Origin of the sequence: Saccharopolyspora aridisoli, from assembly GCF_004348445.1 — a bacterium.
GTDB classification, from domain to species: Bacteria; Actinomycetota; Actinomycetes; order Mycobacteriales; family Pseudonocardiaceae; genus Saccharopolyspora; species Saccharopolyspora aridisoli.
The window spans coordinates 1-42,578 of sequence record NZ_SMKV01000043.1; the positions used below are offsets into that span (position 1 = coordinate 1).

At 69.3% G+C, this 42,578-nt stretch carries 37 protein-coding genes and 1 pseudogene; 21 read left to right on the forward strand and 17 right to left on the reverse strand.

Annotation, left to right across the window (positions count from 1 at the left end; translation table 11 throughout):
• Positions 1-182 precede the first annotated feature (182 nt).
• Positions 183-1,376 (forward strand): AI-2E family transporter, encoded by a 1,194-nt coding sequence (locus E1161_RS23725; RefSeq protein ID WP_132626945.1) that lies wholly within the window; start codon positions 183-185, stop codon positions 1,374-1,376.
• A gap of 234 nt (positions 1,377-1,610) precedes the next feature.
• Here the strand turns inward: E1161_RS23725 and E1161_RS23730 are convergent, their stop codons facing one another.
• Positions 1,611-2,807 (reverse strand): GGDEF domain-containing protein, encoded by a 1,197-nt coding sequence (locus E1161_RS23730; RefSeq protein WP_132626946.1) that lies wholly within the window; start codon positions 2,805-2,807, stop codon positions 1,611-1,613.
• Positions 2,808-3,014: 207 nt separating this feature from the next.
• On the opposite strand from E1161_RS23730, the gene macS reads away from it, so the two are divergent.
• A complete protein-coding gene (gene macS, locus E1161_RS23735) occupies positions 3,015-4,190 on the forward strand; it encodes a MacS family sensor histidine kinase (protein WP_268951419.1) in 1,176 nt (391 codons plus the stop codon).
• Complete coding sequence (locus tag E1161_RS23740; protein ID WP_132626948.1) at positions 4,187-4,864, forward strand: response regulator; 678 nt, start codon at positions 4,187-4,189, stop codon at positions 4,862-4,864. The genes macS and E1161_RS23740 overlap by 4 nt, the downstream gene beginning before the upstream one ends.
• A gap of 237 nt (positions 4,865-5,101) precedes the next feature.
• Here the strand turns inward: E1161_RS23740 and ptsP are convergent, their stop codons facing one another.
• Positions 5,102-6,736 carry a phosphoenolpyruvate--protein phosphotransferase gene (gene ptsP, locus E1161_RS23745; RefSeq protein ID WP_132626949.1) on the reverse strand — a complete coding sequence of 545 codons (1,635 nt, stop codon included), beginning with the start codon at positions 6,734-6,736 and terminating at the stop codon, positions 5,102-5,104.
• A 257-nt stretch (positions 6,737-6,993) separates the two neighbouring features.
• Here ptsP and E1161_RS23750 point away from each other — a divergent pair, with 257 nt between their 5' ends.
• Positions 6,994-7,278 (forward strand): hypothetical protein, encoded by a 285-nt coding sequence (locus E1161_RS23750; protein ID WP_132626950.1) that lies wholly within the window; start codon positions 6,994-6,996, stop codon positions 7,276-7,278.
• A 241-nt stretch (positions 7,279-7,519) separates the two neighbouring features.
• On the opposite strand, the gene E1161_RS23755 is transcribed toward E1161_RS23750, so the two are convergent.
• Positions 7,520-7,786 carry a glutaredoxin domain-containing protein gene (locus E1161_RS23755; protein WP_132626951.1) on the reverse strand — a complete coding sequence of 89 codons (267 nt, stop codon included), beginning with the start codon at positions 7,784-7,786 and terminating at the stop codon, positions 7,520-7,522.
• A gap of 189 nt (positions 7,787-7,975) precedes the next feature.
• Here E1161_RS23755 and E1161_RS23760 point away from each other — a divergent pair, with 189 nt between their 5' ends.
• The 5 genes from E1161_RS23760 to E1161_RS23780 all read left to right on the forward strand — a co-directional run bounded on the left by E1161_RS23760 (position 7,976) and on the right by E1161_RS23780 (position 12,611).
• A complete protein-coding gene (locus E1161_RS23760; protein WP_132626952.1) occupies positions 7,976-8,674 on the forward strand; it encodes a TetR/AcrR family transcriptional regulator in 699 nt (232 codons plus the stop codon).
• A 738-nt stretch (positions 8,675-9,412) separates the two neighbouring features.
• Positions 9,413-10,564, forward strand: coding sequence for an ATP-binding protein (locus tag E1161_RS23765; protein WP_235875264.1), 1,152 nt, complete (start codon positions 9,413-9,415; stop codon positions 10,562-10,564).
• Positions 10,561-10,968 (forward strand): roadblock/LC7 domain-containing protein, encoded by a 408-nt coding sequence (locus E1161_RS23770; RefSeq protein WP_132626954.1) that lies wholly within the window; start codon positions 10,561-10,563, stop codon positions 10,966-10,968. The genes E1161_RS23765 and E1161_RS23770 overlap by 4 nt, the downstream gene beginning before the upstream one ends.
• Positions 10,965-11,315 carry a DUF742 domain-containing protein gene (locus E1161_RS23775; RefSeq protein WP_132626955.1) on the forward strand — a complete coding sequence of 117 codons (351 nt, stop codon included), beginning with the start codon at positions 10,965-10,967 and terminating at the stop codon, positions 11,313-11,315. Before E1161_RS23770 ends, E1161_RS23775 begins: the two co-directional genes overlap by 4 nt.
• A 15-nt stretch (positions 11,316-11,330) precedes the next feature.
• The gene (locus tag E1161_RS23780) at positions 11,331-12,611 is read left to right on the forward strand and encodes a cytochrome P450 (protein ID WP_132626956.1); all 1,281 of its coding nucleotides are present in this window, start codon (positions 11,331-11,333) and stop codon (positions 12,609-12,611) included.
• Here the strand turns inward: E1161_RS23780 and E1161_RS23785 are convergent, their stop codons facing one another.
• The 3 genes from E1161_RS23785 to leuS form a co-directional block, all read right to left on the reverse strand.
• The gene (locus tag E1161_RS23785) at positions 12,612-13,559 is read right to left on the reverse strand and encodes a hypothetical protein (protein ID WP_132626957.1); all 948 of its coding nucleotides are present in this window, start codon (positions 13,557-13,559) and stop codon (positions 12,612-12,614) included.
• A 144-nt stretch (positions 13,560-13,703) separates the two neighbouring features.
• Positions 13,704-15,647 (reverse strand): acyl-CoA dehydrogenase family protein, encoded by a 1,944-nt coding sequence (locus tag E1161_RS23790; protein ID WP_132626958.1) that lies wholly within the window; start codon positions 15,645-15,647, stop codon positions 13,704-13,706.
• 225 nt (positions 15,648-15,872) lie between these two features.
• Positions 15,873-18,776 carry a leucine--tRNA ligase gene (gene leuS / locus E1161_RS23795; RefSeq protein WP_132626959.1) on the reverse strand — a complete coding sequence of 968 codons (2,904 nt, stop codon included), beginning with the start codon at positions 18,774-18,776 and terminating at the stop codon, positions 15,873-15,875.
• Positions 18,777-19,066: 290 nt separating this feature from the next.
• On the opposite strand from leuS, the gene E1161_RS23800 reads away from it, so the two are divergent.
• Complete coding sequence (locus tag E1161_RS23800; protein ID WP_132626960.1) at positions 19,067-19,468, forward strand: SdpI family protein; 402 nt, start codon at positions 19,067-19,069, stop codon at positions 19,466-19,468.
• A 179-nt stretch (positions 19,469-19,647) separates the two neighbouring features.
• On the opposite strand, the gene E1161_RS23805 is transcribed toward E1161_RS23800, so the two are convergent.
• Complete coding sequence (locus E1161_RS23805) at positions 19,648-20,220, reverse strand: YqgE/AlgH family protein (RefSeq protein ID WP_132626961.1); 573 nt, start codon at positions 20,218-20,220, stop codon at positions 19,648-19,650.
• A gap of 151 nt (positions 20,221-20,371) precedes the next feature.
• Entirely contained in the window at positions 20,372-21,856 is a 1,485-nt protein-coding gene (locus E1161_RS23810; RefSeq protein ID WP_328591308.1) for a CCA tRNA nucleotidyltransferase, read from the reverse strand.
• Positions 21,857-21,981: 125 nt separating this feature from the next.
• Between E1161_RS23810 and E1161_RS23815 the strand changes: the two genes are divergently transcribed.
• The 9 genes and pseudogenes from E1161_RS23815 to E1161_RS23855 all read left to right on the forward strand — a co-directional run bounded on the left by E1161_RS23815 (position 21,982) and on the right by E1161_RS23855 (position 32,882).
• A complete protein-coding gene (locus E1161_RS23815) occupies positions 21,982-22,551 on the forward strand; it encodes an NUDIX hydrolase (RefSeq protein WP_132626962.1) in 570 nt (189 codons plus the stop codon).
• On the forward strand, positions 22,548-24,761 hold the full coding sequence (locus E1161_RS23820; protein ID WP_132626963.1) for a DUF6049 family protein: 2,214 nt from the start codon (positions 22,548-22,550) through the stop codon (positions 24,759-24,761). Before E1161_RS23815 ends, E1161_RS23820 begins: the two co-directional genes overlap by 4 nt.
• Before the next feature lie 102 nt (positions 24,762-24,863).
• Positions 24,864-26,672, forward strand: coding sequence for a murein biosynthesis integral membrane protein MurJ (gene murJ / locus E1161_RS23825; protein ID WP_235875265.1), 1,809 nt, complete (start codon positions 24,864-24,866; stop codon positions 26,670-26,672).
• Between the two features lie 84 nt (positions 26,673-26,756).
• Positions 26,757-28,316, forward strand: a complete 1,560-nt coding sequence (locus tag E1161_RS23830) for a protein kinase family protein (RefSeq protein WP_132626964.1) — start codon at positions 26,757-26,759, stop codon at positions 28,314-28,316.
• 132 nt (positions 28,317-28,448) lie between these two features.
• Positions 28,449-29,054, forward strand: a complete 606-nt coding sequence (gene sigM / locus E1161_RS23835) for an RNA polymerase sigma factor SigM (protein ID WP_132626965.1) — start codon at positions 28,449-28,451, stop codon at positions 29,052-29,054.
• Positions 29,051-29,866, forward strand: a complete 816-nt coding sequence (locus E1161_RS23840) for a hypothetical protein (RefSeq protein ID WP_207920375.1) — start codon at positions 29,051-29,053, stop codon at positions 29,864-29,866. Before sigM ends, E1161_RS23840 begins: the two co-directional genes overlap by 4 nt.
• A gap of 167 nt (positions 29,867-30,033) precedes the next feature.
• Entirely contained in the window at positions 30,034-31,014 is a 981-nt protein-coding gene (gene trxB / locus E1161_RS23845) for a thioredoxin-disulfide reductase (RefSeq protein ID WP_132626966.1), read from the forward strand.
• 42 nt (positions 31,015-31,056) lie between these two features.
• Positions 31,057-31,401, forward strand: a pseudogene (gene trxA, locus E1161_RS23850) (thioredoxin); the annotation flags it as partial.
• Between the two features lie 332 nt (positions 31,402-31,733).
• Entirely contained in the window at positions 31,734-32,882 is a 1,149-nt protein-coding gene (locus E1161_RS23855; RefSeq protein ID WP_132626968.1) for an N-acetylmuramoyl-L-alanine amidase, read from the forward strand.
• 117 nt (positions 32,883-32,999) lie between these two features.
• Here E1161_RS23855 and E1161_RS23860 read toward each other — a convergent pair whose 3' ends face one another.
• Complete coding sequence (locus E1161_RS23860; RefSeq protein ID WP_132626969.1) at positions 33,000-33,626, reverse strand: GNAT family N-acetyltransferase; 627 nt, start codon at positions 33,624-33,626, stop codon at positions 33,000-33,002.
• A 377-nt stretch (positions 33,627-34,003) separates the two neighbouring features.
• Here E1161_RS23860 and E1161_RS23865 point away from each other — a divergent pair, with 377 nt between their 5' ends.
• Complete coding sequence (locus E1161_RS23865; RefSeq protein WP_132626970.1) at positions 34,004-35,341, forward strand: aminotransferase-like domain-containing protein; 1,338 nt, start codon at positions 34,004-34,006, stop codon at positions 35,339-35,341.
• Between the two features lie 79 nt (positions 35,342-35,420).
• The gene (locus E1161_RS23870) at positions 35,421-36,371 is read left to right on the forward strand and encodes a D-alanine--D-alanine ligase family protein (protein ID WP_132626971.1); all 951 of its coding nucleotides are present in this window, start codon (positions 35,421-35,423) and stop codon (positions 36,369-36,371) included.
• Positions 36,372-36,505: 134 nt separating this feature from the next.
• Here E1161_RS23870 and E1161_RS23875 read toward each other — a convergent pair whose 3' ends face one another.
• The 8 genes from E1161_RS23875 to rpmH all read right to left on the reverse strand — a co-directional run bounded on the left by E1161_RS23875 (position 36,506) and on the right by rpmH (position 41,936).
• Positions 36,506-37,516, reverse strand: a complete 1,011-nt coding sequence (locus E1161_RS23875) for a ParB/RepB/Spo0J family partition protein (protein WP_132626972.1) — start codon at positions 37,514-37,516, stop codon at positions 36,506-36,508.
• Positions 37,513-38,442, reverse strand: coding sequence for a ParA family protein (locus tag E1161_RS23880; RefSeq protein ID WP_328591309.1), 930 nt, complete (start codon positions 38,440-38,442; stop codon positions 37,513-37,515). The genes E1161_RS23875 and E1161_RS23880 overlap by 4 nt, the downstream gene beginning before the upstream one ends.
• 62 nt (positions 38,443-38,504) lie before the next feature.
• Entirely contained in the window at positions 38,505-39,200 is a 696-nt protein-coding gene (gene rsmG / locus E1161_RS23885; RefSeq protein WP_132626973.1) for a 16S rRNA (guanine(527)-N(7))-methyltransferase RsmG, read from the reverse strand.
• A 272-nt stretch (positions 39,201-39,472) separates the two neighbouring features.
• Positions 39,473-40,024, reverse strand: coding sequence for a Jag family protein (locus E1161_RS23890; RefSeq protein WP_132626974.1), 552 nt, complete (start codon positions 40,022-40,024; stop codon positions 39,473-39,475).
• Positions 40,025-40,057: 33 nt separating this feature from the next.
• Positions 40,058-40,996: a membrane protein insertase YidC gene (yidC, locus tag E1161_RS23895; RefSeq protein WP_132626975.1), complete on the reverse strand. Its 939-nt coding sequence runs from the start codon at positions 40,994-40,996 to the stop codon at positions 40,058-40,060.
• A gap of 5 nt (positions 40,997-41,001) precedes the next feature.
• Positions 41,002-41,331, reverse strand: coding sequence for a membrane protein insertion efficiency factor YidD (gene yidD, locus E1161_RS23900; RefSeq protein ID WP_408012049.1), 330 nt, complete (start codon positions 41,329-41,331; stop codon positions 41,002-41,004).
• Between the two features lie 17 nt (positions 41,332-41,348).
• A complete protein-coding gene (gene rnpA, locus E1161_RS23905; protein WP_132626977.1) occupies positions 41,349-41,780 on the reverse strand; it encodes a ribonuclease P protein component in 432 nt (143 codons plus the stop codon).
• Between the two features lie 12 nt (positions 41,781-41,792).
• Positions 41,793-41,936 carry a 50S ribosomal protein L34 gene (gene rpmH, locus E1161_RS23910; RefSeq protein WP_132626978.1) on the reverse strand — a complete coding sequence of 48 codons (144 nt, stop codon included), beginning with the start codon at positions 41,934-41,936 and terminating at the stop codon, positions 41,793-41,795.
• Between the last annotated feature and the right edge of the window lie 642 nt (positions 41,937-42,578).

Sequence of the window (42,578 nt, forward strand, 5' to 3'; positions counted from 1 at the left end):
GCACCCCACCCACCCCGCGGTGACCCGATCACGGCGGTCCCGAGTACCGCCGTGATCGGGGGCCGGACACGGCGGTGTTCAGGTCAACCCGGTGCGGTCGAGGGCGGAGGCTCGTGGGGGTGCCGGTTGTGGGGGTGCCGGTTGTGGGGATGCGGCGTCGAGATCGGGGATACGGTGGCGGTGTGAGCGACCTGAAGATCAGCGAGCCCGACGACGCCTCGACGGCGATCCCACGGGTTCTGCGGGTTTCCGCGGCGGTGAGCTGGCGCTTGCTGGTGATCGCCGCCGCCTTGTACGTGACGGGCATGATCATCACGCGGATCTACGTGGTCGTGATCCCGGTGGCGATCGCGCTGCTGCTGGCGGCCCTGCTGGCACCCACGGTGTCCTGGGTGGCCCGGCGCAAGGTGCCCCGGGCGCTGGCGACGACGATGGTCCTGGTCGGCGGTCTCGCGGTGGTCGGCGGTGTGCTGACCTTCGTCGTCAACGCCTTCATCAACGGCTTCCCGGACCTGCAGCGCCAGGTCGTGGCCAGCCTCGAAGCGGTCCGGCAGTGGCTGGCGGTCTCGCCGCTGCACCTCAACGACGACCAGATCGCCAACTACATCCAGCAGGCGCGTGACTGGTTGCAGTCCAACCAGGCGGTCCTGACCAGCGGCGCGCTGTCCACCGCGAGCACCTTCGGCAACCTGCTGACCGGGATCGTGCTGGCGCTGTTCACGCTCATCTACTTCCTCTACGACGGCCGCCGCGTGTGGCTGTTCGTCGTCCGCCTGGCGCCGCGCCAGGTCCGCCGGCGGGTGGACAACGCGGGAATCGCCGGGTTCACGTCGCTGGTCGGCTTCGTGCGCGCGACCGCGCTGGTCGCTGTCGTGGACGCGCTCGGCATCGGCCTGGGGCTGGTGATCCTGGGCGTTCCGCTGGCGATCCCGCTGGCCGCGCTGGTGTTCCTCAGCGGGTTCGTGCCGATCGTGGGTGCGGTCGCCTCGGGTGCGGTCGCGGTGCTGGTGGCGCTGGTGACCAAGGGCTGGGTCGTGGCGCTGATCGTGGTCGGCATCGTGCTGCTGGTCCAGCAGCTGGAGGGCAACGTGCTCCAGCCGCTGATCCTCGGTCGCGCGGTGCGAATCCACGCGCTGGGCGTCGTGCTGGCGATCAGCATCGGCGTGGTCATCAACGGCATCGTCGGCGCGCTGCTGGCGATCCCGTTGGTCGCGGTGCTCAACGCCGCGGTCCGGTCTTTGATCTCGGTCGAGGACGAGCTCCCGGACACCACAGGCGTCCCCGTGGACCCGTCCGCATCCACCGACACCGACCCCGAGCCCGCCGAGGAGAAGCCCACGGGCGAAGGCCCGGAGGACGACGAGAAGGAAAATTGAAGACCCCCCGCGGCTGAGGGCTGAGCGATGCGGCGCACCGCGCTGTTGCAGGTGTGGGCTCAACTCGCACCGCGTGTCGCCCCCCGGGGGGATTCCTCAGCGGTTCTCCGGGTGGACGCCGCTACACCGACGCCCACCCGGGGCAAGCGGAAGAGACGCTCCCAGAGGCCCCTGCACTTCCCCGTTCGGGATCTTCGCCACCGCACCCGGCCGCAAGGTGAGTCCTGACCGCGCTCAAGCGACGGTCACGACGTTGCGTCCGGCTGCCTTGGCGCCGAGCATCGCGGCGTCGGCGGCCACCAGGAGATCGGTGAGCTCGTAGTCGAACCGGCCGGTGGTCGCCACGCCGATGCTCACCGTCAGCCCGGTGAGCTCCCGCTGGTCGCCGTGGATGTCCCGGGTGTCCACCGACAGAGCGGCCGTGGACACCCGGATCCGGTCCGCGATCCGGTAGGCAGTCTCCCCCTGGGTCCCGGGCAGCAGCACCACGAACTCCTCGCCGCCGAAGCGCCCCACCAGGTCTTCGCTGCGGACGTTGTCCTGCAGCATGTTCGCGAACTCGGCCAGCACCGTGTCGCCGGCCAGGTGGCCGAGCTCGTCGTTGACCCGCTTGAAGCGGTCCAGGTCGAGCAGCAGCAGGGCGACCGGCTGCTGCCGTTGCCGGGCGCGCATCAGCTCGACGCGCGCGATGCGCTCCCAGTGCGAGGAGTTGGCCAGACCGGTCTTTCCGTCGTGCTGGGCGGTCCGCCGCCACTGAGGCAGCTGGCTGGCCAGGTCCAGCAGGACCATCGGGGGCCCGGCGAGCAGCGCGGCCAGCGGCTCCGCCGACATCGCGACCGCGAGCAGTCCGCCGAGGCTGGCCGCGACGATGCCCAGCAGCACGTCGATCGGCTCACCCAGCACTGTGGTGCGCGGAGCGCCGGGCGTGCGCAACCGGATCCCGCCCGCGACCACCGAGGCGCGCACCACCAGCAGCACCACGCCGACGGCGAAGAAGTTCACCGCCGTCCACACCGGCTCGTTCCACCCAGCGACCAGCCGCGCGGCGAACGTGGCGACGGTGGTGGCCGCGGTGGTGAACAGCCAGCGGTGCGCTTCCGGCCGGTCGCGCAGGACGCCGTGCAGCGTGGGCCCGAGCAGCAGCAGGACCAGGAGGTTGGTCGGTAGCAACAGGATCCCGGCCGCCAGGTAGACGATGTGCAGCGTCCACGGGTTGCGCCGGACCTGCCGCCGGAGGTTGATCGACACGGAGGTGATCACGATGGTCGCGCCGGCGGTCGAGGCGAGGACCGCGAAGTCCAGCAGGTCGTCGGAGTCCGGTCGTTGCCCGGTCACGAACACGAGCACAACCAACGCCAGTGCCAGCGCTTGGACCAACAGGACGTAGCCGATCGCAGCAGGGCGCATACGCCACAACAACCAACCGCCCATCAGTCACCTCCCGTCGGGAGCCTGGCACAGCGAATGAGCACACCGAAGCACAACGTGAGAACGGGAACGACGTTTCGCAGCGGACGCCCCCAACCGGGCGTCGCGGATCGGCGCTTCGGAGCAGTGCGACGCATTTCTCTTTCCCGCACACGCGATTCCGCAACGGAGTCCGCGTGGGGCAGGATGGGCGCTCGGGAGGAGTTCGAGTTGACCGGTTGGCAAGCATCGCCGACGCCACCTCAGGTGGCGGACGGCCGAACGCCGCTGTGGCGAGGGCACAACGTCTTTCGCGTCGTGACGTTCCTCTACGCCACGTTCATGTTCTTCATGTTCCTCGACTCCTACGAGCGGCCGTGGCTGGCGGCGATGTGCATCAGCTGCATGGCGGTGTGGACGGCCTTCACGGTCTGGCGCTACCGGACCCGAGCCGGACGCACCAACCGGCTGGTGGCAGCCGACGTCGTGGTGGTCAACGCGCTGTTCCTGCTCAACGAGTTCATCCTCACCGAGGCTCACATGAATTCCTCGGACCCCTCGGTGGTGACGGTCTGGCACTCCACCGGGGTCACCGCGGCGGCGGTGCAGTGGGGGATGAAGGGCGGTGTCGCCACCGGAATCCTCGCCGCCGCAGGCAATCTGCTGGTCCGAGGCCGCACCGGATCGGACATGGCGCTGGACACGCTGCTGCTGGTCGGGGTGGGTCTGGTGATCGGCCTGAACTCCGACACCGCGCGCCGCTCCACCGAACGGCTCGCGCAGGCGCTGCGCGCCGAAGCCGCCACCGCGGAACGGGAACGGCTGGCCCGGTCCATCCACGACAGCGTGCTGCAGGTGCTAGCGCGGGTCCGCAGGCGCGGCGCGGAGCTCGGCGGTGAGGCGGCCGAACTGGCGGAACTGGCCGGCGAGCAGGAGATCAAGCTGCGCTCCCTGATCGCCACGAAGCCGGAGACCACAGAGGACGGTGAGACGGATCTGGCCGCCCGCCTGCAGGTGTTCCGCACCGCGCGGGTGCACGTGTCGGTCCCGGGGAACCCGGTTCGGCTGACCGAGCAGCTCAGCGCCGACCTCGCGGCGGTGGTCCGGGAAGCGCTGGCCAACGTCGACGAGCACGCGGGCGCTCAGGCCCAGGCTTGGGTGCTGCTGGAGGAGCTGCCGGACGAAGTAGTGCTCAGCGTCCGCGACGACGGACCGGGCATCCCCGACGGGCGGTTGGACGAAGCAGCCGCCGAAGGGCGGATGGGAATCGCGAAATCGATCCGGGGTCGGGTCGCGGCCCTGGGTGGGAAGATCAGTCTCGACACCGCGCCGGGCGAGGGCACCGAGTGGGAAGTCCGGGTCCCGCGCGTTCCGGAGCCGAAACGCCGCCGAGGAGGACAGCGATGAGCGAACCGCCGGTCACCGTGATGGTCGTGGACGACCACCCGATGTGGCGGGACGGGGTCGCGCGCGATTTGAGCGAGCGCGGTTTCGACGTCCGCGCCACCGCGAGCGATGCCGCGTCGGCGTTGCGCATCGCGCAGACGGTGACGCCGGACGTGGTGCTGATGGACCTCAACCTCGGCGACACCTCGGGCGTTCAGGCCACGCTGCAGATCACCCAGGAGATCCCCGGGACCCGGGTGCTGGTGCTGTCGGCCAGCGGTGAGCACGCCGACGTGCTGGAGGCCGTGAAGGCCGGGGCTTCGGGATACCTCGTCAAGTCCGCCTCGGCGGAGGAGCTGGTGGACGCGGTCCGCCGCACCGCCGCCGGCGACGCGGTGTTCACGGCGGGTCTGGCGGGGCTGGTGCTGGGCGAGTACCGCCGGATGGCGATCACGCCGGATTCCGAGCACCAGGCCCCGCAGCTGACCGAGCGCGAGACCGAGGTGCTGCGGCTGGTCGCCAAGGGCATGACGGCCCGGCAGATCGCGAACAAGCTGGTGATCTCCCACCGCACGGTCGAGAACCACGTCCAGTCGACCCTGCGCAAGCTCCAGCTCCACAACCGCGTGGAGCTGGCCCGCTACGCCATCGAGCACGGCCTCGACCAGGACGGCGGGTCCGAAGGGGAGAACTGACCTCGGCCCCTGCGACCCGTTCGAGGCGCGGCTGAGCCGCTGTTGAGGTGTGGGAATCAGCTCGCACCGCCGCAGGTCCTGAGCGGTTTCGCGGCGAGTGCGCCGGGTCGCCGATGTGGACCCCACGGAGGAGCGGAGCACATCAGGAGTCGCGCACGGAGTCCGCGGAACCGCTGCGCTTCCCCATTCGGTGGATTCCTGCTACCCGCACCCTGCGAACCAAGTCCTCAACAGCCCCTAGGCCAGGGTCGTCTTGGTCGTCTGCCTCGCCGCCGCCGCGCTCGGTGCTTCCAACGCGGCTTCGGCCGCCTTGCGGAACGTGGCGTGCGGGTGCTGGGCGAGCGCGGCGCCGACGGCCTGGACGGCCGAGGCGTTCATCGACACGCTGGTGACTCCCAGGCCCGCGAGGACACCGGCCAGGTGCGGGTCGGAGGCGGCCTCCCCGCAGACACCCACCGGTTTGTCGACTTGGCGACCCGCTCGCCCGACCATCGCGATGAGCCGCAGCAGCGCAGGCTGCCACGGGTCGTTGAGGCCGGCGAGCGCCCCGACCATGCGGTCGGCGGCGAAGACGTACTGGGCCAGGTCGTTGGTCCCGATGCTGACGAAGTCCACCGCCTGCAGGATCTCCGCCGCGGACAGCGCCGCGGCCGGGACCTCGATCATCACGCCGACTCGATCGATTCCGTTGGCGCGGGCGCGCTCGGCGAACCAAGCGGCCTCGTCCGCCGTGGCGACCATCGGCGCCATCACCGACACCTCGGCACCGGAGTCCTGCGCGGCACCGGCGACCGCTTCGAGCTGGGAGTCGAGCAGGTCGGGCCGGTCGAACGCCACGCGCAGGCCGCGCACGCCCAGCGCCGGGTTCGGCTCGGCGCCCATGTCGAGGAACGACAGCGGTTTGTCGGCGCCGGCGTCGAGGGTCCGCACGATCACGGGCTTGCCGGCGAAAGGCGCGAGCACCTCGGCGTAGGCGGAGCGCTGAGTGGCGACGTCGGGTTCGACGTCGGCGCCGAGGTAGCAGAACTCGGTGCGGAACAGGCCGACTCCCTGCGCCCCGGCCGCGACCGCGGTGGTGGAGTCGGTGGCCGATCCGACGTTGGCGAGCACCTTGACCGGCACCTCGTCGGAGGTCTGGCCGACACCGTTCCAGTGCGCGTGCTTGGGTCGTTCGGCGACCTGCACGGCCACCTCGGTGTCGGAGAGCTCTACGTCGCCCTCGTCGCCGTCGACGGTGGCGCCTGCGCCGGAGGCCTCCAGCACCCCGCGCACCGCGACGACCGCCGGGATCCCCAGCGCACGGGCGAGGATCGCGGTGTGGCTGGTGGGCCCGCCCTCTTCGGTGACCAGCGCGAGCACCAGCTCCGGATCCAGGTCGGCGGTGTCGGCGGGCGCGAGGTCGCGCGCCACCAGCACGCTCGGGGTGGAGAGCTCGGGAACGCCGGGCGGGGTGACGCCGTCGATCTCGGCGATGATCCGGTCCCGCACGTCGTGGACGTCGCGGGCGCGCTCGGCCATGTAGCCGCCGGCGACGCGCAGCGCGTCGGCGAACCCGTTGGCGGCCTCGTAGACGGCGCGGGCAGCGGGCAGCGACCGGGTGGCGACGAGCTGCTCGGCCTGCGTGGTCAGAGCCGGGTCCATGGCCATGGCGGCGGTGGTCTCCAGAACGGCCTTGGCATCACCTCCGGCCCTGGCGGCGCGCTGGAACAGCCCTTCGGCCACCGCCTCGGCGGCGGGACGGATTCGCGCGGCTTCGGCGACCTGGTCGGCCGGGGAGGGCGTGGCGGCGGGCTCGGGCAGCGGTTCGGCGACCCGGACGATCGGTCCGGCGGCGCGGCCGGAGCTGACTCCGACACCAGTCAAACGCGACATGGTCTAGACCATACCTTTCCGAGTTGCACAGCAGAAGCGCTCGGCGCGGATACGACCACACACGAGAACGCACCGCTGACGACCAGCGTAAGGACGTGCTTCCCGTTTGGCTTGATCGTGTGAGCCAGCGTGCAGTCCCGCTACCCACCGTGGGTTCCTACGTCACCCGGATGCAGCAGCGGGTGGCATTACTCATAGGTAACAACTGAGTAGCCGTACGGATCCGGCTCCCACCCCTGAAATCGCAGGCTAGAGCCATGACATTCACCGCGACGCACATCGAACCGAAACTCGACGTCGACCGGCTCGCCGAACAGCTCGCCGCCTTCGCCAGCTTCTTCGCGGCCCAACCCAAGCCGGCCGATGATGACCGGGGAACCGACCCCCGCGCCGAGGGCCCCGGCCGGGTGGATCCCGTTCCAGGAGACCCGGTCGACACCAGCCACCACGGCGCGTCCCAGTCCCCGGTCGCTTCGGCCGGGGCACCCGACAACCGCGATCCGAGCAAACCCCGCGAAAGATCGGACGAGAGGCGCGATTGAAGCCCTCACCAGGGATAACGCCGTGGATCGCGAGAATCGTGTGCTCTCGGGCACAAATGAATATTCCGCTTTTGATCCACCGTTCGAGCGAACTTCGTGGCCAAGGTGGATCTTTCCCCCGGGAGCTGCCGTCAAACTGAACAGGTTGTCGCTCGTCGGTATTCGCGCCATCGACGATCGCAACCTGCTGTGGGCCGCCCGCAACGCCCCCCGTGCGGTCGGCCCTCAGCTCGAAACCTCATCAGGCGGGAAGCAAGTGCGGGGCGTGCTCGGCCACCGCGGCGACCACCTCGCGGGTCGACGGGTTGACCGCCTTCCAGTCGCCGAGCACCACGGTCGGCACGGTCTCGTTGCCGTCGGCGATGGAGCGCACGACGCTCGCCGCTTCCGGGTCCTGCCAGATGTCGACCTCGTGGAACTCCAGGCCGGAGCGCCTCAGCCCGGCGCGCAGCGACATGCAGAACGGGCAGCCCGGCCTGCTGTAGACGGTGACTTGCTCGGCGGACATCCGACCTCCAGGTTCCCCGCGCAGCTGTTGCTCTCGAGCTTGTACAACCGCGGCACCGATTTCATCCGCACGAGACGCAGCTCATGGTGTGCGAGCACAGCCGACGTTGGAGCCCGGTGGTGACGCCCGTTACGGTCTGACCGACGTCCCACGAGGTGGACGCCATCAGCGGACCGAGAGGTTGGGGACATGACGGAGCTGTCACCGCGCGAGCGAGCGCGGGCAGCCACCGAGCAGGACATCCGGCGGCACGCTCGGATGCTGCTCGTCGAGCACGGCAGCGACGCGGTGACGCTGCGCGCGATCGCGCGCGAACTGGGCATCACCGCGCCCGCCCTCTACCGCTACTACGCCTCCCGCGAAGACCTGCTGCGACAGCTGTGCGACGACATCTGCGCCGATCTCTCCGACGAGCTGTCGACGGCCTTCGACCCGGCTAGCGAGGATTTCCTGGACCGCACCTTCGCGGTCTGCCGCCGGTTCCGCGCGTGGGCGCTGGCGCACCCGAAGGAGTTCGCGCTGGTCTTCGCCACCCCGAAGGACCGCTCCCGGCAGCCGGACCGGTTCGCGGGCGTGTTCTTGAGCATCGTCGCCCCGATGATGTCGGAGAACCCGAACGCGGAGGAGAAGGTCAAGGCGCCGGTCGACCTGCCGGACCTGTCGGCGCAGCAGAAGTCGCTGGCCGACGCCTTCTCCCACGAGGGCATCGACATGCCGCCGGAGGCGATGGACGCCGAGGCGGTCTACTTCCTGATGCGCTGGTGGGTGCGCCTCTACGGGCACATCGCGTTGGAGGTCTTCGGCCGCTTCCCGTTCGACCTGTTCCACGCCGATCAGCTCTTCGACGCCACCCTGCACGAGCTGGCGGAGGAGAGCGGCCTGACCTGATCCTGACTCGGCCTGGTCGGAGGGCCGCCGGGTCCAGGTGAGCATGAATCCGTCAACTGCTGCGGTACTCCGCTCTCACCGATCCGATGTGGGTGTGCTGGCGAACCGTCCGCGGAGTCCGCCAGCGGATCCCGCCAGGCCTCGCGGGCGGGAGCACCCCCGGGTCGGATGGTCCGAACTGACCCGGCAGAACCGGCCTCGAGCATGGGCGGTTCCCGAAGCTGACCCTCGCCCCGCGACCGAAGACGAGGACGCCCGGACACCTGGGGAAGAGTGGACCCCGCTGATCATTTTCGGCGGGTTGAGTTGATCAGAAACATGACATTGTAACTACTGGGCGAGGACAGTTGCTCAAGGTTCATCAGATCGGGGAATCCGATACGGATTTCGTGATTGTGGGTGGTGAATTCGGTTGCTCCGGTTCGCAGATTTCCGTCGTTCGGCGGAGCGCCAGGCAATCACCCCCGCGTTGTCACTGAGCGCGATTAAATGTTGATCAGACGGGGTACATCGAATCACGCGAGTGTCGCAATGGCACGCTACTCAGGTCGCATCTTCGCTGGTCATTCGGTGTGATCCGTCACGATCAGTGCTTGTTGGCGAGCTGGAGATCTTCCGAATGTCGCACCGCCACCGTGGTAACTTCGACGATCCCTGCGCTTTCGATCTCATTCCCGCACGCTAACGACGGAGCACTCCCAAGTGGACGTGGCATTGTGGGTTGCCCTAGCGGCAATCGTGGTCATTCTGCTGGCCTTCCTGGTTTCCCTGCAGCGCCTCAAGTTCCAGATCCGGTTGCGCGATGAAGAAGCCCACCACTTGGTCACGCGACGACTCCCAGCGCTGATGGACGCCGAACGGGGGCTGCCCATCGACGTGCCCGGACCGCTTCGGCCCAACCTGGGCGACACCCCCTTCCACCAGGAGATGCAAACCGCCATCGGCCAGTTCGCCGGGTTCGCCGACGAAACCAGGCAGCGCGCCGACCGCGCCGCCAAGGCCACGCTGATCTCCACCATGCGCGGCGTGCAGAGCCTCGCCAACGAGCAGCAGCTCGCCATCACCGAGATGCAGCACGAGCACGACGACCCCGCCGTGCTCGCCGGCCTGATGAAGATCGACCACGCGAACTCGCAGCTCGTGCGGCGTGCCCAGGCCACCGCCGTGCTGTGCGGGACCTGGCCCGGCCAGCAGAGATCCGCCGCGCCAGTGCTCGACGTCGTGCGCGGGGCGACCTCGCGGATCCGCGACTACCTGCGGATCGAAGCGCACTCAGAGAGCGAGCTCTCGGTGTCCAGCCGGGCCGTGGAACCCGTCGTGCTCGCGCTCGCCGAACTGCTCGACAACGCGGCCCGCTACTCGCAGCCCGCCACGCACGTCCAGGTGCACTTCCAGCCCGCCCACAACGGGCTGTCCATCGTCGTCGACGACGCCGGGGTCGGCATGAACCCCGACGCCCGCGAACGCGCGAAAGCGCTGCTCACCGGCCGGGAAGTCGTCGACATCAACAAGCTGGGCGACCCGCCGCAGATCGGGTTCGCGCTCGCAGGCGTGCTCGCCGCGCGCTACGGGTTCAAGGTCTTCGTGGAGGCCTCCTCGCCCTACGGGGGCATGCGCGCGGTGCTGTTCCTGCCCAACGAACTGCTCGCCAAGGCCGAAACACCGGCGCCCGCACCTGCGATGAACGAACCGGCCGCCGCTGATCGGCAGACCAGCACGGGCCTGCCGAAGCGGCAGCGCCGCAGCCACGCCGTGCCTGCGCAGTCCGCCGAGCACGGGAACTGGGGAATGGGCAAGCCATCGGTGATGGGCGCGTGGCAACGCGGCAGCCTCACCGGTCGCGGGTCCGAGGACGAACCGGACGACGAAAAGGGAACCTCCGCGCCATGAACAGCAACCGGCAACACGACCTGGGGTGGATGCTCGACGAGGCACTGCGGATCCCGGAGGCCAGGCACGCGATCCTGCTGTCCTCCGACGGCCTGCTGATGGCCCACTCCGCGGACATCACCTCCGACGACGCCGAGCGGCACGCCGCCGCCATGTCCGGCCTGCAAGCGCTGGCACGGGCCAATTCCGCTTTCTGCGGCTCGACCGAGAAGTCCTGGCAGCAGACCATCACCGAGTACGACCACGGCTACGTCTTCCTCGTCGCCGCAGGACCGCGCGCCTACGTCGCCGCGTCGGCGGGACACGGCGTGGACGTGGAGACCATGACCCACCGGTTGATGGAACTCGTCCAACGGCTCGGGAAGGAACTCAGCGCCGAGCTACGCGTCGGTGAGTTCGCGTGAAGCGTGGTGAGCGCGCACTGGTCCGGCCGCACGTCGTCACGCGCGGCCGGGCGCGACCGTCGCGCAACACCTTCGAGATGGACACCCAGGTCTACGCGGTGCGCGAAGCCCCGACAGGCACGGCCGGCCCCGAGATGCGGCGCGTGCTCCGCCTCTGCCGCGACGGGGCGACCCCCGTCGCTGAGATCGCCGGACACCTCGAGTTGCCGCTGAGCGTCACGAAAGTGCTGCTCGGCGACCTGCTGGACAGCGGCCACATCGTCACCCGCAGCGCCCAGCACGACTTGGAGGCACCGGACATGGGGCTGCTGCAGGACGTCCTGGACGGCCTTCGTGCCAGCTTGTAGAGAGCGAGAGATTTCGTGACCGACGATCGAACCCGGCTGCACGGGCCGGAATTCGCCGCCGACCCGCAGGCCGTCTACCGGCGGCTGCGCCAGGCGGGTCCGACGGCTCCGGTGGAGATCGCGCCCGACGTGCCCGCCACGCTCGTGCTCGGCTACGCCGAAGCCCTGCAAGTGCTGCGCGATCCCGCCAACTTCCCGAAGGACCCGCGCACCTGGCAGCGCACCGTCGCGCAGGGCTGCCCCGTGCTGCCGCTGATGGCATACCGGCCGAACTGCCTGTTCACCGACGGCGCCACCCACGCCCGGCTGCGCGGAGCCGTGACCGACGCGCTCGCCCGGGTCGACACCAGGGAACTGCGCACCCACCTGGAGGAAACCGGCGACGCGCTCATCGACCGGTTCGCCCCCGACGGCAAGGCCGACCTGATGGAGCAGTACGCGCGGGTGCTCCCGCTGCTGGTGGTCACCCGCATCTGCGGGGCGCCACCGGTGATCTCGGAGGAGATCGTCTCCGGTGCGCTGGCGCTGTTCGACGGCGTCGACGACGGGCGGGGGCTCGACACCGCCGTCGCCGAGCTCGTCGCCGCCAAGCGGAGCCGGCCGGGGCCCGACGTCGTGTCGTGGCTGCTGGCGCACCAGGCCGGGCTGACCGAGGACGAAGCCGTGCAGCAGATCGCGCTGCTGTGCAGCGCGGGGAGCGAGCCGCTGCAGAACCTGATCGCCAACACGCTGCGACTGCTGCTGGTGGACGAGCGGTTCGCCGGTGACCTCTCCGGTGGCAGCCTCCCGGTGGCCGACGCGCTCGACGAAGTGCTCTGGTCCGATCCGCCGATCGCCAACTACGGCACGGTCTTCCCAACCCGGGAGGTGCAGGTCGGCGGCAACCCGGTGCCCGCCGACCAACCCCTCCTGATCAGCTTCGCCGGGGCCAACACCGATCCGGCTGTCGACGCCGGCGGACGCGTGGGCAACCGGGCGCACCTCGCCTTCGGCGCGGGCAGGCACGCGTGCCCGTCACCCGCGCAGCGCATCGCGCGGATGACGGGCACCGCGGCCGTCGAACGCGTCCTGGACCGGTTACCGGACCTCGAACCCGCAGTGCCCGCGGAGGCGCTGGAGTGGAAGTCCGGACCGTTCCACCGGTCCCTGGCCTCGCTGCCGGTGCGGTTCCCGCCGCCGCCCCAGCAGATCCGGCCCTGGCTCGGCTCACCCGCCCCCGTCGTCCGGCGCGAGCCCGGGCCCAACCGGCCCGCCGGGCGGTGGACCGCGTTCAGCAGGTGGCTGCGCGGCGGTTGATCACAGGCTTGCGACCGGCGCCTTGTGCAGGTTCTCGATGACGTTGCGGGCGTCCGGGTACTGGTAGGAACCGGATTCGTAGAGCACGTAGGCGTTGCCGCCCAAGTCGTCGATGCCCTCGGACATGCTCGGCGAGCGGAAGCAGCGCGTCGACGGGATGTCGATGTCGGTGGCGCCCTTGTCAATCACGTACAGGTTGCTGCGCACGTCGCGGGAGAGCGAGGTGCTGTAGACGAACTTGTCGCCGGTGACCATCAGGCCCTGCGTGCCCTTCGGGATCTCGAAGGACCTGCCGGTGGTCAGCTCACCGTTGGCGGCGACGCTGTAGGCGTACATCTTCTCGCGGCCGTCGCGGCTGTACTTGCCCGCGTAGAGCGTGTTCCCGTCGCCGGAGAGGAACGACGCGCCGTAGACCTCGCGGGCCTCGCCGGTCTGCTTGACGTAAGGGCTGCCTTCGGCCCTCAGCGCGTCGGCTAGCTCGCTGAGCTCGTACTTGCGGATGGTGTAGTGGCCCTCGGCGTTGTTCCTGCCCGTCACGAACGCCCAGCCGTGGGCGATCGCGATGCCGCTGGCGTGGGTTTCGGCGATCTCGACGTCGCCGACGGTCTTGCCGGAGGCGGGGTCGACGCCGTAAATCTTGGCGTTGGCGCCGTCCTTGCCGTAGGCGCTGACCAGCAGCAGGTCGTTGCCCGCGCCGTCCCAGTCGTTCCACGCGGCCAGGCCTTGCGGGGTGTGTTCGGGCAATCCCGGGATCTTCGGGCCCGCGCTGAACTTCTCGTCGTAGGTGTAGCCCGCCGACGGCCCGCTGTAGAAGGAAGCGGCCTCGCCGCTGGAGTCGTCATCGCAAGCGATCGCCGCGGTCTCAGCGGCAGCGCCGGTAGCGGGCACGCCCAGCAGGAGCGCGCCGCTCACCGCGGCGACAACGGATTTCCGGACCAGCGCTCTCATCGTCTTCTCCCTCAGTGGCGATCGATGTCTACCCCACTGGGACGCACCCGAGCCGCTTCGGTTCCCACCACCCCCCGTTCGGGGCCAGGGTGCGAATCCGCGACGTTCGAGTCCGAACTTCGCGCGAGATCGCGGAACCACTGGTCAGGGGAGTGGGTTCGCCTTGTCGTGGGCGCATTGGGCGTGCTGGCGGGAAGTTTCGGCGCCGGTGGCGATGGGGGCGGTGAGCCACTGGCGCGGTGTGCCGAAGGCTTCGACGAGGTCGAGTGCGTGCGGCCGGAGTTCACCGCAGAGCGCGTTGACGGCCTGGGTGACCGACTTCGCCCTGCGCGGGCTGATCCGCTCGTGCTCCAGGAACCACGCCTTGTCCTCCTCGATGGTCGACAGCGCGTAGAGGTCGCAGAGCTTGTCGAGGATCTCGGCGTTGCGCGGGTCCTGGCAGCGGTCGACAGCGGCGACGAAGGCCTCCAGCACCAGCCGGTCGATGTGCACCCGGGCCGCGCGCAGCACGTGGTCCTGCGCATTGTTGAACACCTCGAAGGCGTTGTCCTTGCTGGCCCTCCGCAGACGGCGGCCCAGGCCGTCGAGGACGTGCGCCTCGCGGTCGTCGAAGAGCTTGAGCTGCCAGCCGCGGTCGAGGATGTCGTCCTTGTTCGAGGCGTCGATGATGCGCTGCACGATCGAGTGCGCGGCGGAGCGCTCGATGACCGCCCCCACGAACTGGTCCGCGACGAACTTCGCCAAGCCCAACGTGCCGATCCCGTGGAACTGGTCCTTGTAGTCGGTCAGCAGCCCCTTCGCCACCAGCTGCAGCAGGACCGTGTTGTCGCCCTCGAACGTGGTGAACACGTCGGTGTCGGCCTTGAGCCCCGCCAGCTGGTTCTCGGTGAGGTAGCCGGCGCCGCCGCACGCCTCGCGGCAGGTCTGGATGGTGTGGGTGGCGTGCCAGGTGGTGACGGCCTTCAGCCCGGCGGCGCGGGACTCCAGCTCGCGCTGGGCCCGCTCGTCGTCGCCGCGCCCGACCTCGTCGAGGGCCTGGACGAGCTCTTCCTGCGCGAAGTGGAGGGCGTAGGACTTCGCCAGCGCCGGGAGGAGTCTGCGCTGGTGCGCCAGGTAGTCGAGGACCACGACCTCCTCGCCGGCACCCGGCCGGTCGAACTGGCGGCGCGCGTCGGCGTAGCGCAGCGCGATCTCCAGCGCCAGCTTCGCCGCAGCGCCCGAGGTTCCGGCCACCGAGATCCGGCCGCGTACCAGGGTGCCGAGCATGGTGAAGAACCGCTTGCCCTGGCTGTCGATCGGGCTGCTGTAGGTGCCGTCCTCGGCGACGTCGCCGTAGCGGTTGAGCAGGTTCTCGCGCGGCACCCGCACCTGGTCGAAGTAGATGCGGCCGTTGTCGACGCCGTTGAGACCGGCCTTGCGCCCGCAGTCCTCGATCCGCACGCCCTCGCAGGGGTGTCCGCTCCCGTCGCGGATCGGGACCAGCAGCGCGTGCACGCCGTGGCTCTGGCCCGCGGTGATGAGCTGGGCGAACACCACCGCCACGCGCCCGTCGCGCGCGGCGTTGCCGATGTACTCCTTGCGCGCCGCCTCGTGCGGGGTGTGGACGACGAACTCGCGGGTGGCCGGGTCGTAGGTGGCGGTGGTGCCCAGGCTCTGCACGTCGGAGCCGTGGCCGGTCTCGGTCATCGCGAAGCAGCCCGGCAGTTCGGCGCTCATGATGTCGCGCAGGTAGCGCTCGTGGTGGTGCTCGGTTCCCAGCGCCACGACCGCACCGCCGAACAAGCCCCACTGCACGCCGGCCTTGACCATCAGCGAGAGGTTCCCGCACAGCATTTCCAGCGAGACCACCGAACCGCCCTGATCACCGCTGCCGCCATGGGCGACGGGGAAGCCGAGCCCGGGGACGCCGGACTTGGCCAGCAGGCGCAGCTGCTCCAGGGTCCGCGCCCGGTGGCTCTCGGTGTCGAGGTCGTCGGCGTTGCCGAGGTCGTTCTCGCTGAGCGAGTCGCGGACCTCCTCGCGCACGGACGCCCACCGCCCGTCCAGCAGACTGCGGAGCTCACCTGCGTCGAATGCGGGGTTAATCATCGCGGCCTCCACTCATCCACCCGGTGCCGCCCACCGTAGTTACCGACGGGTAACCCCGCTATGCGACGTAGCTCACCACGCAGCGTAGTGCCGCACCCGCCACTCCCCGCCGCGAGCACGACGAAGGGGCGCCCCCCACAGGGGACACCCCTCCACACCAAAGCTCACCACCACCCCGTCCCCGGCCCAGAAGGCCCCGAAGCGAGAGCAGGTGGCGGTGGCAGGTCAGGCGACGATGTTGACCAGGCGGTTCGGGACCACGATGACCTTGCGGGGGTCCCCGCCGTCCAGGGCCGCCGCGATCTTGTCGTCGGCCAGGGCCGCGGCCTTGACCGCGTCCTGGTCGGCCGAGGCCGGGACCTGGATGCGCGAGCGCACCTTGCCGTTGACCTGGATCGGGTACTCGATCGAGTCCTCGACCAGGTACTGCTCGTCAGCGACCGGGAACGGTCCGTGAGCCAGGCTCTCGGTTCGTCCCAGACGGGTCCACAGCTCCTCGGCCAGGTGCGGAGTCAGCGGCGCCACCATCAGCACCAGCGGCTCCACCACCGAACGCGGTGTGCCCGCGGCCGACGCGTAGGTCTTGGTGATCCGGTTGTTGAACTCGATCAGCTTCGCCACGGCCGTGTTGAACCGCAGCTCGGCGAAGTCCTCACGGACGCCCGCGATCGTCTTGTGCAGGGCACGCAGCATCAAGGTGTCCGGCTCGTCGTCGGTCACCCGCAGCTCGCCGGTGCTCTCGTCGACGACGTTGCGCCACAGCCGCTGCAGGAACCGGTGCGAGCCGACGACGTCCTTGGTCACCCACGGGCGGGAGGCCTCCAACGGACCCATCGACATCTCGTACAGCCGCAGCGTGTCCACGCCGTAGGCGTCGGCCATCTCGTCCGGCGAGACCGAGTTCTTCAGGCTCTTGCCCATCTTCCCGTACTCGCGGAAGACCTCTTCGCCCTGGTGGAAGAACTTCCCGCCCTCCTCCTCGACCTCTTCGGCCGGGACGTAGACGCCGCGCGCGTCGGTGAAGGCGAACGCCTGGATGTAGCCCTGGTTGTACAGCCGCCGGTACGGCTCCTCCGAGGACACGTGGCCCAGGTCGAACAGCACCTTGTGCCAGAAGCGGGAGTACAGCAGGTGCAGCACCGCGTGCTCCACGCCGCCGACGTACAGGTCCACGCCGCCCGGGTCGTTGCCGCCGTGCGCCTGCGCGTCCTTGCCCATCCAGTACTGCTCGTTGACCGGGTCGACGAACCGCTCGGAGTTGTCCGGGTCGATGTAGCGCAACTGGTACCAGCAGGAACCCGCCCACTGCGGCATGACGTTGGTGTCGCGCTCGTAGTGCTTGAGCCCGTCGCCCAGGTCCAGCTCGACGTGGCGCCACGCCTCGGCCTTGGCCAGCGGCGGCTCCGGGCGGGAGTCGGCGTCCTCCGGGTCGAAGGTGCGCGGCGAGTAGTCCTCGACCTCGGGCAGCTCGACCGGCAGCTGGTCCTCCGGCAGCGCGCGCGGCACGCCGTCCGAGCCGTAGACGATCGGGAACGGCTCGCCCCAGTAGCGCTGGCGGGCGAACAGCCAGTCGCGCAGCTTGTACTGCACGGTGCCGTGGCCGTGGCCGTGCTCTTCCAGCCAGGCGATCACGGTCTTCTTCGCGTCCGCGATGTCCAGGCCGTTCAGGCTCAGGCCGGTGGTCTCCGACGCGGAGTTGATGGCCGGTCCGTCACCGGTGTAGGCGTCGCCGTCGAACCCGTCGGCCGGCTGCACCGTGCGGATGATCGGCAGCCCCAGCACCGTGGCGAAGTCCCAGTCGCGCTGGTCCTGGCCCGGAACCGCCATGATCGCGCCGGTGCCGTAGCCCATCAGCACGTAATCGGCGATGAAGATCGGGATGCGGGTGCCGTTGACCGGGTTGGTCGCGTGGGCACCGGTGAAGACGCCGGTCTTCTCCTTGTTCTCCTGCCGGTCCAGGTCCGACTTCATCGACGCGGCACGCCGGTAGGCGGACACGGCGTCCGCCGGGGTGGCCGCGCCACCGGTCCAGCGGTCATCGGTGGCGTCCGGCCAGGAAGCCGTGGTCAGCTCGTCGACCAGCGGGTGTTCCGGCGCCAGCACCATGTAGGTGGCGCCGAACAGGGTGTCCGGACGGGTCGTGAAGACCTCGACGGAACGACCGGACTCGCCGACCGGGAACACCACGTTGGCGCCCTGCGAGCGACCGATCCAGTTCCGCTGCATCGTCTTGACCTTGTCCGGCCAGTCCAGCCGGTCCAGGTCGTCGACCAGGCGATCCGCGTAGGCGGTGATCCGCATCATCCACTGCTTCAGGTTGCGGCGGAACACCGGGAAGTTGCCGCGCTCGGTCAGCCCGTCCGCGGTCACCTCCTCGTTGGCCACCACGGTGCCCAGGCCCGGCGCCCAGTTGACCGGCGCCTCGGACAGGTAGGCCAGCCGGTGCGAGTCGACGATCTCGCGGCGCTCGTCGTCGGACAGCTCCGTCCACGAGCGGCCGTCCGGGGTGGCGCGGTCGCCGGCGGCGAACTCGGCCTCCAGCTCGCTGATCCGCCGCGCGCGGCCCTTGCCCCCGTCGGCGTCCGCGTCGTACCAGGCGTTGAAGATCTGCAGGAAGATCCACTGCGTCCACCGGTAGAACTCGATGTCGGTGGTGGCGATGCGGCGGCGCTCGTCGTGCCCCAGGCCCAGCCGGCGGATCTGACCCAGGAAGCGCTGGATGTTGGCCTCGGTCGTCGCGCGCGGGTGCGTGCCCGTCTGCACCGCGTACTGCTCAGCGGGCAGGCCGAAGGAGTCGAAGCCCATCGTGTGCAGCACGTTGCGGCCCTGCATCCGGTGGAAGCGGGCGTAGACGTCGCTGCCGATGTAACCCAGCGGGTGACCGACGTGCAGACCGGAACCGGACGGGTACGGGAACATGTCCTGGACGAACAGCTTGTCCGCGGGCACCTCGCCGTCAGCGAGCGAACCCGCCGGGTTCGGCGCGTGGAACGTGCCGCGCTCGGTCCACTCCCGCTGCCAGCGCTGCTCGATCTCGGTCGCTGTGCCCGCTGTGTAGCGGAACGGCGGCACCTCTTCTTGAGAAGAGGCCGGCCCCGCTGTGTTGACCTCTTCTGGCTGGCCAGTCATGTTCTGCGTCCTTCCCTGCTCCGCCGGAACGCGCGCGTTCGTGCGCTCTAGTGTGCCGCCCCCGGAAAACGGAAAACCCCCCAGGCCCAGGTCGGGCATGAGGGGTCGCCGCGTCGGACCGGTCCTACCGGCTCAACGCGGCCTCGCAAGAAGCAGCCTCGCGCGCATGGATCCATGGTAGCGGACCAGGCAAAACGGTTGCCGCTCAGCCGTGCGGCAGGCTTGTGGGGCAGGGCACCCCAGGCCGATGTCCGGCCGATCGGCCGCGAGCGGAGGTCTAGGCTGCTGGGGTGCTCGCTGTTCAGGTGGTCCTTTGCGCGGTTCTGATCCTCGGCGGAGCGGCCCTGCTGCTGCTCGGGTTCCGAGGCCTACGGGGTTCGCTGCCCCTCAACACCTACGTCGGCGTGCGGACTCCCGCCGCGATGCGCAGCGAGGAGGCGTTCGAGCTCGCCAACCGCGCCGCCGGTCCGGCGATGCTGGCCGCCGGTGCGATCGCCGCGCTGGCGGGGGCCTCGATGCCGGCGCTGGCGAGCGGGTTCAGCGTCGCGATGGTCGCGGTGCTCGGACTGGTCGGCGCGTTCGTGCTGATGACCCTCGGCGGAGTTGTGGGCAACCGGGCCGCGGAAACCGTGCCCGCCCCCGCTCCGGCCGGTGGCTGCGGCGGCTGCGCGGGCGGCTGCTGCGGCGGCTGACCGGAACGAGACAACCGCGCGACTCCCTTCCCTCGGCGGTAGGGGTGGCGCGGGACCGACTGGCGAGAACGAGGGCTCGCGGCTGCACATGGTGCTCACAGGTCAAAGCAAGCTTGACGTGCACCGACGCACTTCTCCCCAAGTTGTCCACAGGCAGTTGTCCACAGGTCTGTGGACAACTAGTTCAGCTTCACGTCGCCGGGATGCGTGGCCAGGAATGCCAGGGGCGGCCCCTGCCTGCGCAGCACCCTCGGCCACAGCTCGGTGTCGGGGTCGGCGATGACGTCGTCGGGCAACGCGGGAACGATCAGCCAGTCACCCCTGTCGATCTCCCCGGCCAGCTGTCCGGCGTCCCAGCCCGCGTAGCCGGCGAAGAACCGCAGCCCGCGTGCCTTGGGCGCGAGCTCCTCCGGGTCCCCGTCCAGGTCGACCATCCCCACCGGGCCCCGCACACCCACCACGCCCTCGATCGCCGAGACGTCCTCACCCGCTCGCAGCGTCGCCAGGCAGATGGCCGTGCGCTGCTCGACGGGTCCGCCCACGAACAGCGACTGGGGGAGCGTGGCGTGGTCGCCCCACTTCGGGAGCACGTCGTGCACCGCGACCTCGCTCGGCCGGTTCAGCACGACGCCGAGGGTGCCCTCCGCGCGGTGGTGGATGACGTAGACGACGGTTCGCCGGAAGTTCTTGTCCATCAGCTGCGGAGCAGCGACCAGCAGCGTCCCCGGCTCCACCTCAGCGTCCGATCCCACCTCCGCATGATCTCACCGGATGGGCGGAGCTGACCCCTTCCCCGCGCAACAAGATGAGCGGAAAACGGGAAATCGTGACGAACGAATGATGACCAGCCAGCAGTAGCAACCACTGGTCACCACTCAGTACTAATACTGAAACGCTGAAGGCTCACTGACCTGGGGTTTCGATGCCCTGCTCGCGAGCCCAGCGGTGGAGTTCCTCGACGGCCTCCTCGCGGGACATGGGTCCGCGATCCAGCCGGAGCTCCTTGAGGTGCTTCCACGCCTTGCCCACGATCGGCCCCGGATCCACACCGAGCAGACCCATGATCTCGTTGCCGTCGAGGTCCGGGCGCACCTTCGCCAGGTCCTCCTCAGCGGCGATCCGATCGATCCGCTCCTCGAGGTCGTCGTAGGCGCGCTGCAGCGCGTTGGCCTTGCGCTTGTTGCGGGTCGTGCAGTCCGCGCGCACCAGCTTGTGCAGCCGGGGCAGCAGCGGACCCGCGTCGTTGACGTAGCGGCGCACCGCCGAGTCGGTCCACTGCCCGTCGCTGTAGCCGTGGAACCGCAGGTGCAGGAACACCAGATCAGCGACCTGGTTGGTGACGTCCTTGGGGTAGCGCAGCGCGCGCATCCGCTTGCGGGTCATCTTCGCGCCGACCACCTCGTGGTGGTGGAAGCTCACCCCGCCGCCGGACTCGAAACGCCGCGTCGCCGGCTTGCCGATGTCGTGGAGCAGCGCGGCCATCCGCAGCACCAGGTCCGGTTCGGCGTCCGGGTCAGCCGCTCTCTCCAGGTCGACGGCCTGGTCGAGCACGGTCAGCGAGTGGCCGTAGACGTCCTTGTGCTGGTGGTGCTCGTCGATCTCCAGCTTCATCGCCGGCACCTCGGGCAGCACGTGATCGGCCAGGCCGGAGGAGACCAGCAGCTCCACACCGCGCCTCGGGAACTCGCCGCACAGCAGCTTCGAGAGCTCCACCTGCACCCGCTCGGGGGTGATCCGGGCGATCTCGGCCGACATCTCGGTCATCGCCGTCACCACCCGGTCGCTGGGGGTGAAACCCAGCTGGGCGACGAAGCGGGCAGCGCGCAACATCCGCAGCGGGTCGTCGGCGAAGGAATCTTCCGGCGCGGCCGGGGTGTCGAGCCGCTTGTCGACCAGGTCGGTCATGCCGCCGTGCAGGTCGACGAAGGCGCGCTCGGACAGCTGGATGGCCATCGCGTTGACGGTGAAGTCGCGGCGCACCAGGTCGCCCTCGATGGTGTCGCCGAAGGCCACCTCGGGGTTGCGGCCGACGCGGTCGTAGCTGTCGGCGCGGAAGGTCGTGATCTCCACGGTGGTGCCGTGCCGGTAGGCACCGAGCGTGCCGAACTGGATGCCGTTGTCCCAGATCGTCTCCGCCCACCCGGTCAGCAGCTCGCGGACCTGCTCAGGCCGCGCGTCGGTGGTGAAGTCCAGGTCCGTGCCCAGGCGACCCAGCAGCGCGTCCCGCACGCTGCCCCCGACCAGGTACAGCCGGTGACCGGCTGCGGCGAACCGGTTGCCGAGCTCCTCGGCGACCGGTGCGACCTTGATCAGCTCGACGACCGCGTTGCGCTGGGCGTCCCGCTCCAGGGACGTCGGGCCGGAACCGATGGGCTGCTCGTTAGACACGATTAACCAGGGTATCGGCCACGCGAGACCGCCCACGACGCACGCCCGGGAGTGCGCCCAGGTTCCACCGCCCGCGCCGCTGAGCAGAACGACCACGCGATCCTGGAGCAATTACCATCAGGGGCATGCCCCCGTCGCCCGGCCGCTCCGGCGGTTCCCAGCCGGGGCGTCGAAACCGGCGCCGACGGCGTCGGTTGCGGACTGTCGACGAGACCTCGGCGGGCGGGCTGGTGATTGACGGCGTGCACGGGCTAGCTGCGATCATCGGGAGGCTCGATCGCAGGGGGCGGCTTCTGTGGTCGCTGCCGAAGGGGCACATCGAGCCTGGTGAGACGCCGGAGCACACCGCGGTGCGGGAAGTCGCTGAGGAGACCGGCATCATCGGCCGTGTTGTGACCGCGATCGGCACCATCGATTACTGGTTCGTCGCGGGAAATCGGCGAATCCACAAGACCGTGCACCACTTCCTGATGGATGCGGTGGGCGGAGAGCTGTCCGACGAGGACGTGGAGGTCACCGAGGTGGCATGGGTGCCGCTCGGTGAGCTGGACGAGGTGTTGGCCTACGCCGACGAACGCCGGCTGGTGCGCCGGGCCCTGAGCCTGCGCGACGACGGCGATCGCGGTGTGGGTCTCGTTGGAAGCGAGCGCCTCGGGGCACGACCGACGAGAGGGAGCGGGACGGAGCAGGCGTGAGGTTTCTGCTGGCCGCGCTGTGCGCGCTGCTGATGGTCGCGATGCTGCCGGTCACACCGGCGACCGCGCAGAGCGGCAGTTCAGCCGACTTCGACGTGACCAAGGTCACACCTTCGGTGGTGGGCGCGGGCTCGCCGGGGGAGGTCGTCGTCAGCGGCACACTGACCAACCGCAGCGGACGCGCCTTGAACGGCGTCCAGGCCCGCATCGAGCGCGGCACCCCGCCGACCAGCGAACCCGCCGTCCAGCGCGCCATGCGCGAGGGCGTCAGCAGCATCACCGAGGCGTCCTCCTCCCCGGTCGCCGACCGGCTCGAACCCGGCCAGTCGCGGCCCGTCAAGGTCCGCATACCGCTGGTCGGCGCGAATTCGCTGCAGCTGAGCCAGACCGGCGTCTACCCGCTGGTGGTCAACATCCAGGCCGGGCGCAGCACGGTCGCCGAAACCCAGTTCCTGCTGCCGGTCACCTCACTCCCCGGACAACCGCCGATGCGCCCCGCGCAGGCCACCCCGGCGACCCTCGTCGTGCCGATCGTCGACGCGCCGCGGCTGGAGCGCGAAGCGCTGCCGGGCGGTCGCGCGGTGCTCGTCGACGACCAGCTGTCCACTTCGCTGGCCCCCGGAGGTCGGCTCTACGACCTCGTGCAAGCCATCAGCGACAGCGCCCCGGCCGGATCTTCGCTGGGCAACGCGCTGTGCTTCGCCATCGACCCGGACCTGCTGATCACCGCGAAGGCCATGCAGGGCGGCTACCAGGTCCGCCAGCCCAACGGCGCCCTCGTCGAGGGCATCGGCCGCTCCGCCGCCGACCTGTGGCTGACCAAGCTGCGCCAGGCCACCACCGGCCGCTGCGTGATCCCGCTGCCCTACGCCGACGCTGACGTGGTCGCGCTGGGACGCGCCGGGCTCGGCGACCTGGTCAACGGCGCGATGGACGGCGCCCAGCTGCTCAGCGCCCCGGACGGCCTCGGCGTCGAACCGCGCGACGTGATGTGGCCGATCGAAGGCGCCCTGGCCGAGAAGCCCGTGGGCGACCTGCCGTCGACGATGTTGCTGGACACCCGCGCGGTGAACGTCCCGGCCGGCTCGCTGACCCCGGTCAAGCTGCGCGGCCAAGGCCGGACCGCGATCCCGATCGACCCGCTGCTGGCGTCCGCGTTGGACCCCAACCGCGACACCAAGCAGGAGGTCACCGAACCCTCACCGCCCAGCGGCGGCGCGCTGACCTCGCAGAACGCGCTCGGCGCACTGGCCTTCCGGGCGACCGGCGGATTCGTCCCGAACGCGACCTCGGTGCTGGTGCCGCCCCGCCGCTGGAACATGCGGGCCGACGACCTGCGCGGACTGCTCACCGGCATGTCGAAGATGGACGCCGACGGGCTGATCCGGCTCACCGCGCTGCCGTCGCCCAACCCGGCGACGCTCGCCGAGGCCGACCTGACCTACCCGGTGCAGGCCGGTGGCTCGGAGATCCCGCGCGAGGTGATCGACAAGCTGGCCGCGCAGAACTTCAAGGTCGGTGACCTGGCGCGATCCTCCGAGTCAGACCGCGCCCAGACCGTCTCGCCCGGCCGGGTCACCACACCGCTGCGCAACGGACTGCTGCACGGCGTCTCCAGCGCCTGGCGCGGCAACTCCGGCGCGGCCGAGGACTGGGTCCGCCGAGCAACCGGGCCGATCAACGACATGCTCCGCAAGGTCCGCATCGAGGAGTACCCGGGCACCACCAACCGGTTGTCCTCGGACAGCCCGATCCCCGTCACCGTCGTCAACGACCTGCCGTTCACCGTCGGCATCCGGTTCAAGATCCCCACCGTCCCGGGGGTCGAGGTGCAGCACGACTTCGGCGGCGGCCTGGCCACCGTGCCCGCCAACGGACGACGCCAGTTCATGCTGGAGGCGTCGGCGAAGCGCGCCGGCCGGTTCATGGTCGACATCAGCGTGACCGCCGGCTCGGGCACCCCGCTGGGCCCCACCAAGCGGCTGCCGATGGAGTCCACCGAGTACGGCGCGATGATCCCGTGGCTCACCGGCATCGCCGGAGCCGTGCTGGTGCTGATGTCGGTGCGGCGGATCGTGAAGAAGGCCAAGGCCCGCCGGGAGCGCACCCTGGCAGCTCGCAAGTCGGTGGACGAGGCGGAGACGCAGCCGCTGGCGCACACGGTGACGTCCTCCCAGTCCGCTCCGGAGGGCAACCGCGACCAGGGCTGACCGGGTGGCCGAGAACCGGAGCAAGTTCGCGAACTGCTTCTGAGATCCTGGTGCGAACGTCCCGGTGCTCCCGGGTGGCGCAGGCGGGTAAGGATTGAGGCAGTGAACCGACAAGATCCACGGCGGAGGAGCGGGCAGCCGGACGGCCCGACCATGCCGATCCACCGCACCCCCGTGCCGGGCGCGGGCGGCAGGCAGGGCTGGCACGTCGCCGAGACGCAGCCGATCGCGGCGATCCCAGCCGAGCCAGGACCGGACCAGGCGTTCGAGCAGTCCGCCGAGCAGACCCAGGTCATCCGGCCCGTCTCGCCCGGCAAGCCGTCGCTGCTCAAGGCCAGCGGTTCGATGGCCATCGCGACGCTGATCAGCCGGATCACCGGCTTCCTGTGGAAGCTGCTGCTGGCCTTCGCGGTCGGATTCGGCGTCGTCAACGACTCGTTCAACGTCTCCAACACGCTGCCCAACAGCATCTTCGAGCTGCTCATCGGCGGCGTGCTCACCAGCGTCGTGGTGCCGGTGCTGGTGCGCTCGCAGAAGGCCGACGCCGACGGCGGCGAGCGGTTCGTGCAGCAGATGATGACGTTGGCCGTGGTGGTGCTGGGCATCGGCACGCTGATCGCCGTGCTCTGCGCCCCGCTGCTGACCTGGATCTTCGTCACCGAGTCGGACACCTCGAACACCGAGCTGGTCAACGTCCTGGCCTACCTGCTGCTGCCGCAGATCTTCTTCTACGGCCTGTCGGCGCTGGCAGGCGCGATCCTGCAGTCCAAGCAGATCTTCAGCCCGCCGGCCTGGGCACCGGTGGTCAACAACCTGGTCGTGATCGTCACGATCGGCGTCTACATGCTGGTGCCGGGCGAGATGTCGGTGAACCCGGTGTCGATGACCGACGCGCACGTGCTGGTGCTGGGCGTGGGCGTCACGCTCGGCGTGGTCAGCCAGGCCGCCATCCAGATCCCCGCCCTGCGCGCCACCGGCTTCACCTTCCGCTGGCGCTGGGGCTGGGACTCGCGGCTGTCGGAGTTCAGCGGTCTGGCGCTGTGGATGCTGGCCTACGTCGCGGTCAGCCAAGTCGGCCTGGTCGCGCTGAGCCGGGTCGCCTTCACCGGCGACGCGGGCGGCTGGTCGACCTACAACTACGTGTGGATGCTGCTGCAGCTGCCCTACGGCGTCATCGGCTTCTCGATCATGACCGCGATCCTGCCGCGCATGTCGGCGGCCGCGGCGGACCAGGACTACGCCAAGGTCATCGACGACCTGTCGCTGGGCAACCGGTTGTCGACCGTGACGCTGATGCCGGTCAGCGCGGTGATGACCGCGCTCGGCGTGCCGCTGGCGCTGTCGCTGTTCGCGCTGCGCGGCGAGACCGGATCGGCCACGACACTGGGTCTGGCCCTGGCGATTTCGGCCTTCGGCGTGCTGCCGTACGCGCTGACGATGATGCAGATGCGGACGTTCAACGCGCTCAACGACGCCCGCACCCCGACGCTGATCATGGTCGTGATGACGGTCGCGAAGGTGTTGCTGGCGGTACTGGTGGCCGCGATGCTGCCTTCGAACGAGATCGTGTTCGGCCTGACCTTCGTCAACTCCTTCACCTTCATCGTCGGCTGGCTGGTCGGCGAGGCGTGGTTGCGGCACCGGCTCGGCCCGCTCGGCAGCAGCCGATTCCTGGTGACGCTGAGCAAATCTCTCTTCGCCTCGGTGATCGGCGGACTCGCCGCGTGGGGTGTCGCGGTCGGCATCGACGCGCTCGTGCCGGGTTCGGCGGGCGCCGGAACCGGATGGCTGCAGCTGCTGATCGGCAGCGTGGTGGGCTTCGCGGTGATCTTCGGGTTGATGTCGATGCTTCGAGTGGCCGAACTTCAGCCCGCGATCGGGCGCCTCACCGGTTTGCTGCGTCGTCGCTGACATCCGCGTCACGTACCCTCATGAAGGAAGTCTCCTTCCGTGAGGGCAACCCGTAGGCGGACCGGGAGGAGCGGGAGAGGGAAGGTGACCAGCAAACCCACCCAGCGGATCGCGGCGGACAGCGACGAACCGGAAGCCGAAGCTTCGGCGGAGCAGCTCACACCGGGCCGGGTCTTGGACCACGGCCGGTATCGGCTGCTCTCCAAAGTCGGCTCGGACGAGCGCTGCAACGCCGAATTGTGGCGTGCCAAGGACGGAGTCCTGGGCCGCGACGTCGCGTTGACGATCCTGATCGGGGATCGCGCCGACGCTCAGGCCGCCACCAACGCGCGACGCACCCTGGAACGCGCGATGCACGCCAGCACCTTCAACCACGTCGGCGTCGCGCGGGTGCTCGACGTCGTCACGCAGTCCGCAGGTGATCCGCCCGGCGTTCTCGGCCTGGTCATCGCCGAATGGACGCACGGCACGGACCTCTTGGACCTGGTCGCCGAAGGACCGCTGCCTCCCGGAACCGCCGCTCGGCTGATGCAACCGCTGGCCGCCGCGGTGGAATCGGCGCACCACGCCGGTCTGGTCCTGGGCGCCGACCACCCGCAGCGCATCCGGGTCACGCCCGAAGGCGAAGTGCGGATGGCGTTCCCGGGTCCGCTCTCCCACGCTTCCTCCAGCGACGACGTGCGGGGGCTCGGCGCCGCGCTGTACCTGCTGCTGACCGGGCGCTGGGCGCTCGGCGACACGCCCGAGGGCCTGCCGTCGGCCCCGACCGGACCGGACGGAAACCTGGTCGCACCGCGCACTCTCCGCCCGACCGTGCCGATGGAGCTGTCCACCGTCGCGGTTCGCGCGCTGGGCAACCCGGATTCGACCGGCACCACCGGGGGAGTCCGGACCGGCGCCGCCGTGCTGCGAGTGCTGGAGCAGTACGCGACCTACGAGCCGGCGAACACGCTGACCAACGGTGCGCCGCCAGCCGAGTCCAACGAGGTGTGGCGTCGCGACGACCCGAAGCCGGACCAGGCCAAGCGCCGCAAGCTCGCGATCAGCGTCGGCGTGCTCGCGGTCGCGACGATCCTGGTGGTCGGCTGGATCGCGGTCGGCGTGATCGGCATCTTCACCGAGTCGAACCAGTCCAGCGGCAGCGGCCAGGTGATCCAGGGCAACAACCCCGGAACCGCCACCCAGCAACCGCCGTCGCAGGCGGTGCCGGTGCGGGTCACGGAGGGGACGTCGTTCACCGCGCAGGGCGAGCCGGACGCGCCGGGGCGGATCAACAACCTCTTCGACGGTGACCCGGGCACCTACTGGTCGACCTTCGGCTACTTCCAGCAGCTCGGTCCCGGCGGCATCAACACCGCCACCGGTGCCGTGCTGACGCTGGAACGCCCGTCGGTGCTGCAGCAGGTCGTGATCAACTCGCCGAGCGCAGGATCGAAGGTCGAGATCCGCCAGGTCGACGGCTCGCCGAGCATGAACTCCAAGCTGCTCGGCAGCGGAGTCCTCGCCGCGGGCGACACCCCGATCAAGCTGGAGGCGGTCGCGCCCAGCAGCAAGATCATGGTGGTGCTCACCCAGCTGTCCCAGAAGGGCGGCGAGTTCTCCTCGCAGATCAACGAGGTCACGGTCACCGGCTCGGTGGCCTGACCGCCAGCACGGCGGAGCGGATGTGATCGCAGTCACGATCACATCCGCTTTTTCGTCGGCTGAACAGGGGAATTCGATTCCATTTCCGCACGAGGGCCTGCCCGTGACTCACGGTCAGTATTGTCTTGAGCCGTGTCTGTCCCTGCCCTCTCAGACGCCGATCTCATAGCGGCGCACGCCAACGGGGATCCACATGCGTTCTCCGAGCTCTTCCGCCGACATCGGGACCGGCTGTGGGCCGTGGCCCTGCGGACCATGCGCGACCCCGATGAAGCGGCGGACGCGTTGCAGGACGCGATGATCTCGGCCTTCCGCAACGCCGCGTCGTTCCGCGCCGAATCGGCCGTCACGACCTGGCTGCACCGGATCGTGGTGAACGCGTGCCTGGACCGGATCCGCCGCCGCCAGGCCCGGCCCACGGTTCCACTGCCCGAAACCGGTCCCGAACCAGCGGTCCCGCGCGACGCGATCGCCGATCGGGACACCAGCATGGTCGTGCAGGAAGCGCTGTCCCAGCTCCCCGAGGATCAGCGAGCGGCGATCGTGCTGGTCGACGTGGAGGGGTATTCGGTGGCCGAAACCGCGGTGATGCTCGGCGTCGCCGACGGCACCGTCAAGAGCCGATGCGCACGCGGCCGGGCAAGACTCGCGAAACTTCTGGGGCACCTGCGGAACCCAAGTGCAGATGCGAACGTCCCAGATGACGCGATGGCCATGCGTCGACGGGAGGGACGATGAGTGGGGAGAGCCGGCGCACGGGGGCGCCGCAGGGACCACCTTGGTCCCTGGACCTGCTGGCCGATCTGCACGCAGGAGTGCTTGACGGACCGACCGCCGACGAACTGCGTCAACAGGTCGAAGCGGACCCGGAGGCCAGGCAGATCATGGCGGCGCTCGAGGCCACGGCCACCGATCTCGCCGACCTGCCCCCGCTGACCATTCCTGACGACGTCTCCGCGCGCATCGACGCGGCGCTGCAGGACGAGGTCCGCTACTGGACCCGCGAATCAGCGCCCGCGCAGCAGGTGCCAACGATGTCAGCGCCCGCCGGGAACGAGGCGCGGGTCGTGGACTTCGCCGCGGCCAAGACGCGCCGACGCCGCAGGACGACCATCGGTGCCGGGCTGGTCGGCGTCGCCGCGGCAGCAGCCGCCGTGGTCTTCGCGGTGCTGCCCGGTACCGGCGACGACGACAACACCGCCCAGCCACCGGTCCCGACCGCCACCCAGCCTGGTGAGGAGCACAGCGCTCCACTGGCCCTGGCCGGTGACCAGGTCACCCTCGACGGACAGCAGTTCTCGCAGGTCATGGCCTCGGACCAGTACGTGTCCACGCTCGCCGACCCGCAGCAGCTGATCGGCTGCCTGCAAGCCAACGACGTGCGGGGCGGCAAACCGATGGGCGCTCGCGAGATCACCCTCAACGGCCGCCTCGCCCAGCTGCTGGTCCTGCCTGGCGGCGGCCTCGGCAAGTTCCGCCTCTTAGCGGTCGGCACGGACTGCGGCCCGGGCAACCCCTCGACCGTCTCCGACAGCACCTTCGGCGGCTGAACAGCCCCGCACGCACGCGCCCGGCTCCCGCATCGTGGGAGGCACCGGGCGCGTCGTGGTGTGACGCACCGGGGCCCGGGGTTCGGGAACATCGCCGAATAGGATCGCGTTGATGCCAATACGGTCGCGCTCTGCGCGGCGGAGACGCTACGAAGGGAAGGGGCGCGGTGACCAGCGACGTCCGCAACGTGATCATCGTTGGTTCCGGTCCTGCCGGCTACACCGCTGCGGTGTACGCGGCACGGGCAGAGCTGGAGCCGGTGATCTTCGAAGGAACCCAGTTCGGTGGGGCACTGATGACCACCACCGACGTGGAGAACTACCCCGGGTTCAAGGACGGGATCATGGGTCCCGACCTGATGGAGCAGATGCGGTCGCAGGCCGAGCGCTTCGGCGCTGAGCTGCGCACCGAGGACGTCGAGCGAGTCGACCTCTCCGGTGAGGTCAAGACCGTCGTCGCCAACGGGGTCGAGCACAAGGCCCGCGCGGTCATCCTCGCGATGGGTGCAGCCGCGCGCTACCTCGGCATCCCGGGTGAGGAAACCCTGCTCGGCCGCGGCGTTTCCGCCTGCGCCACCTGCGACGGGTTCTTCTTCCGCGACCAGGACATCGCCGTGATCGGCGGCGGTGACTCGGCGATGGAGGAGGCCACCTTCCTGACCCGCTTCGCGAAGTCGGTGACGATCATCCACCGCCGCGACGAGTTCCGCGCCTCCAAGATCATGCTGGAGCGCGCTCGTGCCAACGAGAAGATCAAGTGGCTGACCAACAAGGCCGTCGAGGAAGTCCAGGGCGAGGGCAAGGTCGCGGGGCTGAAGCTGCGCGACACCGTCACCGGTGAGACTTCCGAGCTGGCCGTGAGCGGCATGTTCGTGGCCATCGGTCACGACCCGCGCAGCCAGCTGGTGCGCGACCAGGTCGGTCTCGACGACGAGGGCTACGTGCAGGTGCAGCAGCCCAGCACGCACACCGGCGTGCCCGGCGTGTTCGCCTGCGGTGACCTGGTGGACCACACCTACCGGCAGGCCATCACCGCCGCCGGGTCCGGCTGCTCCGCCGCGATCGACGCCGAGCGCTGGCTCGCCGAGAACGAGACCCCGCAGGCCGAGATCGCTTCCGAGCTCGTCGGCGGCGGCTACGGGGCCTGAGCCCCTGCGCACCCGCTCACCCAGACCACTTCAACCCGAGCAGAGAACAGGGAGATGAACATGGCCGGGAACACCGTGACCGTGGACGCCGATTCCTTCAAGAGCACCGTCCTGGACAGCGACAAGCCCGTTCTGGTCGACTTCTGGGCGACCTGGTGCGGCCCTTGCAAGATGGTCGCACCGGTGCTGGAGGAGATCGCCGACGAGCACGCCGACAAGATCACCGTCGCCAAGCTCGACATCGACCAGAACCCCGGCATCTCCCGCGACTACCAGGTCATGTCGGTCCCGACCCTGCTGGTCTTCCAGAACGGTCAGCCGGTCAAGCAGATCGTCGGCGCCAAGCCCAAGGCCGCGCTGCTGTCGGACCTGTCCGACTACCTGTGATTTCGCTGTGAAGTCAGCCTCGTTTTGAGGCAACCGAATAACGCGAACCCGCCGTCTTGTCGATAGGACAGTGACGGCGGGTTCGTGCTTTCACGGGCAACGCCGCTGCGGTGGAGCTCGTTCTCGCCGCAGTGAGGGATCATTCGTGTACGGTCCGTTGTCGCACGTCCGGCCCGGTGCTCGTAGGCCGCAGCGCCGGGGTACGGCCCACAAGGCACAATGACCCGACGGGTCCGCCCAGCCGCGGGCCCGCTCCGCAAACGCAGAACTCGGGACAATCCCGACAATCCTCCGCGTCGGTGTCGCCGACGCCTGAATCGAGCGAGGAGTGCATGCAGCTGCTCCACCGCGGTGACGTCGGTCCGGCCGTTGCCGAGATCAAGAACACCCTTGCGTCGCTGGGACTGCTGTCGGGAAACGGCAGGCCAGGGCCCGCGCTCTTCGACGAAGCGGTGGAACAAGCGGTACGCGGCTTCCAGCAGCAGCGGGGCCTGATCACCGACGGAGTCGTCGGCCCGGCCACCTACCGCGCGCTGACCGACGCCCGCTGGCGCCTCGGCGACCGCTCGCTGGCATTCCTGGTGTCCAAGCCGGTCAGCGGTGACGACGTGTTCGCCCTGCAGGAGCGCCTGCTGGAGCTGGGCTACGACGCGGGCCGCCCTGACGGCATCTTCAGCGCCGAGACGGAGCAGGCGCTGCGCAGCTTCCAGCGCGACTACGGGCTCACCCCGGACGGCATCTGCGGCCCCGGCACCCTGCGCGCGCTCAAGCAGCTCGCCCCCAAGGTCCGCGGTGGCCGCCCGGTGTTCCTGCGCGAGCAGGAGAAGGTCCGGCGCGCCGGACCGCGGCTGCGCGGCAAGCGCATCGTGATCGACCCGGGCCACGGCGGCGGCGACCGCGGCGTGACCGTCGGGGACGTCTCCGAGGCCGACCTGACCTGGGACCTTGCCCGCCGGCTCGAAGGCCGGATGGTGGCCACCGGCATGGAAGCGCTGATCACGCGCGGGCCGAACGCCTGCCCGCCGGACTCCGACCGCGCCGCGTTCGCCAACGAGGCGGGCGCCGACATGTTCCTGTCGCTGCACGCTGACGCCAACCCGTCCCCGGGGGCCGAGGGCGTGGCGAGCTTCCACTTCGGCACCGGCAACGGCACCACCTCGACGGTGGGGGAGGCGCTGGCCGGATTCCTGCAGCGCGAGATCGTCGCCCGCACCGGCATGCGCGATTGCCGCACCCACCCGAAGACCTGGGACGTGCTCCGCCTGACCCGGATGCCCGCCGTCCGCATGGAGATCGGCTACCTGACCAACGAGCACGACCGCACCCGCCTGCTCGACCCGTCGTTCCGCGACGTGGTGGCCGAGGGCCTGCTGGTCGCGGTGAAGCGCCTGTACCTGCTCGGCAAGGACGACCAGCCGACCGGAACCTTCACCTTCGACGACCTGCTGCGGCACGAGCTGGCACGCGCCGAGGGCGCCTGAGCGCCTCTCAATCGCTTGGTGGTGACCACCTCGAGCAACCCACACCGCCGCGGGTTCTGAAGGGCTCTCAGACGAGGACAGCCGGAGAGGCGCTCGGGTTCCCGCGAAGCAGGGTGGTCACGCACCGCCGACGGCCGGTTCCGCCGTCTTGATGGTCACCGACGTCAGCAGGCGCTCCAAGGCCGCCTCGACGTCCTCCTTCCAGCTGATGGCGGTGCGCAGCTCCAGACGCATGCGCGGCCACTTGGGGTGCTGGCGGACGGTCTTGAAGCCGACCTGCTGGAGGAACCCGGCCGGGATCACGCAACCCTCGGCTTCGCCGGTCAGGTCGCCGAACGCCTCGACGGCCTTCACGCCGCGCCGGGTGAGGTCCTTGGCGACGTTCTGCACCAGGACGCGCCCCAGGCCGCCCTCCTCGAACTCCGTGGTCACCTTCAACGCCGTGAGCAGCACTGCGTCCGCGCTCACCGGCGCGGTGGGGAAGGCCGCCGCACGCGGGACGGCGGCCGGCGGCGCGTAGATCGCGTACCCGGCCGGGACGCCGTCAACGTAGATGATGCGACCGCAAGAGCCCCACTCCAGCAGGACGCTGGAGACCCAGGCCTCTTTCTCCAGCTCGGTCTCGCCGAACTCCTCCGCCTGCTCCCTGATGTGCGGCGCGAGCTCCCAGTAGACGCACCGGCGACACCGCGGGGGCAGGTGGTCGAGGTTGTCCAGCGTGATGCCGACCACGCGTCGCGACACCTGACCTCCTGGCAAGCTGCGATTGCCCGCACGCGACCACGGCGGGTTGAGCTCAGAATAAGCCGCCGTCCTGCCGGACGGCTAGCAGGCTGCTCACCCGCACCGCCTCGATGGGGTGACATCCCTAACCACAACCGAACCAACATCCAACGGGCGGACTCCGACGACGAGCGCCAACCTGTTGTTCCACGTGAAACAACGGCCGAAGACGTCCGCGAACAACACCGGGGCGCCCGCCGCCACCAGGCACGAGCAGGGCTCTCAGGAGAGACCTGTTACACAGGCGATACCGCGAAACGATAGGGCCTATAGAATCGCCCGATCGTTTGTACGAGCTGCAAACGCGCTGGTGCGCCTAACCGAAACGGGAGCGCGATATGTCGGATCAAGGAAGCCAACCGGACCAGCCTGACCACTCCGTGGACAAGGCGGCCCGCAACCTGGACGCGTACCGGGCGCGCTACGCCGAGCGGACCGCCGGGATGACCGCCTCCGAGATCCGAGCTCTCTTCGCCGTCGCCAGCCGCCCCGAGGTGGTTTCGCTGGCGGGCGGCATGCCGAACCTCGCCGCCCTCCCGCTGGACTCCCTGGCAACCGAGGTGGCCAGGCTGGTGTCCGAGGACGGGCAGGTCGCGCTGCAGTACGGCTCCGCTCACGGCGTGCCGGAACTGCGCGAGCAGATCTGCGAGGTCATGGCCCTGGAGGGGATCAGCGCCCACCCGGACGACGTGGTGGTGACCGCCGGCTCCCAGATGGGCCTGGACATGGTGACCCGCATCTTCTGCGACCCGGGTGATGTGATCCTGGCCGAGGGGCCGTCCTACGTGGGCGCGCTGGGTTCGTTCGGCGCCTACCAGGCCGAGGTCGTTCACGTCGCGATGGACGAGGACGGCCTGCAGCCCGAGGCGCTGCGCCAGGCGATCGCGGACCTGGTCAGGCAGGACAAGCGGATCAAGTTCCTATACACGATCCCGAACTTCCACAACCCGGGCGGCATCACGCTGGCGGTGAACCGGCGGGCGGAGGTCCTGGAGATTTGCCGCCAGGCGGACATCCTCGTCGTGGAGGACAACCCGTACGGGCTCCTGGGCTTCGACGGAAAGCCGTACCCGGCGCTGCGCAGCATGGACCCGGACAACGTGGTGTACCTGGGTTCGTTCTCGAAGACGTTCGCGTCGGGCCTGCGAGTGGGCTGGGTGCTGGCCCCGCTGGCGATCAGGGAGAAGCTGGTCCTCACGGCCGAGTCGGCCACGCTGTGCCCGCCCACGCTGAACCAGATGATCGTCTCCCGCTACCTGTCGACGCACGACTGGCAGGGCCAGATCAAGATCTTCCAGGAGCAGTACCGGGAGCGCCGCGACGCGATGATGTCCGCGCTGGAGCAGCACATGCCGGCGGGTTGCACGTGGACGAAGCCCGAAGGCGGCTTCTTCGTCTGGCTGACCGTGCCGGAGGGCGTGGACACGAAGGCGATGTTGCCGCGTGCGGTGACCCAGCGGGTCGCCTACGTCTCGGGCACCGGTTTCTACCGGGACGGGTTCGGCAGCCGTCAGATGCGGTTGTCCTACTGCTACCCGACGCCGGAGCGGATCCGCGAGGGTGTGCGCAGGCTTGCCAACACGCTGTCCGAGGAGACGGAGCTGGTTCGCACCTTCGGTACCGTGCCGCCCAGGAGCGTGCCGGGACCGCAGGCGCCGTCGCCCGACACCGCGTGAGTTTTTCCCATCCACACGACCGGTCCACTGCACCTGATTTGGTGCAGTGGACCGAAACTTCTCCGAGGTGCTGAAGAGAGTGTCTGATCGCTGGGTTGCTGTGCTCGCCGGTGGGCTTTCGCACGAGCGCGATGTGTCGCTGCGTTCCGGCCGCCGGTTGTCGGCCGCGTTGCGCTCGGTCGGCATGACCGTCGCGGAGTGGGACGCCGATGCCCGGCTGCTGTCCCGCCTCACCGAGGAGCGGCCGGACGCGGTGGTCATAGCCCTGCACGGCGGGGAAGGGGAGAACGGCTCGGTGCAGGCCGTGCTGGACATGCTCGGCATCCCCTACGTCGGAACCGGTCCGCACGCTTCCCGTCGCACCTGGGACAAACCCACTGCGAAGGCTGAGGTGGCCCGTGCCGGGCTGACGACGCCGGACTGGGTGGCCCTGCCGCACGCGACCTTCCGCGAGCTGGGAGCGCAAGCCGTGCTGGATGCGCTCGTGAGCAAGCTCGGCCTGCCCTTGATGCTCAAGCCGGACCAGGGCGGCTCGGGACTGGGCGCCCAGGTGGTGCGCGACGCGGCGGGTCTGCCGTCGGCGATGGTGGGCGCGCTGTCCTACGGCGACGCGGTTCTCGTCGAGCGCTTCATCGAAGGTACCGAGGTCGCGATCACCGTCGTCGAGGGACCGGACGGTCCGGAGGCGCTGCCGGCTGTCGAGATCGAAGCGGCCGATGGCGTCTACGACTACACCGCTCGCTACACCGCCGGGCTGACGAACTACCGCTCCCCAGCGGACATCTCCGCCGACACCGCCTCGGCCGCGGGCGAGCTGGCGATCGCCGCGCACAAGCTGCTCGGGCTGCGCGACATCTCCCGGACGGACGCGATCATCGACACCGACGGCGTCCCGCACTTCCTCGACGCGAAGGTGTCACCCGGACTGACCGAGACCTCGCTGCTGCCGATGGCGGTCGAGGCCGCCGGGCGCTCGCTGGGGGAGACCTACGCGGGACTCGTCGAGCGGGCGATCAAGCGCGGCGGATGACTCGCGCGTTTCACGTGAAACAAAGGCGGCGGACTCCGTGGAGTCCGCCGCCTTTTCGCTGGTCGCCGTCCATCACCGGTATCGACCTATTTTGTCACCAAGGGTAATCATCACCGTGACGTAAGGCCCCGGTGTCATTCCTCGCTGATTCCACGGGCCTCTCGGCCCAAGATCAATTCCGCGATGCGCTCAAGATCGTCGACCGACCCGTATTCGATGACGATCTTGCCCTTCCGGCTTCCGCGGGCCACCTTCACCTTGGTGTCGAAGTGATTCGCGAGCCGGTCCGCCAGCCGGTCGAAGCCTGGCGCCTGGATCTGCTTCTTCGCCGAGGACTTCTCCTTCGCAGGAGCCTCGGACTTCCTGAGCGTCACCTGCTCCTCGGTCGCGCGAACCGAAAGACCCTCTGCGACGATCCGCTTCGCCAGGTCCTCCTGGTGCCCGACGTCGTCGAGGCTCAGCAGCGCGCGGGCGTGTCCGGCGGACAGCACACCGACGGCGACCCGACGCTGGACTTCGAGGGGGAGGCGTAGCAGCCGGATGGTGTTGGTGATGACTGGACGGCTCCGACCGATCCGGTCCGCGAGTTCATCGTGGGTCACGCCGAACTCGTCCAGCAGTTGCTGGTAGGCCGCCGCCTCTTCCAGCGGGTTGAGCTGCACGCGGTGGATGTTCTCCAGCAGCGCGTCCCGGAGCAGCGCGTCGTCCTTGGTCTCGCGGACGATCGCGGGGATGTACTCCAGACCGGCCAGCTGGGAGGCGCGCCACCGGCGCTCGCCCATGATCAGCTCGTACTGATCGTCCTCGATCTCACGCACCACGATGGGCTGCATGAGCCCGAACTCGCGGATCGAGTGCTCCAACTCGTTGAGCGCTTCCTCGTCGAAGACCTGACGAGGCTGCTTCGGGTTGGGGTTGATCGATGCGATGGCGATCTCTTTGTAGACGGCACCTGCAACGGACCCCTGCGCCTCGCCCTCCGTTTCACGTGAAACGGAGGGCTCCGGCTGGGAGCCGCCGTACGCGGGTTCACCACGCATCCTTGAAGTCGCCCCGCCCAACGTGGCGCCATCGGCACCGGCTGGGGGAGCGCTCGGGATCAGCGCGGCGATACCGCGGCCCAGACCACCTCGTCGCTCGGTCATGCTGTCTTCCTTTCGGCACCCCGCTCCGCGATCTCTCGCGCCGCGTCCAGGTAGCTCATCGAGCCTCGTGATCCCGGATCGTAGGTCAACACGGTCTGACCGAAGCCCGGAGCCTCAGAAATCTTCACGCTACGCGGAATCACCGTCCGCAGGGTCAGGTCGCCGAAATGACCGCGCACCTCGGCGGTGACCTGATCGGCGAGCTTGGTTCGCCCGTCGTACATCGTCAGCAGGATCGTGGAGACCCACAGCGCCGGGTTGAGGTGGGATTGCACCAGCTCGATGTTGCGGAGCAGCTGTCCCAGACCCTCCAGCGCGTAGTACTCGCACTGGATCGGGATCAGCACCTCGTGCGCGGCGACCAACGCGTTCACCGTGAGCAGACCGAGGGACGGCGGGCAATCCACGAAGACGTAGTCGAAGTCCAACGCCTCGACCGATTCGGAGTTCAGGGCCTCCTTCAGACGGCCTTCGCGAGCCACCATCGTGACGAGCTCGATCTCCGAGCCGGCGAGGTCGATCGTGGCCGGAACGCAGAAGAGGTTGTCCGACTGGGTGCTCTTGGCGGCCGCGTCACCGACGCTGATCTCGCCCAGGAGCACCTCGTAGACCGAGGGAACGCCACCACGGTGCTCAACACCCAGCGCGGTGCTCGCGTTACCCTGCGGGTCGAGGTCGATCACGAGGACCTTGAGACCGTGCAGCGCCAACCCGGCCGCGAGGTTCACCGTGCTCGTCGTCTTGCCGACGCCGCCCTTCTGGTTGGCCACGGTGATGATGCGCCGGTTCTTGGGGCGGGGGAGGTCCAGCTCGTCGGGGTGCAGCACGCGCGTGGCGCGCTGCGCCTCCTCCATGATCGGAGTCCAGCCGATGTCGTCCCGGCCGAAACTCATGGCGTTGGTCTCCGGGCCGGAGGGGAATCGCATGGCGCCCATCGCGCGCCCCCTTGTTTCACGTGAAACCTGACCCGCTCCGTTTTCCTCCGGATTCACCGTCCACGTTCCTTTCTCGCTCGACGTGTCTCACGACGCCGACCGGACGAGGTTCGGGCCGCCGCGACCCGCTCCACCACGACAACGGTCGTCGGCACATCGAGTACGCCGACACCGCATGATTTGACTGCCCCACGACCGCCACCGGCTGCGGCGATCGCCGCAGCATCCCGTTCGAGTTCTTCGGCCGCGCTATCGCCCTTCATGGCGAGCAGTAGGCCGTCCTGACGCAGCAGCGGGAGAGACCACTTCGCGAGCCGTTCCATCGGCGCCACGGCGCGCGCGGTCACGACGTCCTGATCAGCAAGTCGTTCGCGCACCGGACCCTCCTCGGCACGACCACGCACCACCTCAACGGTGAGTGCCAGCTCGGTGATGACTTCCTGCAACCACGTCACCCGCCGAGCCATCGGCTCCAGCAGGGTGAGGGTGAGATCCGGGCGAGCGATCGCCAACGGGATGCCCGGCAACCCCGCCCCAGAGCCTACGTCCACAACCCGGCTTTGAGGTGGGAGCAACTCCGCAATCACAGCAGAGTTCAGCAAATGTCTTTCCCAGAGCCGGTCTAATTCGCGTGGACCGATCAATCCGCGACGGATTCCGTGCTCCTGGAGCAACTCGGCGAACCTCTCCGCCAACTCCACTCGCTCACCGAAAACGACCCGCGCCGCCTCGGGCGCACCTCCGGTCAAGACATTCACCCCGCTGTTTCACGTGGAACCAAAGACTTCGCTCTAGCCTGCCGGATCGCGATCCGAAGCCGCGCACCAACCCGCTGTTTCACGTGAAACCACGCCGAACGAGTACCGGCGGGGTCGAGGACCATTCAGCCAGACCACAATTTCAGAGCTGTTGCACCACGACTACGGTCCAGTCCGGCCGGTGCCCATCCGGTGAGTGTTAAGTCGACAAAACGCCCCCGCCTGGACCGGGGTCCGACGGGGGCGTTCAGCAGGGGAGTGGGTCAGCTCTTGAAGACGACGACCTTGCGGTTGGGCTCTTCGCCTTCGCTCTCGCTGTACACACCATCGATCGCCGCAACGGCGTCGTGGATGATCTTTCGCTCGAACGGGGTCATGGGCCGCAGCCGGGCCTCCTGCCCGCTCTTGAGGACCTCTTCGGCAGTGGACCGGCCGATGTCGGAGAGCTCCTCGCGGCGCCCGGCGCGCCAGCCGGCGACGTCGAGCATGAGCCGGCTGCGCACGCCGGTGTCCTGCTGGACGGCGAGCCTGGTCAGCTCCTGAAGGGCTTCGAGCACCTGGCCGCGGCCACCGACGAGCTTCTCGAGATCGGAGCCTCCGTCGATGCTCACCACCGCACGGCCGGCCTCCACGTCGAGGTCGATGTCGCCGTCGTAGTCGAGCAGGTCGAGCAACCGCTCCAGGTAGTCGCCCGCGACGTCACCTTCCTGCACTAGCAGCGCCTCGGTGTTGGACACCTCGGGGGAGGACTCGTCGTTGGCGGGGGAGTCGGTGGCCTCGGCGGCGGCCGGGCTCTCCTGCACAGTTTCAGACACTGGGTGTCTCCTCTCCAGGGGTTCGCGACGGGGTCAGCGGGTCTCGCCCGGCTTGTCCGCGTCACGAGCGCGGTCTTCGATCACCCCGGGGATCTCACCGGGTTGGTCATCGGACGCCTTCTCGGCGGTGGTCGAATCGACCGTGGCCGAAGTGGTGCCTGCCGAGTTCGCGACCGCGGGCGCGCCGGCGGACGCAGCCTCCTCGCGATCGATCCGGCGGTACACCACTCGTTGCTGTCCCAGCGTCCAGAAGTTGTTAGCCAGCCAGTAGATCAGAATGGCCAGCGGGAGGAACGGACCACCGACGATAGCGAACATCGGGAAGATCCACAGCATCAGTTTGTTGGTCATCGCCGCCTGCGGGCTGGCGGCGGCCTCGGGGCTCTGCCGCTGCAGCGAGTGCCGGGCGGTGAAGTGCGTGGCGATCGCGGCGGCGATCATCAGCGGCACCGCGACGGTCATCATGGACAGCCGGTCGGTGCCGAAGATCGCGAGCAGCTCGGCGGGCTGGCTGAGCGTGTTGGACAGCTTCGCGCCGAACAAGTCAGCCTCGACGAAGGAGGCGACGTCGGCGGCGTTGAACACGAAGTTGCCGGGAGCTCCGGGCTTGAAGCCGTTGAGCACGTGGAAGAGACCGATGAACACCGGGACCTGCACGAGCATGGGCAAGCAGCCGGAAAGCGGGTTGAAGCCCTGTTCGGTCTGGAGCTTCTGCATCTCCGCGGCGAGCTTCTGCTTGTCGTCCCCGTGCTTCTCCTGCAGCTCCCGCACCAGGGGAGCGAACTCCTGCATCTTCTTCATCGATCGGACCTGGTGCACGAACGGCTGGAACAGCAGCGCGCGCAGGGTGAAGACGAGGAAGATGACCGAGAGCGACCAAGCGAACCCGCTCGACGGATCGAGTACCGAGCCGAAGACCTTGTGCCAGAACCAGAGGATGGCCGACACGGGGTAGTAGATGAAGTCCAGCACGCGGGCTACTCCTCGGCGGGTTTGTCGGAAAGGCGAATGCCGGCTCGCCGCTCACGGGGTGGTGGGACCGGGTCCAGTCCTCCGGGGTGCCAGGGTCCGCAGCGCAGGAGCCTGCGGGCGGTGAGCCATCCGCCGCGGAACAACCCGTGCACGGTCAGCGCCTCGACAGCGTAAGCGCTGCAGCTGGGGTAGAACCGGCACATCGGCGGCAGCAGCGGGGAGATGACCTTGCGGTAGACGTGCACCGGGCCGAGCATGAGCCAAGCGGACAGGTGGGGTTTGCGCCCCGCACGACTTTCGTCATGCGATTCGTCATGCCGCCGATCCGGTGCCATCTCCCGCAACCCCGCCATCAACTGCTGTCCGGGCCATCCGGGTGACGGACGCGAAGCTTCTTCAGCGCCGCGTCGATGTCCGTGCCGAGTTCCCGGCTGGACGCGTCCGCTGCCGGTGGCAGCGCCCGAACCACCACCAGTGTGCCAGCGGGCAGGTCCGGGAGGCGGTCTCGCATCAAGTGCCGCAGACGGCGGGCGACCCGGTGGCGCACCACCGCGACACCCACGGCCTTGCTTACGACAAAACCCACCCGGGTCGAAGCAGACGAATCCCGGGTGGGTGCCGTATTAGCTTGAGCCTCCGGCTTGGCCTCACCACCGACCCGAGCCCGGGTCTGGTCCGGGCGCAGGACGTGGACCACCAGTCGGGGACGTCCGGCCCGACGACCACGACGGACCACCAGGCGGAAGTCCTGGTTCCTGGTCAGCCGGGCTGCCGTGGGAAGCACGGCCGGACGCGATCAGGCAGACAGCTGCGCGCGGCCCCGGCGACGGCGCGTGGCCACGATGGCCCGGCCGGCGCGAGTGCGCATGCGCAGCCGGAACCCGTGCTTCCTGGCACGGCGGCGGTTGTTCGGCTGGAAAGTGCGCTTGCCCTTGCTCACGGTCGGATCTCCCGGTTACTACAGGCACCGATGGTCAGTTCGGACCACGGTTCGGTCTTGGTGTCCCCGGTTCTTCAACCCGCAGGTCCGCAGGTTACGGACCAAGAGCCGCAAGGCCGGGCGTGACGTCGGCGCGCCGACGTGCCCGCTGCACAAGCGGGGGACTGCACGAGAGTACGCCAGAGCCGGCAGCAGGCTCACAGCCGGGGTCGGCATGGCGGTATCGGCCCCATAACGAAGGCGGCCGGGCCCGGCGAAGCGGGTCGCGAGGCTGGCGGAGAGTCCGCGCTGGTGATCGGGTCACCGCTCGTCGACACCGAAGAGCCTGCCACATCACGATCTCCGCGAGGCCCCGGGGATCTCCTTGTGGGTGAGGCCGCAGCTTGTTAGCGTGCCTCCCTGCGGTGTCGCGGGCCGGTGGTTGGGAGCATCGGTCGGCAGTAGGGGGAACTGACCTGGATCGCAGGGGTACTAGGGCCCCAGGGGGAAACACCGGAGCGGGCTGCCGTACCTTCATACACACGCTGTGGACAACTCTGTGGACACGTGTGTCCATCGAGTCGCCCACACGTTCCGTGGTACCCGCTACCCGTGCAACCTTGGGGGTTGGGGACCGGGGCCGCAACCGGGGAGCATCAAGCG

Coding starts and splice junctions, on each gene's coding strand:
- E1161_RS23855 (WP_132626968.1), top strand. CDS start 31,734: ATGCAGCTGCTCCACCGCGGTGACGTCGGTCCGGCCGTTGCCGAGATC.
- ptsP (WP_132626949.1), bottom strand. CDS start 6,736: ATGTCGCGTTTGACTGGTGTCGGAGTCAGCTCCGGCCGCGCCGCCGGA.
- E1161_RS23790 (WP_132626958.1), bottom strand. CDS start 15,647: ATGATTAACCCCGCATTCGACGCAGGTGAGCTCCGCAGTCTGCTGGAC.
- leuS (WP_132626959.1), bottom strand. CDS start 18,776: ATGACTGGCCAGCCAGAAGAGGTCAACACAGCGGGGCCGGCCTCTTCT.
- E1161_RS23755 (WP_132626951.1), bottom strand. CDS start 7,786: ATGTCCGCCGAGCAAGTCACCGTCTACAGCAGGCCGGGCTGCCCGTTC.
- E1161_RS23815 (WP_132626962.1), top strand. CDS start 21,982: ATGCCCCCGTCGCCCGGCCGCTCCGGCGGTTCCCAGCCGGGGCGTCGA.
- E1161_RS23880 (WP_328591309.1), bottom strand. CDS start 38,442: ATGCGATTCCCCTCCGGCCCGGAGACCAACGCCATGAGTTTCGGCCGG.
- E1161_RS23750 (WP_132626950.1), top strand. CDS start 6,994: ATGACATTCACCGCGACGCACATCGAACCGAAACTCGACGTCGACCGG.
- yidD (WP_408012049.1), bottom strand. CDS start 41,331: ATGGCACCGGATCGGCGGCATGACGAATCGCATGACGAAAGTCGTGCG.
- E1161_RS23865 (WP_132626970.1), top strand. CDS start 34,004: ATGTCGGATCAAGGAAGCCAACCGGACCAGCCTGACCACTCCGTGGAC.
- E1161_RS23730 (WP_132626946.1), bottom strand. CDS start 2,807: ATGGGCGGTTGGTTGTTGTGGCGTATGCGCCCTGCTGCGATCGGCTAC.
- E1161_RS23785 (WP_132626957.1), bottom strand. CDS start 13,559: ATGAGAGCGCTGGTCCGGAAATCCGTTGTCGCCGCGGTGAGCGGCGCG.
- E1161_RS23740 (WP_132626948.1), top strand. CDS start 4,187: ATGAGCGAACCGCCGGTCACCGTGATGGTCGTGGACGACCACCCGATG.
- E1161_RS23760 (WP_132626952.1), top strand. CDS start 7,976: ATGACGGAGCTGTCACCGCGCGAGCGAGCGCGGGCAGCCACCGAGCAG.
- E1161_RS23840 (WP_207920375.1), top strand. CDS start 29,051: ATGAGTGGGGAGAGCCGGCGCACGGGGGCGCCGCAGGGACCACCTTGG.
- E1161_RS23770 (WP_132626954.1), top strand. CDS start 10,561: ATGAACAGCAACCGGCAACACGACCTGGGGTGGATGCTCGACGAGGCA.
- E1161_RS23875 (WP_132626972.1), bottom strand. CDS start 37,516: ATGACCGAGCGACGAGGTGGTCTGGGCCGCGGTATCGCCGCGCTGATC.